Source organism: Deinococcus aquatilis DSM 23025, from assembly GCF_000378445.1.
GTDB classification, from domain to species: Bacteria; Deinococcota; Deinococci; order Deinococcales; family Deinococcaceae; genus Deinococcus; species Deinococcus aquatilis.
Map to the genome: position 1 here is coordinate 115,344 of NZ_KB899697.1, position 57,098 is coordinate 172,441.

The 57,098-nt window shown below is 63.1% G+C and carries 53 protein-coding genes (1 of these 53 only partly in view); 17 read left to right on the plus strand and 36 right to left on the minus strand.

What is annotated here, in order from left to right:
- Positions 1-748: the 5' portion of a low temperature requirement protein A gene (locus tag F561_RS0102850; RefSeq protein WP_040379660.1), read on the minus strand. It extends 455 nt beyond the left edge of the window; 748 of the gene's 1,203 nt are visible here — the first part of the coding sequence; its start codon is at positions 746-748; the stop codon falls past the left edge of the window.
- 178 nt (positions 749-926) lie between these two features.
- Between F561_RS0102850 and F561_RS0102855 the strand changes: the two genes are divergently transcribed.
- On the plus strand, positions 927-1,256 hold the full coding sequence (locus F561_RS0102855) for a hypothetical protein (protein ID WP_157451502.1): 330 nt from the start codon (positions 927-929) through the stop codon (positions 1,254-1,256).
- Positions 1,257-1,456: 200 nt separating this feature from the next.
- On the opposite strand, the gene F561_RS0102860 is transcribed toward F561_RS0102855, so the two are convergent.
- The 4 genes from F561_RS0102860 to F561_RS0102875 all read right to left on the minus strand — a co-directional run bounded on the left by F561_RS0102860 (position 1,457) and on the right by F561_RS0102875 (position 6,472).
- Entirely contained in the window at positions 1,457-2,344 is an 888-nt protein-coding gene (locus F561_RS0102860) for an N-acetylglucosamine kinase (RefSeq protein WP_019008432.1), read from the minus strand.
- A 63-nt stretch (positions 2,345-2,407) separates the two neighbouring features.
- Positions 2,408-3,508, minus strand: coding sequence for an ABC transporter permease (locus F561_RS0102865; protein WP_019008433.1), 1,101 nt, complete (start codon positions 3,506-3,508; stop codon positions 2,408-2,410).
- A gap of 91 nt (positions 3,509-3,599) precedes the next feature.
- Positions 3,600-4,571, minus strand: coding sequence for an ABC transporter permease (locus F561_RS0102870; RefSeq protein WP_019008434.1), 972 nt, complete (start codon positions 4,569-4,571; stop codon positions 3,600-3,602).
- 158 nt (positions 4,572-4,729) lie between these two features.
- A complete protein-coding gene (locus F561_RS0102875; protein ID WP_019008435.1) occupies positions 4,730-6,472 on the minus strand; it encodes an ABC transporter substrate-binding protein in 1,743 nt (580 codons plus the stop codon).
- A 185-nt stretch (positions 6,473-6,657) separates the two neighbouring features.
- Here F561_RS0102875 and F561_RS0102880 point away from each other — a divergent pair, with 185 nt between their 5' ends.
- From F561_RS0102880 to F561_RS0102890, 3 genes are read left to right on the plus strand one after another with little or no spacing between them, the layout of a single operon-like run.
- Positions 6,658-7,554: a GntR family transcriptional regulator gene (locus tag F561_RS0102880; protein WP_245556413.1), complete on the plus strand. Its 897-nt coding sequence runs from the start codon at positions 6,658-6,660 to the stop codon at positions 7,552-7,554.
- 11 nt (positions 7,555-7,565) lie between these two features.
- Positions 7,566-8,519 carry an N-acetylmuramic acid 6-phosphate etherase gene (gene murQ, locus F561_RS0102885; protein ID WP_040379667.1) on the plus strand — a complete coding sequence of 318 codons (954 nt, stop codon included), beginning with the start codon at positions 7,566-7,568 and terminating at the stop codon, positions 8,517-8,519.
- Positions 8,509-9,507 carry a serine hydrolase domain-containing protein gene (locus F561_RS0102890; RefSeq protein WP_019008438.1) on the plus strand — a complete coding sequence of 333 codons (999 nt, stop codon included), beginning with the start codon at positions 8,509-8,511 and terminating at the stop codon, positions 9,505-9,507. Before murQ ends, F561_RS0102890 begins: the two co-directional genes overlap by 11 nt.
- A gap of 99 nt (positions 9,508-9,606) precedes the next feature.
- Here the strand turns inward: F561_RS0102890 and F561_RS0102895 are convergent, their stop codons facing one another.
- Positions 9,607-10,002 carry an HU family DNA-binding protein gene (locus tag F561_RS0102895; RefSeq protein WP_019008439.1) on the minus strand — a complete coding sequence of 132 codons (396 nt, stop codon included), beginning with the start codon at positions 10,000-10,002 and terminating at the stop codon, positions 9,607-9,609.
- A 290-nt stretch (positions 10,003-10,292) separates the two neighbouring features.
- Between F561_RS0102895 and F561_RS0102900 the strand changes: the two genes are divergently transcribed.
- Positions 10,293-12,542 carry an APC family permease gene (locus F561_RS0102900; RefSeq protein WP_019008440.1) on the plus strand — a complete coding sequence of 750 codons (2,250 nt, stop codon included), beginning with the start codon at positions 10,293-10,295 and terminating at the stop codon, positions 12,540-12,542.
- 108 nt (positions 12,543-12,650) lie between these two features.
- On the plus strand, positions 12,651-13,265 hold the full coding sequence (locus tag F561_RS0102905; protein ID WP_019008441.1) for a hypothetical protein: 615 nt from the start codon (positions 12,651-12,653) through the stop codon (positions 13,263-13,265).
- 29 nt (positions 13,266-13,294) lie between these two features.
- On the opposite strand, the gene F561_RS0102910 is transcribed toward F561_RS0102905, so the two are convergent.
- From F561_RS0102910 to F561_RS0102970, 13 genes are all read right to left on the minus strand, one after another.
- Entirely contained in the window at positions 13,295-14,110 is an 816-nt protein-coding gene (locus F561_RS0102910) for an ABC transporter ATP-binding protein (RefSeq protein WP_019008442.1), read from the minus strand.
- A gap of 20 nt (positions 14,111-14,130) precedes the next feature.
- Positions 14,131-15,162 (minus strand): FecCD family ABC transporter permease, encoded by a 1,032-nt coding sequence (locus F561_RS0102915; RefSeq protein WP_019008443.1) that lies wholly within the window; start codon positions 15,160-15,162, stop codon positions 14,131-14,133.
- The gene (locus F561_RS0102920; protein WP_019008444.1) at positions 15,159-16,106 is read right to left on the minus strand and encodes an ABC transporter substrate-binding protein; all 948 of its coding nucleotides are present in this window, start codon (positions 16,104-16,106) and stop codon (positions 15,159-15,161) included. The genes F561_RS0102915 and F561_RS0102920 overlap by 4 nt, the downstream gene beginning before the upstream one ends.
- Before the next feature lie 61 nt (positions 16,107-16,167).
- The gene (locus F561_RS0102925; RefSeq protein WP_019008445.1) at positions 16,168-17,178 is read right to left on the minus strand and encodes a FecCD family ABC transporter permease; all 1,011 of its coding nucleotides are present in this window, start codon (positions 17,176-17,178) and stop codon (positions 16,168-16,170) included.
- Complete coding sequence (locus tag F561_RS24635; protein WP_019008446.1) at positions 17,175-18,152, minus strand: sucrase ferredoxin; 978 nt, start codon at positions 18,150-18,152, stop codon at positions 17,175-17,177. The genes F561_RS0102925 and F561_RS24635 overlap by 4 nt, the downstream gene beginning before the upstream one ends.
- A gap of 245 nt (positions 18,153-18,397) precedes the next feature.
- A complete protein-coding gene (locus F561_RS0102935) occupies positions 18,398-19,645 on the minus strand; it encodes a cytochrome P450 family protein (RefSeq protein ID WP_019008447.1) in 1,248 nt (415 codons plus the stop codon).
- Positions 19,642-20,268: a TetR/AcrR family transcriptional regulator gene (locus F561_RS27015; RefSeq protein ID WP_019008448.1), complete on the minus strand. Its 627-nt coding sequence runs from the start codon at positions 20,266-20,268 to the stop codon at positions 19,642-19,644. The genes F561_RS0102935 and F561_RS27015 overlap by 4 nt, the downstream gene beginning before the upstream one ends.
- A gap of 171 nt (positions 20,269-20,439) precedes the next feature.
- Positions 20,440-21,720 carry an AMP-binding protein gene (locus F561_RS0102945; protein ID WP_019008449.1) on the minus strand — a complete coding sequence of 427 codons (1,281 nt, stop codon included), beginning with the start codon at positions 21,718-21,720 and terminating at the stop codon, positions 20,440-20,442.
- Between the two features lie 51 nt (positions 21,721-21,771).
- Positions 21,772-23,154 (minus strand): FAD-binding oxidoreductase, encoded by a 1,383-nt coding sequence (locus F561_RS0102950; RefSeq protein ID WP_019008450.1) that lies wholly within the window; start codon positions 23,152-23,154, stop codon positions 21,772-21,774.
- Positions 23,155-23,192: 38 nt separating this feature from the next.
- Positions 23,193-23,927 carry an ABC transporter ATP-binding protein gene (locus F561_RS0102955; protein ID WP_019008451.1) on the minus strand — a complete coding sequence of 245 codons (735 nt, stop codon included), beginning with the start codon at positions 23,925-23,927 and terminating at the stop codon, positions 23,193-23,195.
- Positions 23,924-25,699: a branched-chain amino acid ABC transporter ATP-binding protein/permease gene (locus F561_RS0102960; protein ID WP_019008452.1), complete on the minus strand. Its 1,776-nt coding sequence runs from the start codon at positions 25,697-25,699 to the stop codon at positions 23,924-23,926. Before F561_RS0102960 ends, F561_RS0102955 begins: the two co-directional genes overlap by 4 nt.
- Positions 25,700-25,778: 79 nt before the next feature.
- Positions 25,779-26,828: a branched-chain amino acid ABC transporter permease gene (locus tag F561_RS0102965; RefSeq protein ID WP_019008453.1), complete on the minus strand. Its 1,050-nt coding sequence runs from the start codon at positions 26,826-26,828 to the stop codon at positions 25,779-25,781.
- Positions 26,829-26,925: 97 nt separating this feature from the next.
- Positions 26,926-28,077, minus strand: coding sequence for an ABC transporter substrate-binding protein (locus tag F561_RS0102970; protein WP_019008454.1), 1,152 nt, complete (start codon positions 28,075-28,077; stop codon positions 26,926-26,928).
- 215 nt (positions 28,078-28,292) lie between these two features.
- Here F561_RS0102970 and F561_RS0102975 point away from each other — a divergent pair, with 215 nt between their 5' ends.
- The gene (locus F561_RS0102975) at positions 28,293-29,249 is read left to right on the plus strand and encodes a hypothetical protein (RefSeq protein ID WP_019008455.1); all 957 of its coding nucleotides are present in this window, start codon (positions 28,293-28,295) and stop codon (positions 29,247-29,249) included.
- Positions 29,250-29,294: 45 nt separating this feature from the next.
- Here F561_RS0102975 and F561_RS0102980 read toward each other — a convergent pair whose 3' ends face one another.
- Positions 29,295-30,524, minus strand: a complete 1,230-nt coding sequence (locus F561_RS0102980; RefSeq protein WP_019008456.1) for a PucR family transcriptional regulator — start codon at positions 30,522-30,524, stop codon at positions 29,295-29,297.
- Between the two features lie 134 nt (positions 30,525-30,658).
- On the opposite strand from F561_RS0102980, the gene F561_RS0102985 reads away from it, so the two are divergent.
- The 8 genes from F561_RS0102985 to F561_RS0103020 all read left to right on the plus strand — a co-directional run bounded on the left by F561_RS0102985 (position 30,659) and on the right by F561_RS0103020 (position 38,959).
- Positions 30,659-31,459: a fumarylacetoacetate hydrolase family protein gene (locus F561_RS0102985; RefSeq protein ID WP_019008457.1), complete on the plus strand. Its 801-nt coding sequence runs from the start codon at positions 30,659-30,661 to the stop codon at positions 31,457-31,459.
- A gap of 62 nt (positions 31,460-31,521) precedes the next feature.
- Positions 31,522-32,307, plus strand: coding sequence for a hypothetical protein (locus F561_RS0102990; RefSeq protein WP_019008458.1), 786 nt, complete (start codon positions 31,522-31,524; stop codon positions 32,305-32,307).
- A 17-nt stretch (positions 32,308-32,324) separates the two neighbouring features.
- Entirely contained in the window at positions 32,325-33,902 is a 1,578-nt protein-coding gene (gene hpaE, locus F561_RS0102995; protein ID WP_019008459.1) for a 5-carboxymethyl-2-hydroxymuconate semialdehyde dehydrogenase, read from the plus strand.
- A gap of 140 nt (positions 33,903-34,042) precedes the next feature.
- Positions 34,043-35,530: a 4-hydroxyphenylacetate 3-monooxygenase, oxygenase component gene (gene hpaB / locus F561_RS0103000; RefSeq protein WP_019008460.1), complete on the plus strand. Its 1,488-nt coding sequence runs from the start codon at positions 34,043-34,045 to the stop codon at positions 35,528-35,530.
- 31 nt (positions 35,531-35,561) lie between these two features.
- Entirely contained in the window at positions 35,562-36,524 is a 963-nt protein-coding gene (gene hpaD / locus F561_RS0103005) for a 3,4-dihydroxyphenylacetate 2,3-dioxygenase (protein ID WP_019008461.1), read from the plus strand.
- Between the two features lie 33 nt (positions 36,525-36,557).
- On the plus strand, positions 36,558-37,397 hold the full coding sequence (gene hpaH, locus F561_RS0103010) for a 2-oxo-hept-4-ene-1,7-dioate hydratase (protein ID WP_019008462.1): 840 nt from the start codon (positions 36,558-36,560) through the stop codon (positions 37,395-37,397).
- Positions 37,387-38,166: a 4-hydroxy-2-oxoheptanedioate aldolase gene (hpaI, locus tag F561_RS0103015; RefSeq protein ID WP_019008463.1), complete on the plus strand. Its 780-nt coding sequence runs from the start codon at positions 37,387-37,389 to the stop codon at positions 38,164-38,166. The genes hpaH and hpaI overlap by 11 nt, the downstream gene beginning before the upstream one ends.
- A gap of 58 nt (positions 38,167-38,224) precedes the next feature.
- Positions 38,225-38,959: an HAD family hydrolase gene (locus F561_RS0103020; protein WP_019008464.1), complete on the plus strand. Its 735-nt coding sequence runs from the start codon at positions 38,225-38,227 to the stop codon at positions 38,957-38,959.
- Between the two features lie 62 nt (positions 38,960-39,021).
- Here F561_RS0103020 and F561_RS30275 read toward each other — a convergent pair whose 3' ends face one another.
- From F561_RS30275 to F561_RS0103040, 4 genes are all read right to left on the minus strand, one after another.
- On the minus strand, positions 39,022-39,909 hold the full coding sequence (locus tag F561_RS30275) for a ParB/RepB/Spo0J family partition protein (RefSeq protein WP_019008465.1): 888 nt from the start codon (positions 39,907-39,909) through the stop codon (positions 39,022-39,024).
- A complete protein-coding gene (locus F561_RS0103030) occupies positions 39,906-40,697 on the minus strand; it encodes a ParA family protein (protein ID WP_026298563.1) in 792 nt (263 codons plus the stop codon). The genes F561_RS30275 and F561_RS0103030 overlap by 4 nt, the downstream gene beginning before the upstream one ends.
- 131 nt (positions 40,698-40,828) lie before the next feature.
- Positions 40,829-41,983 carry a UDP-galactopyranose mutase gene (gene glf, locus F561_RS0103035; RefSeq protein WP_019008467.1) on the minus strand — a complete coding sequence of 385 codons (1,155 nt, stop codon included), beginning with the start codon at positions 41,981-41,983 and terminating at the stop codon, positions 40,829-40,831.
- The gene (locus tag F561_RS0103040) at positions 41,976-43,049 is read right to left on the minus strand and encodes a glycosyltransferase (protein WP_019008468.1); all 1,074 of its coding nucleotides are present in this window, start codon (positions 43,047-43,049) and stop codon (positions 41,976-41,978) included. The genes glf and F561_RS0103040 overlap by 8 nt, the downstream gene beginning before the upstream one ends.
- 268 nt (positions 43,050-43,317) lie before the next feature.
- Here F561_RS0103040 and F561_RS0103045 point away from each other — a divergent pair, with 268 nt between their 5' ends.
- Positions 43,318-44,535, plus strand: a complete 1,218-nt coding sequence (locus F561_RS0103045) for a hypothetical protein (RefSeq protein WP_019008469.1) — start codon at positions 43,318-43,320, stop codon at positions 44,533-44,535.
- 128 nt (positions 44,536-44,663) lie between these two features.
- On the opposite strand, the gene F561_RS0103050 is transcribed toward F561_RS0103045, so the two are convergent.
- The 11 genes from F561_RS0103050 to F561_RS0103095 form a co-directional block, all read right to left on the minus strand.
- On the minus strand, positions 44,664-45,392 hold the full coding sequence (locus tag F561_RS0103050; protein WP_026298566.1) for a PucR family transcriptional regulator: 729 nt from the start codon (positions 45,390-45,392) through the stop codon (positions 44,664-44,666).
- 17 nt (positions 45,393-45,409) lie between these two features.
- A complete protein-coding gene (locus F561_RS28575) occupies positions 45,410-45,631 on the minus strand; it encodes a hypothetical protein (protein WP_157451503.1) in 222 nt (73 codons plus the stop codon).
- 100 nt (positions 45,632-45,731) lie between these two features.
- Positions 45,732-46,976 (minus strand): Zn-dependent hydrolase, encoded by a 1,245-nt coding sequence (locus F561_RS0103055; RefSeq protein ID WP_019008470.1) that lies wholly within the window; start codon positions 46,974-46,976, stop codon positions 45,732-45,734.
- Between the two features lie 78 nt (positions 46,977-47,054).
- Positions 47,055-47,414 (minus strand): DUF3060 domain-containing protein, encoded by a 360-nt coding sequence (locus tag F561_RS27020; RefSeq protein ID WP_019008471.1) that lies wholly within the window; start codon positions 47,412-47,414, stop codon positions 47,055-47,057.
- 112 nt (positions 47,415-47,526) lie between these two features.
- Positions 47,527-48,603: an ABC transporter substrate-binding protein gene (locus tag F561_RS0103065; RefSeq protein ID WP_019008472.1), complete on the minus strand. Its 1,077-nt coding sequence runs from the start codon at positions 48,601-48,603 to the stop codon at positions 47,527-47,529.
- Positions 48,604-48,684: 81 nt separating this feature from the next.
- Positions 48,685-49,656, minus strand: coding sequence for an ABC transporter permease (locus tag F561_RS0103070; RefSeq protein WP_019008473.1), 972 nt, complete (start codon positions 49,654-49,656; stop codon positions 48,685-48,687).
- Positions 49,638-50,531, minus strand: a complete 894-nt coding sequence (locus F561_RS0103075; protein WP_019008474.1) for an ABC transporter permease — start codon at positions 50,529-50,531, stop codon at positions 49,638-49,640. The genes F561_RS0103070 and F561_RS0103075 overlap by 19 nt, the downstream gene beginning before the upstream one ends.
- Positions 50,532-50,643: 112 nt before the next feature.
- Positions 50,644-51,438 carry an ABC transporter ATP-binding protein gene (locus F561_RS0103080; RefSeq protein WP_026298567.1) on the minus strand — a complete coding sequence of 265 codons (795 nt, stop codon included), beginning with the start codon at positions 51,436-51,438 and terminating at the stop codon, positions 50,644-50,646.
- Positions 51,439-51,538: 100 nt separating this feature from the next.
- The gene (hydA, locus tag F561_RS0103085; protein ID WP_040379609.1) at positions 51,539-52,915 is read right to left on the minus strand and encodes a dihydropyrimidinase; all 1,377 of its coding nucleotides are present in this window, start codon (positions 52,913-52,915) and stop codon (positions 51,539-51,541) included.
- A gap of 95 nt (positions 52,916-53,010) precedes the next feature.
- A complete protein-coding gene (gene preA, locus F561_RS0103090) occupies positions 53,011-54,390 on the minus strand; it encodes an NAD-dependent dihydropyrimidine dehydrogenase subunit PreA (RefSeq protein WP_019008477.1) in 1,380 nt (459 codons plus the stop codon).
- Complete coding sequence (locus F561_RS0103095) at positions 54,383-55,756, minus strand: NAD(P)-dependent oxidoreductase (RefSeq protein ID WP_019008478.1); 1,374 nt, start codon at positions 55,754-55,756, stop codon at positions 54,383-54,385. Before F561_RS0103095 ends, preA begins: the two co-directional genes overlap by 8 nt.
- 432 nt (positions 55,757-56,188) lie before the next feature.
- Between F561_RS0103095 and F561_RS0103100 the strand changes: the two genes are divergently transcribed.
- The gene (locus F561_RS0103100; RefSeq protein ID WP_019008479.1) at positions 56,189-56,791 is read left to right on the plus strand and encodes a TetR/AcrR family transcriptional regulator; all 603 of its coding nucleotides are present in this window, start codon (positions 56,189-56,191) and stop codon (positions 56,789-56,791) included.
- 87 nt (positions 56,792-56,878) lie between these two features.
- Here F561_RS0103100 and F561_RS0103105 read toward each other — a convergent pair whose 3' ends face one another.
- Positions 56,879-57,079, minus strand: a complete 201-nt coding sequence (locus tag F561_RS0103105; protein WP_019008480.1) for a type II toxin-antitoxin system antitoxin — start codon at positions 57,077-57,079, stop codon at positions 56,879-56,881.
- Positions 57,080-57,098: the final 19 nt, after the last annotated feature.

The following is a 57,098-nucleotide window of genomic DNA, read 5'->3' on the forward strand; positions in this document are numbered from 1 at the left end:
TACCGGCAAACGTGACCGCCAGAGCAGCAAAACTCAGGGGTGTCCAGTCCAGTTCGGCAAAGGTGGCTCCCGTGACCAGAATGCTTTCGCCCAGCGCGATGATGATGAACAGGCCAGCCCGTTCGGACATATGTTGGCCGCTGATACTCCAGTCGTGCGTGGTGCTGCGGCCCAGACCAAGAGTCCAGTAGCCCTGAGTCGGCCCGGCGTAATCGATGAACAGTGCCAGCGCCCACAACGCCAGCCGCGCCTCTCCGTGCGCCACACCGCCTGCCAGCCACAGCAGGCCGCCCAGAATCAGCCAACAGAGAATCCGCGAAAAATTCTGCCGCTGATGACTGTTCCACATGGCCCACAGCGCAAAGGCGGTTCGGCCCACCTGCATGGCGACGTAAGCGCCCGCAAAGGCCAGACCGCGTGAGCCGAATGCCTCGGGCACGGAGGCCGCCAGCACCACACCAAACAGCATCAGAACAATCAACATCAGGCGCACAGGCCGCGTATCCGGATTGAGCCAGTTGGTGGCCCAGGAGGTATAGACCCACACCCACCAGACCGCCATCACCAGCATTGCCGTCTGCAGGAGGCCAAGCACCGTGAAATGCTCCAACAGATAATGCGAAATCTGGGTGATCGCAAAAACAAACACCAGATCGAAGAAAAGTTCCAGGGTAGAAACTCGGCCATCCTCTTCTTTGTCGCGCCGCCGCATCAAAGGTGTCAGGATTTCTGTTACGGAAAGGCTCATCCGACCAGAATGAAACCCAGCGGTCAGAAAAGCAAGAATATCCATATGGCACGGCCCTGACAGGTCAGAATAGGGTCCTATACGTTTCAGCACCTTAAGGTTAGCTACGGCATCATGAATCCTGAATGTGAAGCGTTACCTACAATCCATGCTTCCTTCTTTCGGGCAAGCTGGACTGGTGCCTTCTCCCCTCCCAAGCCGGATTGATTCCGATGCGCCGCTGCTGCGGGCACTGGCTGGCTATGGTCTAAGCGGCACCGTACCGCACACCACACAGGACCTGGGTGAATGTGTTCGGCCCTTTCTGCCCCTTCTGTTTACACTGGCCGACCGAGCAGGGGTTGCAGACCGTGAAGCTGTGGTCGCAGCCATGCTGAAAGACGTGCAACAGTGGTGTCACTGCTGGGAATCGAGTGGACTTCCCGCCCGCGTCTGGGTGATCGGCGTCGCTCAGAGACATCTACAGCAGAGGCAGTTGAAACGGCCAGCCGAGATGCAGCAGCACTGACTCCATACGTGGGCAGACCCGTCCTGCTCGGCCAATCTGTACCTCTTCTCGCGTCGGAGGGGAACAGTTTTGAAGAGGGGGCGTCGTGCCAGCAGAGGTCATGGGCCTGAGCCACGATCTGTCCTTACCAGACCTGACAATCTTCCCTGACATCAGCGACGATGCATGACCAACAGAACGCTGCGGTCAGGGTGCCGCACTCAGAGGGCGACCAGCACGGCAGCCGACCGGGCCGCTGCCTCTGCATGATCGCGCTGCTGCACCACGCCGCCGGGCAAGGCTCTGGTCAGCAGCGCAGGAAACAGCGGACTGACGCGCAGTGCCCCGCCCGTGAGCGTGACGGGCAAAGGCCCCACCTGCGCCCGCACCCGCCGTGCCAGTTCCGCCAGAGCCGCTGCCGAGTCGTGCAGAATCGCCAGAGCTCCGGCATCTCCGGCATCGGCGGCGCGGCCCACGGCGGGAGCGAGGCGAGCAATGGCCGACGCGCCAGGAGTGCCGTAGGCAAAGGCCCGCAGGCTGTTCCAGTCCAGACCGCCCGTGATGGTCGCTACTTCTCGGGCCAGCACAGAATCAGGGGGGTGGCCCAGGTCCAGCGCGTCGGTCAGCAGGCGCAGGGCCGCCCGGCCAATGCTGAAGCCGCCGCCCTCGTCGCCCAGCAGGAAACCGCGCCCGCCTGCCCGCACCACGCTGCCACTGGCAGCCACGTAATAGGCGATGCTGCCCGTGCCCGCATACACCAGAATTCCGGCACCGGGTCGCAGGTGGGCGCGGTAGGCCAGATCGAGGTCGCCTTCCAGTCCGACCCGCTCGGGGGCCAGCTTCAGGGCGGCGGCCAACAACCCCTTGACTTCTGCGGCGCGGGCTGAACCTGCGCTCAGTCCAGGCATTCCGGCATGCAGGGCATCGGGGCGGCCCGGCAGGGCTGCGGCCAGGGCTGCCAGGTTCGCCGCTCCCACTGCCGAAGACAGCAGGGCAGACGTCAGCGGCGGCGTGATGCCCGAAGCCACCGTGACGCCGCCGCGCACCAATGCCCATTTTGTGCCGCTGCCACCAGCATCCAGGCCCAGCAACAGGGGCGAGCGCGTCAAGACGTCACCAGGGCAGTTGTGAGGAAGGACATTTGAGATGCAGTGTAAGCCAAGAAACGCCTGCTAGCGGCTCTGCGTGTCGGCAGCATCCCGCAGCGCGTCGCCAAAAAAGTTGAAGGCCAGCACCGACAGGAAAATCAGCAGGCCCGGAGCCAGCAGCCAGGGCCGCCCCGCCAGCGTCTCGAAGTTGTTGGCTTCCTTGAGCAGGAGTCCCCAACTGGTCATCGGTTCCTTGATGCCCACACCCAGAAAAGACAGTGTGCTTTCTCCGATGATGTATCCCGGCAGGGCCAGGGTGGCCGACACGATCAGGAAGGAGCTGAGGTTGGGAATGACGTGGCGCAGGATGACGCGCAGATCGCGTACGCCGAGCGCCTGAGCCGCCGCCACATATTCCAGTTGCCGCGCCGCCAGCACCTGCCCACGCACCACCCGCGCCACACTGGCCCAGCCGATCAGGGCCAAGACCGCCACGATGCCCGCATACACCCACGTAGACGGCCAGCGGGCCGGAACCAGCACACTGATGGCGAGCAGGATGGGCAGGCGCGGAAAGCTGAGCAGCACCTCAACGACCCGCTGAATCATGTTGTCGGTGCGGCCCCCGTAATACCCGCTGAGGCCGCCCATGATCACACCGATGCCGAAGGAGATCAGCACGCCCAGCACGCCCACCGTCAGGCTGACCTGTCCGCCCACCAGCATCCGCGACAGCAGATCGCGGCCCAGCAGATCGGTGCCGAGGGGAAAGAAATACTGACCTTCAGGCACGCCGAACAGGTGGACGCTGCCGGGAATGCCCAGCATCCGGTAGGACTCGCCGCGCACGAACAGGCCGATATATACGGGGTTTTCCCGGTCAACAACATTGGTTCGGGCAAAGGTCACGGGGTCGCGGCCCTGCTTGACGCCGTAGACGAAGGGCCGGGACAGCTTGCCTTTATGCACGATATGAACGGCCTGCGGGGCCTGATAACTGAAGGCTTCGTGCTGTGTCGTGACCGAGTACGGCGCGAGAAACGGTGAAAACAGCGTCACGAGGTACAGAATCAGCAGCATCCAGCCGCCCAGAACCCCGAGTTTGGATTTGCGGTAGCGCCGCCAGGCCAACGCCAGGGGCGAAGGCACCCGCGCCACTTCAGGAGGAGCAACAACCGCCGTCATGGCCGCCCCTTCCACATTCCACGGTCCACGTTCAACTCAGGTCTGTTCCGGTCCCTTCCCGCATCACACATCACACACCCCACAACAGACATCACGAGTACCTCACCCGTGGATCAGACCACGCCAGCAGCAGATCGGACAGCAGATTGCCCAGCAGCAGCAGCACGGCGCTCATCATCAGCAGGGTCAGGGCCATGTATTGATCCTTGTTCAGCAGGCTGGTATACAGCATCGGGCCGATGGTGGGGAGGTTCAGCACGATGCTGGCAACGATGGTGCCGCTGATCAGGGCAGGCAAACTCAGACCCGCGAGGCTGATCATGGGGTTGATGGCGTTGCGAACCGCGTGCCGCCAGATGACCTTTTGCTGCGGCAAGCCTTTGGCTTTGGCGGTACGCACGTAATCCTGCGTCAGCACGTCCAGCATGGAGGCCCGCATCTGACGCATCAGGCCCGCCACGCCCTCCAGCCCGATGGCAATGACCGGAATCCACAGGTGATTCAGCAGATCCAGAATTTTGGGCCAGGACCAGGGCGCATCTATGTACTGCGAACTCAGGATGCCGCCCACGTTGGTGCCGCCCAGACTGAGCACCAGCGCCACCAGCAACAGCGAGGCCAGAAAGTCGGGAATCGCCAGTCCGACGTAGCCCAGGAAGTTGGCAATCTGTGCGCCGAGGCCGTTGCGATTAAAGGCCGTATAGATGCCCAGCGGCACGGCCACCAGCCAGCTGACCAGCAAGGTCAGGCCCGAAATCAGCACTGTCCAGCCCAGCAGTTCTCCGATCACACTGGTCACGGGGCGGTTCTGAAAGAAGGAGTAGCCGAAGTCGAAGCGCGAAACCACGCCCCACAGCCAGCGCCCATACTGCACGATGGCGGGCTGATCGAGGCCGAGTTGCCGCCGGATCGCGTCTGCCGTTTCGCGGGTAAAACGCGGGTCTTCAAGGTACTGGTCGGTAAAGTTGCCGGGTTGCAGCTTGATCACGGCAAAGCACACCACGCTGATGATCAGGATGGTGGGGATCATGCCGAGCAGGCGGCGAAGCGTGTAGGTCAGCATATCGGCAGGTGGAACATGGGATGTGAGCTGTAGAAGGGAATGTCAAAAGGCATGGAGCGGGCCTCCTCGTGAAGGTGGGTCAGCAGTTGGGGCGCGTAGGCTGGTTGGGCGTTGTTCTGCCCATCCATACGCCACGCGCCCCAAATCGACTGCCGGGGTTACTTCTGGTAGATCAGCGGGACGGGGTTATAGCCGGGGATCACGCCGAGGTTGTAGATGTAGTTGCCGAATTTATTGCTGACTGCGCCGATGTTCTCGGGCTTGGCAATGGGCGTGACTGGCAGATTCTGGGCAAAGATCAGCTGCCAGCGGGTGTAGAGCGCCTTGCGGGTAGAGCGGCTGGTGGTGGTGGCCGCGTCGTTGAAGATGCCGTAGATTTCTTTTTCCCACGGGAACATCTTGGCAAGGTTGGGAGTTCCGCCGTCTACAGCGGGTTGCAGCGTGCGGTGCCAGTAATACAGCGCTCCGCCGGGTTGCCAGATGGGTTTACGCAGCTCGGGGTCGGGCTGGTCGCCAAAGGCGTGCAGGATCATTTCCCAGTCGCCGCTCTGACCCGTAGACAGCAGCTTGCTGGACAGAATGCCCTTGAGGTTGACCTTCACGCCCGCCTTGGCGAAGTCGCTCTGGATGATGGCGGCCAACGCAGGGTACACGCTGGAATCGGTGCCGTAGGTCAGGTCGAATTCCAGATTCTTGCCGCCGGGCAGGTTGCGAACGCCGTCGCCGTTGGTGTCCTTGATGCCCAGGGCGTTCAGGGCCGTGCCCACCGCAGCAATATCGAACTTGCCCAATTGAGGCTTGGTGTTGGCGTACCAGTCTTTGTTGACCGGGGCCACACCGTGACCGGGCAGACTGGCAAGGCCGTTGTACACGGTATCGATAATGCGGTCACGGTTGAGGGCACCCTGCATGGCGCGGCGGAAGCGCACGTCGCTGAACAGCTTGGCGAGCGCGGCATCTTTGGCATCGAAGTTGTAGGCCACGAAAGGCGGGCTGCCGAACAGGGCGGTCGAGCGGAAGACCTTGAAGGCCGCGCCCGAGACTTCGCGCTGCTTGAGGTCGGGGAACTGCGCCCCCGTGACGTTGAGTTGATCCACGTTGCCCGCCAGAAACTGGGCCACCTGCGCCTGCGGATCGCGGATGACCAGGAATTCCACGGCATTCAGGTAGGGCAGCTTGGTGCCGTCGGCATCCACTTTCCAGTAGTTGGCGTTTTTGGTGAGAGCAACTTTCTGGCCCGCCGTGTAGCTAGTCAGCTTGAATGGCCCGGTGCCCACGATGTCGGCGGGGGCGGTGTTGCTGGGCCACACGTTGTTCACGGCTGCGCCCTTGACATTGCCGAATTTATGCTGCGGCATGATGAAATACCGCTGCTGAAGCAGGAAAGCGGGCGCAGGCCGGGGCAATACGAACTGCACCGTGTAGGCGTCCACCTTCTTCATCTCCACCGGCTTGCCGTCCAGCTTGAAGTTGCCTGGATCGCCTGCCCGCGCCTCAGGGTTCATGATCAGGTTCTGGTAGGTGTAGATCACGTCGTCGGCGTTGAAGGCCTGGCCGTCACTCCACTTCACGTCACGCCGCAGCTTGAAGGTGTAGGTTTTACCGTCGCTGCTGACCGCTACGCTTTCGGCCAGTGCGGGTTCGAGCTTGTAGGTCGAGAGGTTGAATTCCATCAGGCCGTCGAAGAGCTGCTGGGCCACCAGACCGAGGTTGTTGTCGATCACGCCGTAATAATTCAGGCTCTGGGGGCTGTCACCGAGGGCCAGGGTGTAGGTGCCGCCTGCCTTGCCGTTGACGATTCCCAGGGAGCCGTAACCGGTCACTTTCTTGGGCGCGGCGAGGGCAGACCCGGCAAGGGCGAGCGTAATCAGAGCCAGCGCGGTAAAGGAACGTTTCAACATAAACAGCCTCCAGAACAGGGATTGACCAAAACACGCGGTCGGGCAGAAGAGTTAGACAGGGCGAAGTACAGGGATTGTGGAATTAAGCCCCTACAGAGTAATACCACTTGCTATCCACTTGCAAGCCCCTGACAGAATTGGGGCGAGTGGTTGCATGGAAGTGTGAAAGTGGTATGGTCTGCATTATGACCGATGCACTGCCCTGGGTGATTCCGCTGGATGCGGAAAGTGCCACGCCTGTGTATGTGCAGGTGGCGCAGGGGCTGGAGCAGGGAATCGGTGCCGGAGCCATCAGTCGGGGCAGCGCCCTCCCTGCCGAGCGCGAATTGGCGCACAAACTCGGTGTTTCACGGGTGACGGTGCGGCAGGCGTTGGCCCTCCTGGCCGAGCGGGGTCTGTTGGTACGGCGGCACGGCAGCGGCACGTTTGTCAGTGCCGCAGAGCAGCAGGTCGGCCCGTCAGAACAGCCAGACAGGAGAGAAATCGGCGCAGAATTGGCGGCTGAACGCGACCAATTGGCCTCCCGACCACTGGGACTGCTGACAGGTTTCAGTGACGATATCCGCTCCAGAGGGCTGATTCCGGGGGCACAGGTGCTGCGTTTCGAGCGCGGGTATCCCACACCGCAGGAAGCCATGACGTTGGCCCTCTCGCCCACCGAGGGCGTGATCCGCCTGCGCCGCCTCAGAACGGCCAGCGGCGAACCTCTGGCGATAGAAGACAGCACGCTCCCCGCTGCCCTGGCCGGAGACCTGACCTTGGACGCGGTGACGGACGCGAGTCTGTACGCCCTGCTCGCGGCGCGTGGGCTGCGTCCCCACCGGGCCATCCGGCATTTGCGGGCCATCAACGCCGATGCAGAGCTGGCCGCGCTGCTGGACATCAAAGTGGGCGCGGCGCTGATCGCTACCGAGCGCGTGTCCTGGACATCGGAAGGACGCCCCATCGAACATGCCCGCGCCCACTACCGGGGTGACCGATATGACTTTGTCATGGAGTTACAGGGCGGCCAGGAGGAGGCAGGACGTGAACGGAAGAACCCGGGAAGGAAAGCGCAAGACGTGGAGGAACCGAGACAATGATGCTTGAGCCGATGGATTCTGTTCTGCCGACCGCCCCCGACCAGGACCCGCGCCGCACCGAGCGGGTGCATCCCGACCATGCCGACCTTGATCTGCTGGACGCTGCTGCATTGGTGCAGGTGCTGGTGCTGGATCAGCAGGACGCGCTGAATGCAGTACAGGCCGCTGCCCCAGCGCTGGCACGGGCTGTAGAAGCTGCGCTGGGACGCTTGCAGGCAGGCGGGAGATTGGTGTATGCAGGCGCGGGCACCAGCGGACGCCTGGGTGTGCTGGACGCCACCGAGCTGACCCCGACCTTCTCCTGGCCGCCAGAGCGGGCCGTACCCCTGATCGCGGGCGGCGAGCGGGCCATTCGGCAGGCAGTAGAGGGCGCGGAAGACGATGAGGCAGCCGGGGCACTGGACGCGCAGGCCGTGAAGATCGGCCCGCTGGACGTGCTGATCGCGGTGGCTGCCAGTGGAACCACGCCGTATGCCCTGGGCGCAGTCCGGGCGGCGCGGCAGGCGGGAGCGCTGGCTATCGCGTTGGCGAACAACCCTGGCACGCCGCTGCTGCACGCCGCCGACTGCCCCATTCTGCTGGACACCGGCCCCGAGGTGATCAGTGGCAGCACGCGCCTGAAGGCCGGAACTGCCCAGAAAATCGCGCTGAATACGCTTTCGAGCGCCCTGATGGTGCGGCTGGGCAAGGTGTACGGCAACCTGATGGTCGATGTGAAATCCACGAATGCCAAGCTGGAAGACCGCGCCGTGCGTCTGGTGCGCCACGCCACAGGCGCAGACGAGGCCACTGCCAAAACTGTGCTGAACAGCGCGGGTGGCAGTGTCAAAACGGCCCTGGTGATGCTGCGCCTGGGGGTCACGGCAGCGGAGGCCGAAGCCCGGTTGACAGCGGCAGGAGGCCACCCACGGGCCGCGCTGGGGGAAGGAGCGACGGGTGAAACAGGAGGAAAGCTTGATTCCTGAGGCGACCCGCGCCCTGTTGGAGCGGGCGGTCGGCAGCGGCGGCATTCCCGGAGCCGCGCTGGGCATCGTCTGGGCCACCGGACAGCGCGACACGCTGATGCTGGGGCACGCACAACTTCAGCCCGAAGCTGTACCCCTGCAACCCAGTTTCTGGTGGGATCTGGCAAGCCTGATCAAGCCCCTCTTTACGGCGCAGGCGGTGTTGCGGGCCACCGAAGCGGGCCGCCTCGATCTGGATGACCCCCTGTCGGCCCACCTGCCTGACCTTGCCTGGATGCAGACCACCACGCTGAAGGAGCGCACGCTCAGGCAACTGCTGACCCACACGGCAGGCCTGCCCGCATGGTCGCCGCTGTACACCTGGGGCACCGCCGCCACCATCCGCGCCCGCGTCTTGCAGGAACCCTGGTCGATGGCCGAACCGGGATCAGTGGTGTATTCCGACCTGGGGTATATCCTGCTGGGGCGCGTGCTGGAGCGGGTGTACGGGCAACTCCTTGCCGATTTTGTACTGGATGACGGCCTGACCTTTGGCCCCGACCCGGCCCACAGCGTCGCCACCGAACATTGCCTGTGGCGAGAACGGCTGCTGCGCGGCGAGACACACGACGAGAATGCTGCCGCACTGGGCGGAGTTTCGGGCCACGCGGGGCTGTTCGGCACACTGGAAGGTGTGCTGGCGCAGGCCGAAGCCCTGTTGCGTGGTGGCTGGCTCTCCCCTGCCGCGCAGGCCCTGGCCGCACAACCCCACGCGGAGGGCCGCACGCTGGCCTTTGTGCAGGCCCAACCCGGCTGGAGCGGCGGCAGCCTGTGCAGCCCGCAGGCGTTCGGGCACACCGGATTTACTGGCACGGGATTTTGGGTAGACCCGGTGCAAGGCGTGGCATGGGTGCTCCTAACCAACCGTGTTCACCCCACCCGGCACTCCGGTTTCGATATTCAGGGTTTGCGGCGGGCAGTGGGGAATACGGTGCTGGCCGCGCTTTAGAGACAAAAACTCTGAGATTGGCAGTTTATTTCACCCTCACCACAACAAAAAACCGGGCCACCCCACTTGGGAGCGGCCCGGTTCTAATCTCTAAGAGTCTTAGAGGTTGCCCTTCAGGGTGCTGGCGACCTTGAAGGCCACTTTCTTGCCTGCGGGGATCTGGATTTTCTCGCTGGTGCCGGGGCGCACGCCGGTACGGGCGGCGGTGGCCTTGACGCTCAGCGTGCCCAGACCGGGCAGGCCGACGCTCTTGCCGCTCTTGACGGCGGTCACGATAACGTCGAGCATGGCGCTGACGGCTTCTTCGCTCTGCTTCTTGGTCAGGCCGGTCTTGTCAGCGATCTGCTCGACAAGCTGGGTCTTGGCGACCTTGTTGCTTTCAGCGGGGGCAGCCACAGCAGCAGCCTTGGCGGGGGCCTTCGCAGCTTTGGGGGCGGCGGCAGCGGGTTTCTTGGCGGGGGCCTTCGTCGACTTTTTCGTCATGGTGAGCAGCATGACATATGAATTGTGCGCTGTGAAGGGGGGGGCAGACCATAGACGCCCTCTGACACGTCCTTAGAAAAAACCAAAAAATAAAAAATGCGTCTGGGACGCCATTTTCGGCAATCAGGCGTCTTTTCTTGAGCGAGGCTAAAGAATGCCGTTCTGGTGGGCTTTCCCACTGTTTTGCCCAAGTGTTAAGGCCGGAGGACGGACAGCGGCGTTCTTGCCCCGACTTTGCACCGTATGTTCGGCAGGCAAAGTGATGGAACCAAAACGATACAGATGGTTTAGCCACTTGACCAATGCAACCTGGCCGGTTGACCCCTAAGCTGATGGGCGTGCCGGATTCTGCCCCGCCCCCCCCACTCCGTAATGCCCCGCCATCCGCAAGCCCGTTTCGGCGCTGGTTTCTGGATACTGGACAACCTGAAAAAGAAGGCTTCTACGAGGAAGAAGGTGCGGCCAAGGCCCAGGAACACACCCACCCCTGGTGGAAAGTCATGTGCTTGACCGGTGTGGACTACTTTTCCACACTGGGCTACCAACCGGGAATCGCGGCGCTGGCGGCGGGCGCACTCAGCCCCATTGCCACGCTGGTGCTGGTGCTGGTCACGCTGTTTGGTGCGCTGCCCATGTACCGCCGGGTGGCCGCCGAAAGTCCGCACGGTGACGGCAGCATTTCGATGCTGGAGCGCCTGCTGGCCTACTGGCCCAGCAAACTCCTGGTCCTGGCGCTGATCGGTTTCGTGGCGACCGGATTTGTCATCACCATTACGCTGTCGGCGGCAGACGGCGCGGCCCACCTGATCGAGAACCCATTCTTGAAAACGGCGCTGGAGGGCACGCAAGTTCCGGTGACTCTCACCCTGATCGCCCTGCTGGGCGCAGTTTTTCTGAAGGGATTCAAGGAAGCCATCGGCATCGCGGTGGGCATCGTGATCCTGTATATCGGCCTCAGTGCAGTGGTGATCGGACGCGGCCTGCTGGACGTGGTGGCCGCGCCGCAGGTGATCGGAGACTGGTGGAAGGCACTGACCACGACCTACCTGTCGCCACTGGCACTGATCGGCGCGGCCCTACTGGTCTTTCCTCGCCTGGCCCTTGGACTCAGCGGTTTTGAAACGGGCGTGGTCGTGATGCCCCTGATTCGGGGTGGCGCGGGCGATACCGAAGCCAAGCCCACGGGCCGCATTCGCAACGCCCAAACCCTGCTGACCACCGCCGCCCTGATCATGAGCGTCATGCTGATCGGCTCGGCCCTGGTGACAACTTTCCTGATTCCGCGTGCCCAGTTCTGGCCCGCCATCACAGTCACGCGCAACGTGAACGCCGCCGACCTGAACGCAGGCCGCGCCGTCTTCAACATGCCGCTGGACGACAGCGCCGATCCCAATGAGGTGGCCTCCCTGTCTCTGGTGGCCGGAAAGACCGGAACCTACCGAATTGATGCACGGACCGTGGGCGGTGTGGTGCCTCTGACCATCACTGTGAAACCCACCGCCGCCCCCGGCAGCGAGCAGGTCACGGTGGTCAAGGCTGCCGGGGAAGCCAACGGACGGGCACTGGCGTATCTGGCCCACAAGCGCCTGGGCGAGGGCTTCGGCACGCTATACGACATTTCCACCATATTGATCCTGTGGTTCGCGGGGGCAAGCGCGATGGCAGGTCTGCTGAACATCGTGCCCCGCTACCTGCCCCGCTACGGCATGGCCCCCGACTGGGCACGTGCCACACGTCCTTTGGCAGTCTTGTTTACCCTGATCAGCGCCCTGGTCACCATTCTGTTCAAGGCCAACGTAGACGCGCAGGCGGGCGCTTACGCCACTGGCGTACTGGCCCTGATGACCTCGGCGGCCATCGCAGTGTTCCTGACCGAACTGCGCCGGGGTCACCGCTTGCCTGCCCTGGCCTTTGCGCTCGTCAGCGTGCTGTTCGTCTATACCAGCGCCGTGACCGTGATCAGCCGCCCGGAAGGTTTGTATATCGCGCTGATGTTCATCGGGGCCATTCTGGTGTTCAGCATTGCCAGCCGGGTCAGCCGCAGCACCGAACTCCGGGCCAAGTCCATTACTCTGGACGAGTCTGCACGCCTGATCATGTGCAGCACCAAGGGTCGGCCCCTGCGCCTGATCGCCAACGCGCTGGACGCCGGAGACACGGACGAATACCGTGAAAAAGAACTGGAGGTTCGCGCCGATACGCACCTGCCGGGGCGCGATACGGCCACCTTTCTGGAAGTGCAGATTCGGGATGCCAGTTCCTTCAGCGACGATCTCCAGGTCACAGGACACCATGTCGGCCCCTACCAGATCCTGCGCCTCAAAGGAGCCAGCAGCGTGCCCAACGCCATCGCCGCCTTCTTGCTGTATGTGCGAGACGAAACGGGCGTGCCGCCCCATGTGTACTTTGAGTGGGACGAGGACAGTCCGGTACGCAACGCCCTGCGCTTCCTGATTGCTGGAGAAGGCGACATTCCGCCCCTGACCCACGAGATTTTGCGGCAGGCCGAACCCGAGCGCAAACGCCGCCCGGTGGTCCACGCAGGAGGATAATCAGCGTCAGCACACGGGAATCAGCACAGTGAGGAGGAGGGGAAACCACAAGAAGGGTTTCCCCTCCTCCTCACTGTGCCACCCAGCCTTTTGAGGCAAACTGGCTCCATGAAGCTGCGAACCCTGATTCGTCTGACAGGGCTGGTCGAATCGGCCACCCGAACTCCTGAACACGCCACACCGGAAACGGGCGGCGTGCGTGGTGCGGCGCGGCGCGTGGCCGACGTGATGCGGCAAGATGGCCGGGTGCAGGGCGCGGCAGAAGGAGTGCTGGGGCGCGTGCGGGAAGCCCGAGCCTCGGTGAAGGAGCGGGCCGACTCGCGGCTGGAACAACTGATTTTCGAGCGCCGGGGCAACGTGGTGCCGGACGATGTGGCCGACCTGCTGGCCCGCCGCCGCCAGGAGCGCGAGGCCGAAGCCGCCCGCCTGCGTGCCCGCCAGGTGTTGCTGGATACGGCAGAAAACCCGGTGCAGCGCCAGATTCTGACGTTGGTAGCCCAGACCACAGCGTGGGCAGGCGGCAAAACGCCTGAGCCTCTGCGTTACACGCAACTCCTAGACCGCCTCGCGCCCAGTGGCAAGGCCGACGCCGAAATGCCCGTTCACCGCGCCCTGTGGACCTTGGCCGAACGCCGCGTGCTGGCCGTTTCGCCACACGGGGAAGTTACGGCTACTTTGCCCGAGATGGGAAGGCAACTGGCAAAAGCTTCGGCTCAGCACTAACCCTTCACAGTCTTTTACAGCACGCTCTTTTACAACCCGCTCCCCTCTTTTTTGCGTGCCAGTGCATAAGGAATGAGGTGGGGGCGGCCTGTATCCGGGTCAGGCAGGATGTGGGCCTTGAGGCCGAACACATCGCGCAGGAGGTCGGGGGTCATCAGGGTGGCGGGGTCGCCCTGTGCGTACACGCGCCCGCCCTCCACGGCAACAAGCTCGTCGCTGTAGCGCACCGCCTGATTGAGATCGTGCAGCACCATCACGATGGTCTTGCCCTGTTCGCGGTTGAGGCGCTGAACGATGTGCAGCACCTCCAACTGATGGCTGAGGTCAAGGTAGGTGGTGGGTTCGTCCAGTAACAGCACGGGCGTGTCCTGAGCGAGGCTCATGGCGATCCAGGCCCTCTGCCGCTGCCCACCGCTGAGGGCGTCGAGCGGGCGGGAGGCGAAGGCCGTCATGCCCGTCTGAGCCAGTGCCCAGCCCACCCGTTCGCGGTCATGGTCGGTGCGTGCGCCCAGCAGACCCTGATGGGGATGGCGGCCAAACCACGCCAGTTGCTCCACGGTCAGGCCCTCGGGGGCCACCGGGCCTTGCGGCAAGATCGACAGTTTGCGGGCCACCTCGCGGGCGGGAAGGCGGTGCAGGTCGCCGCCGTCCAGCAGCACCTGGCCGCCCTGCGGAGACAGCAGGCGCGAGAGGGCACGCAGCAGGGTGCTTTTGCCGCAGCCGTTGGCCCCGATCAGAGAGGTGATGCGCCCGCCCGCCACGCTGAGATTCAGGTCGTCGATGACGGTGCGTGTGCCGTATTGCAGGGTCAGGCCTTGGGTGGACAGGGACGGAGTTGGGGTCATGGGGTTCTTCTCATCGTGGGTCATCCGGTGCGGGCGGCGCGGCGCAGCAAGTACAGGAAGTAGGGTGCGCCCAGCAGGGTGGTGATCACTCCGGCGGGCAGTTCGAGGGGCGGCAGGGCGGCGCGGCCCAGAGTATCGGCCAGCAGCACCAGCAGCGCTCCGATGAGGGCACTGACGGGCAGTAGGCGCAGATGCAACCCACCCGCCAGCATCCGGGCCAGATGCGGGGCCAGCAACCCCACAAAGCCCAGAATGCCGCACGCGCTGACCGCCGCCGCCGCCAAGCCCACCGCCAACGCCAGGGTGCCGTAACGGGCCAGTGGAACCCGTGTGCCCAGCGCCGCAGCCGTCTCTTCTCCGAGCGACAGGACATCCAGCCGCCGCGCCGTCAGCAGAGTGACCGGAAGCAGGGCCAGCGCCCAGGGCCACAGCCGCGCCAGCCGCGACCAATCCGCACCGTACACCGTGCCCGTCAGGAACGAGAGGGCCGCGCCGATGCCGTCCGGGGCACGCACCAGCAGGAGTTGCTGAAAAGCTCCCAGCGAGGCCGCCACCGCCACGCCCAGCAGGGCCAGCCGCACCGGGGGCAGGCGCGAACCATCGCGGGCCAGTGCCAGCACCAGCAAAAAGGCCGCCCACGCGCCAGCAAAAGCTCCCCAGGGGATGCTCCACCCGGGGGCGTTGGGCACGGCCAACAACAGCGCCGTGACCGCCACACCCGCGCCCGCACCCACACCCAGCAGGTCAGGACTTGCCAGCGGATTGCGGACCACAGCCTGCATGATGCTGCCGCTGACCGCGAACATGGCCCCGCCCAGAAGGGCTACCAGCACGCGGGGAAGGCGCAATTCCAGCACCAGTTGGCGGGTCAGGTCGGTGTCGGGGCCAGTGCCGCCCGTGAGGGCCGACCAGAGTTGCGCGGGCGGTGTGGCCACCGCGCCCAGCCCTAGAGCCAGAAATGCGAGGCCCAGCAGCAGCGCCAGCAGACCCAGCGGCAAGGCCCACACACGCACGCCCGAACGGCCAGAGCGGGGCCACACGCCTGCACTCATTGCCGGGGCAAGAAGGCTTTGGGCGGAGCCTTGTCTGCCAGCAGGCCGCTGGAAATCATCTGGGCAAAGATGCTCTTGAGGGCAATCGGCCCCCGCGAACGCGTCCACAGGTCGCGGTCAAATTCGTAGACCCGGCCCCGCTGCACCGCGCTCAGCTTTTGCCACAGCGGGTTTTTGGCCCACTGGATGCTCAGCGGCGTTTCGTCGGCCCCGGTAAACAGCACCAGCGTGCCGGGATTCAGAGCCACTAGACCTTCCAGACTCAGCTCGTATTGCGTGGTCGTGCCCTTGGGGGCCACCAGATTTTTGCGCCCCAATTTGCTGATCAGACTGCCGATAAAAGAATCGGTGCTGTGCACGGTGAATGCGCCGGGAGTGACCACGGCGGCCACCAGACCGGGCGCGTTCTTTTTGGTAAACGCCTGAGCTTTGGACACCAGACTGGCCTGATCGGCCAGCAGTTGGCGGGCACGCGCCTCACGCCCCGTCAGTTGCCCGATGGCGAGGATCTGGCGCAGCACATCGTCGTAACTGCCGCGCCGATTTTCAAAGCCTGCGGTGGGCGCGATCCGGGCCAGATTGGGCAGCAGGGCTTTATGAACAAAGGTATCGGCCAGAATCAGGTCGGGCTTCAGGCCCAGCATGACTTCCAGATTGGGCTGAGCGCGGGAGCCGACCTCGCGCACATCGCGCACACGGGGCTTCAGGTAATCGGGTGCGCCCCGGTCTCCGCCCTGCGTGCCGATGGCCGCGCCGACGGCCTTGATTCCCAAGGCTTCCAGCGTATCCAGATACGAATATTCCAGCGCCACCACGCGGCGGGCGGGTTGCGGCAGGGTCAGCGGGCCGTTGTCGGTCTGGATGCTGACGGGGGCGGCGTGGGCGGGGGCCAGCACGGAGAGGGCGAGGGCGAGCAGGGCGGTTTTTTTGGGGAGGTTGGTCATGGGATTCCTTATCAGAGGTGGAAGTTGGTGCGGGAGCAGGTACGGTGTTACGCCTTCTGTGTTACGCCTTCTGCCGCCGCGCCAGCCAGATGAAAAACGGTGTGCCCAGCGCGGCGATCAGGAGGCCCACGGGCGTTTCGGCAGGTTTGTCGATCAGGCGGGCGGCAATGTCGGCCAGCACCACCAGCGACGCCCCCAACAGGGCGGTGAGGGGCAGGGTGAGGCGGTGATCGGTGCCCAGCAGCGTGCGGGTCAGGTGCGGCACGATCAGGCCCACATACCCGATGGGGCCGACGAGCGACACAGCGCTGGCGGCCAGCAACACGCCCAACACGCTGACCAGCAGCAGATCGCGGCGGGTATTGACGCCGAGGCCCCGCGCCACGTCCTCGCCCAGCGCCAGCACATTGACGCGGCGGGCACTGAGCAGGGCCAGCAGCAGCGCGGCCACCACCCAGGGTGCCGCCTGCGCGACCTGTGCCCAGGTGCGGCCTGCCACGCTGCCCGACAGAGCAAATAGTGCGCCCTGTGCGCGTTCTTCAAACAGCAACTGAATGGCGCGGGTGAGGGCTGCACACAGGGCCGCCACCGCCACGCCCGACAGCGCCAGCCGCACCGGAGTCAGGCCCACGCGGGAAGCGAAGGCCAGGGTCATTCCAGCCGCTGCCAGCCCGCCTGCAAAAGCCAGAGGCACGCCCCATACGCCTAGATTGGGCAGAAATACAATACCGATCAGCATGGCGAGGGCCGCGCCCGCCTCGACCCCCAGAATGCCGGGGTCGGCCAGCGGATTGCGGGTCACGCCTTGCAGCAGCGCTCCACTGACCGCCAGGCCCGCGCCTGCCAACATCGCGGCCACCGTGCGCGGAAACCGCAGGCTCCAGACGACCAGACTGTCGGTGGAATCGTCGGGACGCAGCAGCAGGACCAGCGCCTTGCCAGGATTCAGATTCAGTGCCCCGTAAGCCAGCGAAGCCGTGACCGCACCCGCCAGCAGAACCACGGCCAGCACGTACCACACAAACAGGGGCAGCACTCGGGCAGGGTGAGACACACGGGGCAGGGCGGTCAAACCGGAGCCTCTTCAAAGGTCACGGCGTATTGCGGCGCGGGATTGGTGGCAGGTTTATGGCTGCTGCCCCGCACCTCCAGCGTGTGTGTGACCTGAATGTGTGCGGTCAGTCGCGCAGGAAACCCGTCTGGTTGAATAAATTCCAGCCGGACGGTGGCATGGTCTGCCTCTGCCTGCCCCTCTACCTGCACCGTGGTCAGGGTTTTGGGAGCGTCCAACCACCACCAGCCCAGGCGGGCAAAAGCGTGGGCCTCCGCGACCTGCGCCCAGCGGTCAAAGGCCGAGCTGCCGCGCAACCGGGCAGACAGGGCCAGATGGTCGCCTGTGCGGGCCATCAACTGAGTGGTCAGCTCGGGGGTCATGTGCGCCCAGGTGCGGCCTGCGGGCAATTCTTGCAGGGTGGGGGCAAAGCGGTGGCCGCCAAAGTGAGACGTGCGCCAGACCCGCTCGGTGTTGTCAGCCTGCTCCGCCAGCGCCGCCTGAAGCGGAATGCCGAACTTGCCGCACGCCGCGTCTACCCGGCCATGCGTGCAGACGTGCCAGTCTCGGCCCAAAGGCGTGGGGATCTGTCCATCTTCCAGGGCAGAATCATCCGTTCCTAGCAGTGCCGCCTCCATCAGACGCCACAATCCAGTATCGTTCAGATGGTAATCACGGCGGTCATATTCCGAAAAAGCGCCTGCTGGACGGGTATACAGCCGCACGCGGAACAGATCGTCAGGCAGAGGCTCTTCCTGTGGTGCAAACATCAGCAGGCCGTAGCCCAGCCCCGTCGCCTGAACCTGCTCGCCCAACCTGCCAAATACTTCGCGCCGTTGCTGGCTCCAGGTGGAGGGATCGCGCATGGCTTCCCAGCGGCGCGGCGTGACTTCCAGAGAAAAACAGGTATCCCAACGGTGCGCTGTGCCGTGAGGCGTGCCGCCCGATTCACCCTTGCCATCAGAGCAGAGGACGAGGGCTGAAGCAGCAGTCATAGAGCGCCTGCCAGACAGACAGGTACGGAAAGCAAGAGCGTGGGCCGGGGCAGCCAAGCGGTCAGGTCAGATGAATCAGGGGGTGAGACGAAGCGGCGCATAATGACCTCTGGCTTAAGTAGAGTATTCCGACTGAAAGAGTCGGGATTATTCACTCAAGGTAAGGGCCGGGAGCGTGAGCTGTCAAGGACAGGCCGACCTGGGCAGCAAAGAATCCAGAGGTACAGCCGTGGTTTCCGGGTCACTCAGAAGGTGACCGGAAGCGCCTCCAGCCCACGCACGATGAAGCTCCTGCGCCACTGAACTTCAGTCGGCGGGGCAGCCAAACGCAGATTCGGCGCACGCCTCAGCAGCGTTCCTATGGCTATCTGGGCCTCCAGGCGGGCCAGGGGCGCACCCAGGCAATAATGCATCCCCTGACCGAACGACAGATGCCTGTTGGACTGGCGGGCCACATCCAGCCTGTCGGGATTCTCGAACACGGCAGAGTCCCGGTTGGCCGAGCCGATGACGGCCAGTATCAGTTCACCCCTGGGAATGCGCGTACCTGCGATAGTCATGTCCTGCACGGCGTATCGTTCGGTGGCTGTTTCGGCAGGCACCACGTAGCGGGCCAGCTCTTCTACCCCAGACTTGATCAGGCCGGGGTCCCCTCTCAGGCGGGCCTGTTGATCAGGATGGCGCAGCAATTCGAATACGCCGCTGCCGATCAGGTTCACGGTGGTTTCGTGTCCGGCACTCAACAGCAAGAACACCATTGCCAGAATCTCATCGTCGGTCAGGTGATCGTTGCTGTCTTGCGCCTGCACCAGCGCCGAAATCAGGTCGTCTTGGGGCAGCCCCCGGCGCTTTCTGATCAACCCGCGCAGATACCTCATCAGGGACAGCAGCGGCGGAATCAGGAACGGATTGGGGCTGCCACCAACTGCCACGAAGGCCTTCATTCCCCGGTTGAATCTGGAATTGTCCTGTTCGGGTACGCCCAGGATTCGGCCAATAATGGTCAGGGGGACAGGCAGGGCGAAATCAGCCACCAGATCCATGCGGCCCGTATGCTCTGCCTGATCCAACAGGGCGTCCGTCACGCTCTGGGTCATCCCGCGCATCTCCTCCACCCTGCGCGGCGTGAACGCCTGATGCACCAGCCTCTTCAGGCGGTCATGGTCGGCTCCGTCCAGACTGAGCAGATTGCGTTGCAGCGCCCCGAAGATCGGCGGCAGCCTGGGCGCACGCCTCAATTGTTCGGGCGACATGGCTTCATGTCTGTTCTTGACAAAATGCACATCGTCTTTCAGCACGGCCAGCACGTCTGCATGGCGTGTGACCAACCAGGCACGCTGCCGCCCGCGCAACTTCAGCGTGACCGGAAATACGGGCGCTTCTGCACGGAGGCGGCCATAGAAGGGAAACGGATCGGCCTTGAAGGCCGGGTCGGTGATATTCAGATCCGTCAGGGAAGCCAGTGGCGCGGTCAGAAGATCGGCGGAATTCATGCCTGCGGCCCAAACCCTTCCAGCAATCCGCCCAGCAGCAGATCGGCCAGCAGTTCTGGCAATTCGGCCCAGCTCGCCTCCAGCGTTTCGTCGCCCAGGACGCGCTGAAGGAGTAGCCCCAGAATCAGGCTGGACAGCAGGCGGACCCGCAGCTTCAGGCGCGACCCGGAGTCTCCATTCTGTGTCGCCCAGCGCCCAAAGGCCGCCTCGCCGCCTATCAGCATCGGCTCCAGCACCTGCGCCGAAAAGCGCCCGCGCAGCTCCGGATTGACCATCATTTCGGACACGATGACCCGGAACCACTCGAAGTTGTCGGCCCCGAAAGCTCGCAGCGGATGGGCAAGGTATGCGGCGATGAATTCGCGCTGGCTCAGGCCCGCAAGGCTGGCCGGGTCGATGTTCTGCCGTGCCCGCGTACTCATGAGTTCAAAGAGGCCCAGCAGCAGCGCAGGCTTGTTTTCAAAATAGTTGTAGATGGTGCCGTCGGCCACACCCGCCGCCCGCGCCACATCCCGAATTGTGGCCGGATGAAACCCCTTTTCGGCGAAGACGGTAGCAGCAGCCTCCAGAATCTGCGTGCGTCTTGCGGCAGCCAACTGCTCCTGCACAGCATCCTTGACCATATTAGACCTCCTTGAATCATCATTCAGTTGAATGAATGCTCATTCAGATTTTGAGCCAACATGCCAAGGGAAGTCAAGAGGGCAGGTGGGAGAATGGCCCCGGACTCGCTCCTTACACCGAAGACAGGAGACGGTGCTTTGGATCAGGTTGCCATTCTTTCCTCAGACCTTTTACCGCTCGTCGCGCAGATCGGTCACGCGCCGGAGCTTGCCACCCTCGCTGCGGGGCAGGGTTCCGGGTGGGCACAGCACGCATTCCACGGTCACGCCCACCTGCGCTTTGATCAGGCGGGCCACTTCATCCCGCAGGGCCGCGCCCTGATCGCTGGTTTCCAGTTGCAGGCGCAGATCGTCGCGGGTGCCCGTGCGTGTCAGGGTGATGTGGTAATGGGGGCTGACCTGTCCCATTCCCACCAGCACAGCTTCCAGTTGGGTGGGGTACACGTTCACACCGCGCAGGATAATCAGATCGTCGCTGCGGCCCCGAATGAGGTCCATACGGCGCATCGTGCGGCCCGTGGCGTTGGTGGCAGGCAAGAGCCGCGTAATATCGCCTGTCCAGTATCGCAGGATGGGCAGGGCAGTACGCGAGATACTGCTCAGCACCAGCACGCCGTATTCACCGTCTGGCAGCACTTCGCCCGTTTCGGGATTCACGATTTCGGGATAGAAGTGATCTTCCCAGAGGTAGCTGCCGCTCTGCTCGGTCACGTCCTCGTTGCTGACGCCGGGGCCGATGATTTCCGACAGACCATAGATGTTGGTGGCCTGCACGCCCAGCCGCGCCTGCACTTCTGCGCGTGTTTTTTCGGCCCAGGGTTCCGCGCCCAGCACGGCGTATTGCAGGGAAATATCCTGCGGCCTTACGCCCCGGCGGGCAAATTCATCGGCCAGCACGAGGGCGTAACTGGGCGTACAGGCGATCACTTCCGGCTCCAGATCCAGAATCAGTTGCACCTGCCGCTCGGTGCCGCCGCCCGAAACCGGCACGGTACACAGCCCCAGCCGCTCGGCCCCCGCGTGCGTGCCCAGACCGCCCGTAAACAGGCCGTAACCGTAGGCATTGTGAAAAGTCATGCCGGGGCGAGCGCCGCCCGCGTACAGACTGCGGGCCACCACCTCGGCAAAGACGCTGAGGTCGTTGTCGTCGTAAGCCACGATGGTGGCTCGCCCGGTGGTGCCGCTGCTGGCGTGAATGCGGCGCAGGCCGGAACGCGGCACGGCCACTAGGCCCAGCGGGTAATTGTCGCGCAGGTCGGTCTTGTAGGTGAAGGGAAAGCGGGCCAGATCATCCAGCGTGTTCAGGTCGTCTGGGCGCAGGCCCACCGCCTCGAACTTGCTGCGGTAGGCGGGCACATGCTCCCACTGACGCGCCACCATACTTTGCAGGCGCGACAGTTGCAGGGCGCGGAGTTCGGGGAGGGGCAGGGATTCTAGGTGCGGTTGAAACATGAAAAACCTCGGTGGGCCAGCAGAGAAAAGTGAGACGAACAGGAGACCAGATCAATCTAACTCCCCCACCACCTTCCCCGGATTCAGCAGATTCTGTGGGTCGAACAGGGTTTTGATGTCACGCATCAGGTCAAGGGCCTCGCCGTGTTCTTCGCGCATATATACGCGCTTGCGGAGGCCGACGCCGTGTTCACCCGTGCAGGTGCCGCCCACCGACAGGGCGTAGAGGGCAATATCGTGCAGCGCGTGGTCTATGCGTGCCCAGGCCCCGGCATCTTCGGGCGGCGCGTGCATCAGCAGATGCAGGTTGCCGTCTCCGATATGGCCCACCAACGGGGCGGTCAGGGAGTGCTGGGCCAGCGTGCGGGTCATGAAGGCCACCGTCTCCGCGAGGGCAGACAGGGGCACGCAGATGTCACCGATGCGGGTGGCATGCCCCGGCCAGGCGGCGCGGAGTGCGTCATAGACGCCGTGTCTCGCTGCCCAGAGGTTGCCCTGAGCTTCGGGCGTGCGGGCCTCGCCCACCACCTGCCCGCCCGTATCGGTGGCCACCTCGCGCAGCAGGCTCAGGCCCGCTTCGGCATCGGCGGTGTCGCGGCCCGCGAGTTCGACCCACAGGGTGGGCAATTCCGGGTCGTGGCGGGCGCGGTGGCGGTTCACGGCGGCCACCGTATCGGCGTCTACGAATTCCAGCCGTTCGGGGGTCAGGCCCAGACCGCGCAGGGCGACACTGGCCGACACAGCAGCAGCCAGATCAGGAAAGGCGAGCTGGGCGCTGACGGTGGCGGGTGGAAGCGGATGCAGGCGCAAGGTCAGCGACGTGATCACCCCCAGGGTGCCCTCAGAGCCGATCAGAAGCTGCTTGAGCGCATAGCCGCTGCTGCTTTTGCGGGCGAGGCTGCCCAGATCCAGCACGCGGCCATCCATCAGGGCCACGCGCAGGGTCATCACGTTTTCGCGCATACCGCCGTATCGCACGGTGGTCGTGCCGCTGGCATTCGTGGCCGCCATTCCGCCCAAAGTGGCGTCTGCACCGGGATCAACAGGGAAAAACAGACCGTGTGGACGAAGACGGCGGTTGAGCGCCACCCGCCGCACCCCCGGCCCCACGCGCACCGTGAATCCCACCGGATCGAGGTCGGAAATGCTGTCCAGTGCGCCCAGATCGAGGCTGATGCCGCCGGGAGCAGGCAGGACCGCGCCTTCCAGACTCGTACCCGCCCCCCAGGGCGTGACTGGAATGCCGAACTCACGGGCCACGGCCAACGTCGCCACTATATCGGCCTCGGACTGGGCGAAGACCACCGCACCGGGGGTTGAGGTGAAGGGCACGCCCTCATCGTGGGCATGGCCCGCCAGATCGCCGGAAGCGAGGCTGACCCGCTGCCCCAGTCCGTCTTTCAGGGCTTCTTGCAGGGCCGCTGTCCAGCTCATTTGGCGACCCTCATTTGGAAGCACTCATTTGACAGTCCTCATTTAGCGGCCCCCAGATAGCTGGCGACCACTGCCGGATCGTGGGCAAGGTCAGCGGCAGGGCCACTGAGGCGCACCTGCCCGCCTTCCAGCACATAGCCAAAATCGCTGATGGCCAGGGCGGCGCGGGCGTTCTGTTCGACCAGCAGGACCGTGACCCCGGTATCCCGCAACTCGGCCACGATCCGCAAAATTTCGCGCACGATCAGGGGTGCGAGGCCGAGGCTGGGTTCGTCCAGCAGCAGCAATTTGGGGCGGGCCATCAGAGCGCGGCCAATGGCGAGCATCTGCTGTTCGCCGCCCGACAGCGTTCCGGCCAACTGCTTGCGGCGTTCTTCCAGTCGCGGAAAACGGGTGAAGACGCCGCCCAGATCGCCCGCGCCTTCGCGTCTGCGGGTATACGCTCCCAGCCGCAGATTGTCCTCGACGGTCATGGAGGAAAACAGTTCGCGGCGCTCGGGCACCAGCGTCATGCCTGCGGCCACCCGCGATTCCAGCGGCGTGTGGGCCAGCGGGCGGCCCGCATATTCCACCCGGCCCCGCGAAGGCAGCGCCCCTATAATTGCGCCCATCAGGGTGCTTTTGCCCGCGCCGTTGGCCCCGATCACGCTGACGATCTGGCCCGCGCCCACGCTCAGGCTCACGCCCTGTACCGCCTCCACGCGCCCATAACTGACGTGCAGATCATCCACCTTCAGCAAAGGTGCGGGAAGCAAAGGAGAGGTGGAGGTCATGCGGCTCCTTCTTCGATGTCTACGCCCAGATAGGCCTCGCGCACAGCGGGATTGTCGCGCACCTGCTGCGGGTTGCCCTGCGCCAATTCCTGCCCGCCGTTCATGACGACCAGACGGTCCACCAGATTCATCACCAGATCCATGTCATGCTCCACGATCAGCACTGTGACGCCCTCGTCTCGCAGGCGGCGCAGCAGGGCCGAGAGTTCTCCCTTTTCGCCGTAGCGCAGGCCCGCAGCGGGTTCGTCCAGCAGCAGGAAGGCGGGGTCGGCGGTGAGGGCGCGGGCGATTTCGAGGAGGCGTTGCTGACCCAGCGCCAGATTTCCGGCCTGATCGAAGGCCCGGTCACGCAGGCCCACACGCTCCAGTTGGGCCAACGCCGCGCCCTGCAAGGCCGCCTCCTCGCGCCGCTCCAGATGCAGCAGACTGGCAATCATGCCCGCTTTGCCGCGTGCGTAGCCGCCCATCATGGTGTTTTCCAGCAGGCTGAGTTCTGGAAACAGGCGCACATGCTGGAACGTTCGCGCCACGCCGAGGCGGTGAATGGTGCGGGCGGGCAGGCGAGTGGCGTCGCGGCCAAGCAGGGTCACGCTGCCGCGAGTGGCCGGATTCACGCCCGTGATCAGGTTGAACATGGTGCTTTTGCCCGCTCCGTTGGGGCCGATCAGGCCCACGATCTCGCCCGCCTTGACATCAAAACTCACTTCTGAGACGGCTCTCAGGCCGCCGAACTGCTTGACGGCGTTCTGGACGTTCAGAATAAAGCTACCGGGTACGGGGTCGGGTCGGTGCGGGAAGGTGATGGCCCGCGCCAGCAAACGCGGTGTGCCCGCCGGAACCCAGCGTTCGGCCAGCGGCCACAGCCCCCGCCGCGCAAACTGCAACACCAGAATGATGATGATGCCCAGCACGATCACCTCGTAATTGCCGCCTGTGCCCAGCAGGGTGGGCAACACGTTTTGCAGCACTTCCCGGAGCGCCGTGATCAGGATGGCCCCTGCCACACCGCCCCACACGTACCCCGCGCCGCCCAGCACGGCCATGAACAGGTATTCGATGCCCACATTCAGCCCAAAGGGAGTGGGGTTGACGAACCGCTGCTGATGCGCGTACAGCCAGCCAGCCGCCGAAGCGAAGACCGCGCTGAGCACGAACACCTGCACCCGCAGCGAAAAGGTATTGGCCCCGAACGCCTCCGCGACCACCGTGCCGGAACGCAAGGCACGCATGGCCCGCCCGACGCGGCTGGACAGCAAAAATTGTGCGGCCATGATGCCCAGCGCCAGAAAGACGAGGGCAAGGTAAGCGAAGCGCCGGGGGTCGGTCAGGTCAAGGCCGAAGATGCTGACGGGCGGAATGCCACGCAACCCGGTAAAGCCGCCCAGCGCGGGCGAATTGCCGAACACGTAATACAGGCTGATGCCCCAGGCAATCGTTGCCAGCGGCAGATAATGCCCCTGCATCCGCAGGGTTGCCAGCCCCAGCAGCGCCGCCACACCCGCCGTCACGATCATCCCGGCGGGCAGGGTCAGCCACGGATTCCAGCCGTAAGCCGTGGTGAGCAGGGCCGTGGTGTACGCGCCCACGCCCATGAACGCGGCCTGGCCGAAACTGGTGAGGCCCGCCACACCCGTCAGCAGCACGAGGCCCACCACAGTCAGAGCAGCAATGGCGACGTTGGTCAGCAGCGTGACCTGAAACACGGGCAGCACGGCGGGCAACACAAGGGCGATCAGGGCGGCCACGAGGGCGAGGATCAGGCGGGGAGTCATCGGGAAGCTCCTGTGGCCGATGCTTCTGGCTGGATTCCCCACGCACTCTGCACAGTTCTCAACCTCAATAAAAACGGGATCATTCGTCTTCCTCGTCGTGGTGCTTGCTGCTCAGGCTGCGCCACAACAGCACGGGCAGAATCAGGGTAAACACAATCACTTCCTTCCACTGGCTGAGGCTGAAACTGGCGTAACTTTCGATCAATCCGACCAGGAGTGCGCCGAGGGCTGCCACCGGGTAGGACACGAGGCCGCCGATAATGGCTCCCACGAACCCCTTGAGGCCGATGAGGAAGCCCGTGTCGTAGCTGACAGCGATGCTGGGGCCGATCAGGAGGCCGCTGAGGGCGCCGATCAGGGCCGCCACCGTGAAGGCCAGCGAACCCGCCGCCGTGGGCCGGATGCCCACCAGTCTCGCGCCCATGCGGTTGACGGCGGTGGCCCGCAGCGCCTTGCCCGTCAGCGTGCGGTCAAAAAAGTAGTACAGCCCCACCATCAGCAGTGCCGACACCATGATGACCAACAGGCTCTGGTTGCTGAGAGTCACGCCGCCCAGCACGGTATTCCCTTCGGCAAAGGCGGGAGTGCGGCTGCCTTCTGGCCCGAAAAACACCAGCCCGAGGCCCACCAGCACCAGATGCAGCGCCACCGAAGCGATCAACAGCACCAGCACCGAGGCATTGCGGAGCGGCTGGAACACTACGCGGTACAGCAGCGGCCCCAGCGGAACCACCAGCAGCAGCGTCAGAAGCACCTGCACCAGCAGCGGCGCTTTGGCGGCGGCCAGCGTGGTGGTCAGTGCCCACAGGCCCGCGCCCAACGCCACGCCGGAAACGCCGGAAATGCCAGCGGATCGTCCGTCGCCGCGCCGCAGAGCCTCCACGACGTTCAGCACCGTGGAGATGGCGAGCAGCACCAGCAGCAGCGTCAGCGTACCGGGCACCCGGCCCAGTTGCAGGCTGGCGAGCGTCAGCGTGCCGAACATCACAAATTCGCCTTGCGGCACAAAAATCACGCGGGTCACGGCAAAGACCAGAACCAGCGCCAGCGAGAGCAGCGCGTACACTGCGCCGTTGGTCAGGCCGTCGGCAGTCAGAATCGGAAAAATGGCAGGATCGAAGATATTCAAAGCGGGGCCTTTTGGTGGGATGAGAAGGCGCAAATAGGGGAAGGGCTACGGGCGAGAGCGTTCATAGCTCAAGGCCCATAGCCCATAGCCCACAACGTTACTTGATCAGTTTCCAGGTGTTGCCCACGACCTGCACCATCACGCGGCTGCGAGCATCGAGGCCGAGGTGGTCGGTGGCACTGAGATTAAAGATGCCGTGTGCGCCGATGATGTTGCGCGTGCCTTGCAGGGCGTCGCGCAGGGCTTCACGGAATTCGGCAGTGCCGGGCTTGGCTTTTTTGAGGGCCACCGGAATGGCTTTTTGCATCAGCAGGCCCGCGTCCCACATGTGCGCTCCGAAGGTACTCACGCTGTCTTTGCCGTATTTGCCTTCATACAGGTTGACGTAGGCCAGCCCAACCTTCTTCATGGGGTTGGAATCAGGCAACTGGTCGGCCACCAGTACGGGGCCAGCGGGCAGGATCGCGCCTTCCACGTCTTTGCCGCCCACACGCAGGAAATCTGCATTGGCGACGCCGTGCGTCTGGTAAATCTTGCCGCCGTATCCACGGTCATTCAGGGTTTTCTGCGGCAATACGGCAGGCACGCCCGAAGCGCCGATCAGCACGGCGTCGGGCTTGGCGGCCAGCACTTTCAGCACCTGCCCGGTCACGCTGGTATCGGTGCGGGCGTAGCGTTCGGTGGCGACCACGCGGATGCCGCGTGCGGCGGCGTTCTTCTGGAGTTCAGCCAGCCAGCCCTCGCCGTAGGCATCGTTGAAGCCGATGTAGCCCACGGTTTTGACCTTATTTTGCTGCATGTGCTGCACGATCGCCGCTGCCATCAGCGCGTCGGTCTGGGGTGTCTTGAAGACCCATGAGCGGCGGGCGTCTACTGGCTTGATGATGCCCTCGGAGGCAGCCAGCGAGATCATGGGGGTCTTGCTTTCGGCGGCCACATCGATCATGGCGAGGCTGGCGGGCGTGGTCGTGGTGCCGATAATCAGATCGACCTTGTTTTCCTGAATCAGCTTGCGGGCGTTGGTCACAGCGGTGGTGGTATCGCTGGCATCGTCCAGAATGGTGTAGATGACCTTCTGTCCACCAATTGTTTGTGGCAACAGAGCCACCGTGTTCCGTTCGGGAATGCCGAGGCTGGCGGCGGGGCCAGTGGACGAGACGATCACGCCCACGCGCACATCGGCCAGGGCCAACGAGGACACGGCAAGCAGGGCGGTCAGGGTCAGACGGAAATGATTGGAACGCTTCATGGGTGAACCTCCGTACACCGCCGAGCGTCAAACTGGGCGGAGATCATAGCAACTTGGGTTAAGCGATGGTAGCAGAAAAAGCGGTCAGGCTAACAAGCGTTAGCCAACTTTGTGACCTGTCCCCTTTCCGGGGGCACTCTCTACAGACGCACGCGCTGAGAGCAACCGTTACCCCGCTGACGTTCAGCGGTGTGACAGGCTCTACAGTAAAGGCGATGCCCTGGCCTCCGCTCCGCTTTCGCCCCATCCTCTCTGCTGCACTGCTGACCTGTACCGCTCTGCTGTCTGCCTGTGCGCCGCTGAGCTGGCGGCCCGGCAAATCGCCCGCGCTTGACCTGAACGCCGCCCCGCCCGACGTGGTGCTGCTGAGCGTCTCGGGACGCTGCGGCCCCCCCTGCGCCGCCCCGCGTGACGACTGGGATTCGCTGACCCCACGGGGCACTGTAGACGCGGTGGCCGACGCTCTGGCCGCCACGGGCCTCAGCGTGCAGGTCGGCGGGTACGCCAGCAACGCCAACGAAACCTTCTTTTCCAAACAGGTGTTGGCTTTTCAACCCGGTTTTGGGGCGTTGGTGCGCGACCTGGACCGCATGAAATCCACCTGGCTGGCGGGGCCGAATCCGCCGCGCCTGGTGCTGCTGGGCCATTCTCAGGGCGTGATCTGGACCCATTACCTGACGCGCATCTACCCCGACGTGCCGTTTTCTCTGCTGATCGATCTGGACGGCAGTTGCACGTTCTGGGGAGCTGACCGCGCCACCGACCGTCCGCTGATCCCCCTGAACTATCCGGCCCCCGGCCAACCCAAACCCGCCCAGGCCTGCGACAATCTGAGCACCCCAGCAGGCACCTTGCGCGGCAAGGATGTCGTGTGGCCCAACGTGGAGCGCAATCTGGAAGTGCAGAGCAAGCGCCTGCCTGCCCGCACCAGTCCAGCGGGTGGCCTGCCCGTCAACTACCTGTTCGACCTGACCCGCAACGCCCGCCCAGACGGAAGCCGCACGGGAATAGAGACATTCATATCGGTGCGCGAAGATCACAGCGCGGTGTCTCATCCAAACAGCGATGCCCTGCGCTGGGTGTCGGAACATGCGGCGCAACTGGCCCTGAGCTGGAAACTTCAGCGCTCAGACGAAGTGCAGACGGGAAATGCACCCACGGGCACGCCTTGACCTAAACGGCAGGACCGAGTGACTGGACCGAGTGACTGGGCTGGATCAGCCTTCTTCTGCACCGAACGCCAGATACAGCCGCGCCAGCAATTGAGGGTCGCTCAAGCTGCCTCCCAGTACCTCTTCGGCACGGCGCAGGCGGTAGCGCAGCGTATTGACGTGAAGATTCTGCCGCGCCGCCAGGAGCGATAGAGAACCGGTATGCATCAGGTAGGCCCGCAGGGTGGCCTCTATTCGCCCGTCATCGTCCAGCACAGCGAGGCGGGCCTGAATCTGGGCCTTCAGCGTGCCCAGTGCGCCGCCCGACAGGAGGGCATACAGCGCGTCCATTCCGTGAAAGAGTGTGAGGCCGCGTGGCTCACGGGTGGCGACAAGTGCCTGACGTGCCTGCTGCAACGCAGTGCGGGCTGCACCCGCGCCCACATGCCGCCCGCTGATGCCGAGACGCACATCCTGCGCGGTAGAGGCGGTCAGGGCCGCGTGCAGACCACCCGCTTCCCGCTCCAGGTCGTGGGTGGGCCACAGCCATACGGCGCGGTTGTCCTGAACAGTGCAGTAGACCAGTCCGGCCCGCTCGGACACCGACTCCGGCCCCTGCGTGCGCTCAAAAAAGTAACCCTCACCCACTGCCGCCAGAACATCCAGCGCGGCGGCGCGGGCGGTGCGTGCCCTCAGGCCGGGTGCAGACTCATTTGGGAAGGCCGCCACAGCCACTGCATACGCCTCGCCGTCCAGCACGGCATTCTCGGAACCAGCGCCCGCTAACAAGGCATTCAGCGTGTGTTCTCCGACTCGGCGCCGTGCCGCTCCTGCCGCCGCCGATTGCAACCGTGCCAACAGCGCATATTCGGCAGCGACGGGCAGCAATGGTCGCCACTGTGCGGCCACGTCCAACAGCAGCGCACCCACATGCCGCCCACCATGCGTCAGGCGAACCGACAGAGGCTGACCTGTAGGCGTGCCAGCAGACGCCACCACATCGCCCCAACTGGCCCGAATTTCGGCGCGTCCTCCGGTCAGGCGGGCCAACACTGCCGTGAGTTCCTGCTCTGGGCGGACGTGCAACGTGGCCCCACGCAGGGCAGAAAGGAGGGCAGGCAGGCCCGGTGAGGCCAGTGCTTCCTGGGCCAGAAGGCTCAGCGCCGCGCCGCGCACATGTTCCAGAGGATGCTGGGGCAACAGCTCCGCAGCCTCTTCGGGCGTGCTGAACGTCTTTTTCGCCTGCTTCCCTTCAGGCAGATTCAGGGTAGTTCGCAACTCGGCAAGGGTCGGCATCTGTCGGATTCTACAAACTATGCGCGTGCAATCCACATTCTGTCCAAAAACTGGCAGGGTATTGGGCTTATGCTGAGCAGATCGACAACCCCAGTTTCAAGCATTCGAGTTCCCCTTCATCCGAGGAGTAGAGAGTGAAATACACCAGATTTACTGCGGGAGGCCGCCAGCTCAGGGGCCACCTGCACGACGGAAAACTGATTGACGCTGCCGGAGTGGCACACGACCCCGCCGCCGTACAATTTCGGCTGCCCGTGGAACCGCCCAAAGTGATCGCGCTGGCACTGAATTACAACGATCACGCGGGCGAATTGGGCCTGACGCAACCCAGCGAACCCGCCCTGTTCTGGAAACCCAACACCACTTTGCTGCCCCACGGCGGAACCGTGATCTATCCGCGTGGCGCAGAGTTTATGCACTACGAGGTCGAACTGGGCGTGATCATCGGGCGCGACGCCCGCCGTGTGAAGGCCAAAGACGCGATGGATTACGTGGGCGGCTACACCATCGGAAACGACCTGGTAGTGCGCGATTACGTGACCAACACCTTCCGCCCTCCCATGCGCGGCAAAGGCTGGGATACTTTCGGCCCACTGGGGCCGTATTACGTGACCGCCGATGAGGTGGCCGACCCGCACGACCTGACCCTGACGGCGCACGTGAACGGCGAATTGCGGCAACGGGGCAGCACCCGCGACATGATCTTTTCTATTCCCGAACTGATCGAACACATTTCGCGCTTTATGACGCTGCAAGAAAACGACGTGATCCTGACCGGCACACCCAAAGGCATTTCTCACGTGCGCCCCGGCGACGTGATGACGCTGGAAGTTGAGGGGCTGGGCATCCTGCAAAACGATATTCAGGAGGAGGATGACGGCGCAGAACCGATCAAGGGCAAGGAAAGCAAAGAGGGCGAGTGGGACGGGCGCTAAAGCCTGAGAAGGCGTCAGGAAACTGGGGGCAACAGCTCATCCGGCAGGCGCACGCTACGGCTATGACGCTTAACCCCCTGGCCCTGACTCTGCTGTTTTCCGCCTCTGCTCTGTCTGGTGTGGCCGCCGCGCAGCCCGCCTACCGCATGGATTCTTACCTGCTGCTGAACGGCAAAACGCAGCCCGCCTTCGCATGGTGCGACGCGCCTGACCGTGTGCTGGCGCTGACCAACCCGGCTACCCAGCCCGCCACGCCGCAGCCGGTAACGCTGGCCCGCTGGCTCAAACGTGCGCCCAATAAGGTGCAAACCGGAGCCTACCGCTTGGGGCCGGGAGAGGGAGCGGCGGGAACTATTTTCGTGGGCCTGAATCCAGCCAGTCGGCCTGACAGCAGCGCAAACGAGAACGGTGGAAATGTACGCCTCAGCAACGTGCAGAACGTGAACGACCCCGCCTACCGCATGAGCGCCGTGGGGGGCTTCAAAACGCCTTACGAGGATGTGCGCTGCCGCTACATACCAGACGCCGCTTTTGTTGGCGCAACCGCCAAACGCACGGTGATCATCTGGGCAAACGGCGGCAAAGTCACTTACGCCACCCGCAACTTCGACGGCACGCCGGGGGTAACGATCAGCGGGGGAACACCGATTAATTTTGGCTCCGAATCCGGCTGGGGCTATGAATTCCAGACGCCCGACGGCTTTGGGTACAGCGTGGCTCGGGGTGATTTCTCGGCAAACCCACAGATGACCCTGAACGTCATCAAAGGCGGAAAAGTCATCCAGACCGAACCCTTTCTGGCCTATTCCATCAGTACACCCCTCTCCAATTCGGCACAGCCCAAGTAAGCCTGTCAGGAGCAACCATGACCACCACCACGCTTCCCCAGACCACACACCCCAACCTAGAAAAAGCGGCGCAACTTGCAGCAGGGCTGCGGCCCCTGCGTCATCTGATCGGCGGGCAGTGGGCCGAGTCGGACGGCGGCGAACGCTTCGACTCGGTGAATCCGCACGATGGCAGCGTACTGACCAGCGCCCCCAGCGGCACAGCGGGCGATATTGACCGGGCTGCCCGTGCCGCTCACGACGCCTTCCAGATCTGGCGTAATGTCAGCGGGGCCGAACGCCGCCGCCTGCTGCACCGCATTGCCGATGCCATCGAAGCCCGCGCCGACGAAATCGCGCTGCTGGAGAGTCTGGACACCGGGCAGGCCATCCGCTTCATGAAGTCGGCGGCCACACGCGGGGCCGAAAACTTCCGCTTTTTTGCAGACCGCGCCCCCAGCGCCAGCGACGGCCAGAGCCTGCCCGCACCCGGTTTCATCAATTACACCCTGCGCCAGCCGATTGGCCCGGTGGGCGTGATTACGCCGTGGAATACGCCCTTTATGCTGAGCACCTGGAAGATTGCCCCAGCACTGGCGGCAGGCTGCACGGTGGTTCACAAGCCTGCCGAATGGAGTCCAGTCACGGCGACCCTGCTGGCCGAAATCATGCAGGGCGTGTTCGAGGAGGCGGGCCTGCCGGGGGGCATCGTGAATCTGGTGCACGGCTACGGCGAAAGCGCGGGCAAGGCGCTGACCGAGCACCCGCTGATTCAGGCGGTGGCCTTCGTGGGCGAAACCACCACCGGCAGTCACATCATGCGGCAGGGAGCCGACACCCTCAAGCGCGTTCACTTCGAGCTGGGCGGCAAAAATCCGGTGGTGGTCTTCGATGACGCCGATCTGGACAAATCCCTGGACGCCGTGGTGTTCATGATCTATAGCCTGAACGGGGAACGCTGCACCAGCTCCAGCCGGGTGCTGATCCAGAGCGGCATCTACGACGAATTCACGGCCCGGATTGCCGAGCGTGCCCGAAATCTGCGCGTGGGCCACCCACTGGACCCCACCACCGAGGTCGGCCCGCTCGTTCATCCCCGGCACACGGGCAAAGTCACCTCCTACTTTGATCTGGCACGGGAAGAAGGCGCGACCATCGCAGCGGGCGGCGAGGCACGGGGCGGAAATTACGTGTCCCCAACGCTCTTTACCGGAGCAGGGGCCAATATGCGGATTGCTCAGGAAGAAATCTTTGGCCCCGTGTTGACGGCAATTCCCTTTGAGGACGAGGCCGAAGCCCTGAGCATTGCCAACGGTGTGCGCTACGGCCTCGCCGCCTACCTCTGGACCAACGACATCACCCGCGCCCACCGCTTTGCCCAGAACGTGGAAGCGGGTATGGTCTGGGTCAACTCCGAAAATGTGCGCCACCTGCCCACGCCCTTTGGCGGCGTGAAAAACAGCGGCATCGGGCGCGATGGCGGCGACCATTCCTTCGAGTTCTATATGGAAACCAAAAACATCGCCATCTCGCTGGGCACGCACAAAACGGCGCGGCTGGGGGTAGGGGAAGCGCAGCCGACGCGGGACGGGGTGGATAAAAAATTGGCGGAATAGCCCCCCACCGCTTCGCAATGCCCCTTAAGTGGAGGAATCAAGAACTCTCGTCCTCTCCACTGAACGGAAATGGCCCACAACAACACACTCGCAGAACTACAGAGGCCGGGAGGGGGATTGCCCTTCCACAAGGAGCATGTATGGCTATTCTCACCGGACAACAGTTTTTAGACCGCCTTCAGCAGCAGCCGCCCACGCTGTACATCGACGGCGAGCGTGTGACCGACCCCACCACGCACCCGGCCACACGCAACATGGCCCACAGTCTGGCCGGGTTGTACGACCTTCAGCATCAGCCTGACCTGCGCGACACGCTGAGTTTTGAAGAGGACGGCGAGCGCTATGCCATGAGCTTTTTCGTGCCGCACAGCAAGGATGATCTGGCCCAGATCGGCAGGGCGCACCACCTCCGCGCCAACTATTCGCTGGGTTTCCTGGGCCGTGCGCCCGATTATATGAATGCCAATGTGATGGCCGCAGGCTTGGGGGCCGCCTACTTTTCCGAGTGCGAGGCCAGTGGCGAGGGCAAACGCGACTTTGCGGCCAACATGCGGAATTACTACGATTTCGTGCGCCGCAATGACCTGTGCCTCACGCACGCGCTGACCAATCCGCAGGTTAACCGGGCCAAGCAGGCTTCCGAAATGCCCGACCCCTACATTGCGCTGGGCGTGGTGGAAGAACGGGAAGAGGGCGTGGTGGTGCGCGGCGCACGCATGATGGCAACCCTGCCGATTGCCGATGAAATCCTCGTGTTTCCGTCCACGGTACTGAAGGAAAACGCCGACAAATCGCGCTACGCGATGGGCTTCGCGCTGCCCACCAATGCCCCCGGCCTCAGCTTTCAGTGCCGCGAGCCGTTTGATATTGGCCGCGACCCCGAAGACCACCCGTTGGGCAGCCGGTTCGACGAGCAGGACGCCTTCGTTATTTTTGACGACGTGCTGGTGCCGTGGGAGCGGGTCTTCCTGCTTTACGATACCGAACTGGCGAACAAGGCCTATGCGGGCACCGACGCCGTGCTGCACATGGCCTATCAGGTCGTCAACCTCAAGATTGCCAAGACCGAAGCGCTGCTGGGCGTGGCGCAGGGCATCGTGAACGCCATCGGCAGCGGACAATTTCAGCATGTGCAGGAAAAGGTCAGCGAATTTATCCTGACGCTGGAAATCATGAAGGCGCTGGAGGTGGCGGCCCGTGACGGCGCGGCTCCCAACAAATACGGTGTGATGACCCCGGCACGCGGCCCACTGGACGCCGCCCGCAACTATTACCCCGCCGTGTATGCCCGCCTGACCGAGCTGATTCAGCTTCTGGGCGCGTCGGGAATCATCATGATGCCCAGCAAGGCAGACCGGGAAGGCCCGCTGGGGCCGATGATCGCCAAATATTTGCAGGCCGGAAACGCCAGCGCCGAAGAACGCCTGAAACTGTTCCGGCTGGCCTGGGACATGACCATGAGCAGCTTTGGCGGGCGGCAGAACCTGTACGAGAAGTTCTTTTTTGGCGACCCCGTGCGGATGCGTTCGGCCCTGTACGACGTGTACGACAAAGCGCCGTATGTGGAGCGCATTCACAGCTTCCTGAAGCGCACCGAAACGCCGCAGGTGGTGGCCGCCGATGACTGACCTCTCTAATCTCTCTGCCCTCTCTGCCGGAATGCCCGACATCATCCGCATTGCCCACACCATTTTTACGGTCACGGATCTGGCCGCCAGCCGCGCCTTTTATGTGGATCTGCTGGGCCTGAACGTGCTGCACGAGGAACCGGGCGCACTGTACCTGCGCGGCGTGGAAGACCGCGAATGGACGCTGAAGCTGGAACTTGCCAAGCAGGCGGGAGTGCGCCACATCGCCTACCGGGTGCGGGCCGACGCCGATCTGGAACGTATGGCAGCGCTGGCCGAACGCGAGGGCCTCCCCTACCGTTGGGAATCCGAGCGTGACCGCCCGAGAATGCTGCGGATGCAGGACCCGTTTGGCGTGCCTGTGGCCTTCTTCCGCGAAAGCGTGACACATCCCTGGCTGTTGCAGGACTACCACTTGCACCGGGGGCCGGGGTTGCAGCGGGTAGACCATGTGAACGTGATGACCCCCGAAGTGGGCAACATGCGCGACTGGTACGCCAGAGAACTGGGCTTCCGAACCTCCGAATACACCGAGGACGACGAGGGCCGCATCTGGGCAGCTTGGGTGCAGCGGCGCGGCGGCGTGCACGACCTCGCCATGACCAACGGCACCGGCCCCCGCCTGCACCACTGGGCATACTGGATGCCCGACGCCATGAGCATCATCCGCACCTGCGACATTCTGGCCGGGGCGCGGCAGCCCGAACGCATCGAGCGCGGCCCCGGCAGACACGGCATTTCCAATGCCTTTTTTCTGTACGTGCGCGACCCGGACGGCCACCGCATCGAGCTGTATACCAGCGACTACATCACGGTTGACCCGGATTTCGAGCCGATCCGCTGGCACCTCAACGACCCCCGGCGGCAGACCCTCTGGGGAGCCAAAACGCCGCGCAGTTGGTTCGAGGAAGGCTCCAGCTTTGAGGCATTTGATGGCGGCTGGGTGGAGGCACGGGAAGGCGAACTGAAGGGAATGCCCATTCATGTCATCTAGGGTGTGGGCTGTGGGCCGTAGGTTGTGGAAAGAATGACCGAGCTTGAACGAGTTATTCCAGACGATCAACTGGCCGCCCTCGCCAGCGAACTGGAGGGAGCCGAGGCCACAGGCGTCATGCTCTCCCCTTTTTCCGAACGGTTTGCGGGCATGACCATAGCCGACGCCTACGCGGTGCAGCGGGCGTGGGTGGCGCAGAAGGTGGGCAGCGGGCGGCGCATCCTCGGGCACAAAATCGGCCTGACCTCGCGGGCCATGCAGATGGCCTCCCAGATCACCGAGCCGGATTACGGGGCGCTGCTGGACGATATGTTTTTTGAGCCGAATGGAGACATTCCCCTGTCGCGGTTTGTGGCTCCCAAGGTGGAAGTCGAACTGGCTTTTCTTCTCAAGGCCGACCTGCACGGCCCCGGCGTGACTCTGCTGGACGTGCTGCGGGCCACCGAATACGTGACCCCCGCCGCCGAAATTATCGACGCCCGAATAGAGCGGATCAGCCGTGCCACGGGCAAGCCGCGCCGCGTGCTGGACACCATCAGCGACAACGCCGCCAATGCCGGAATCATTCTGGGTGGGCGAGCCGTGCGCCCCGACGACATCGACCTGCGCTGGGCGGCGGCGCTGTGCATCAGGAATGGCGTGGTGGAAGAAACGGGTGTGGCGGCGGGCGTGCTGGGTCATCCGGCGGCGGGCATCGCATGGCTGGCAAATCGGCTGGCCCCACACGGTGAGGGTCTGAAGGCCGGAGAAGTGGTGCTGGCCGGATCGTTCACGCGCCCAGTGGACATCGGCTCTGGCGACGTATTTACCTTCGATTACGGCCCACTGGGAACTTTTTCTTGCCGATTCGCGGGGGCAGCGCGTGGACAGTAATGACAGCTTGAAGAACACCTTTAAAACCCGGTTGATTGCCGGAGAGCAACTCTTTGGATTCTGGCTGGCGCTGGCCGACTCCTACAGCGCCGAAATCTGCGCGGGCGCGGGCTTCGACTGGCTCCTGATCGACGGCGAACACGCCCCCAACGATCTGCGCTCCACGCTGGCACAGCTTCAGGCTGTTGCGCCCTATCCTTCGGCGGCGCTGGTGCGGCCCCCGGTGGGTGACTCGGTGCTGATCAAGCAACTGCTGGACATCGGCGCACGCAACCTGCTGATTCCGATGGTGGAGACGGCGGAGCAGGCCCGCGCCTTGGTGGCCGCCACGCGCTACCCGCCGCGAGGCATTCGGGGTGTGGGCAGCGCTCTGGCCCGTGCCAGCGCCTTTTCCCGCAATTCGGAGTATCTGAAACAGGCCGACGATGGTCTCTGCCTGATCGTGCAGGTGGAATCGGCGTCAGCACTGGCCGACCTGGACGAGATCGCCAACGTGGAGGGTGTTGACGGCGTATTCATCGGCCCCGCCGACCTCGCCGCCAGCATGGGGCTTCTGGGCAACCCCAACCATGCCGACGTGCAGCAGGCCATTCAGACTGCCGCCGCCCGCCTCCGCACGCTGGGCAAGCCCGCAGGCATCCTCGCCACCGATGAAACAGTGGCCCGCACCTATCTCAGTTGGGGCTACTCTTTTGTGGCCGTGGGGGTGGACGTGACGCTGTTGGCCCGCTCCAGCACGCAACTGGCAGCCAAATTCAGGGCAGGTTAAGAGTTGCTCGTCACGTGACGAGCAGATTCATGCGGCGTGCTTGCCCTAGCATGGCCGCATGATTTTTGCCTTTCTGAACCCGCTGGATACCCTGACTGCCGCACCCACGTCCGACGGGTTTCCTGCCGATGCTCTTGTCACAGACGAATTTGACCGCCGCAGGTCGGGGCTTTCGGGGCTGCTGCACGGGGCCACCCTGATTCCGGTCACGGGCATGGACGAGGAAGAGTTGTTGAACGTACCCGCTGCCTTTTTTTCCTGGCAGGTGCTGCTGCACGGCGCAGTCGTGGTGAACCCGGACGGAGAGGAAGACCCGGCATGGCGGCGGCTGACCGCAGAAACGCTGACGCAGCGGGCCGACGCGCTGACCCTGGCGTTTCAGGCGGCGCAGCACATCGGGCAACTGGGGCAACTGGGCACCGAGGCGGAACTGATCGAGCGTGGAGGCCGCCCCCTGCTGGTGCGCGTCAGTCACCCGCACGATCTGGACTACGCGCTGGACGCTGCCGCCCTCACCTGGGCAACCTGGCTGGAAGACGGCCCATTTCGGGGCGACCTGCGCCTGATGCGCGAAGGCGACCTCCTGACCATGCTGCCGCGTGAAATCAACCCTGAAAGCGCCGTGAACTACGTCCTGTCGGAGTTGGAAGAGGAGGTGGAATTGACCGTCGGTGTGAGTGCCAGCCAGAACGACGCCGCCTTCCTGTCCCTGTGCGACTTCGCCATGATTCCGGGCGGCGGGCCACTGCTGAGGCTCTCAGCAGAATCTGGGCCAGAGCTTGATTCCGATTGATTTCTCTGTTCCAAGTCTCCAAAAAAGTGCTCGTCACGTGACGAGCAACTTGGAAGATGGAATTATTCGCCGTCTAGCAGGGCCTGTACCTGCCCCAGCAGCCGCTCTACTTTTTTGCGGCGGGCCGGATCGAGGTTGTCCAAGGCCCGTTTGTGGCTGAGGCGGCGGGCCACCGCTTGCCAGCCCTCGGCGGGGGCAGAGGCGGGCGCAAGCTGGGCGCGGAGATCATGCACCGTGGCCCCGGCCAGAGCTGCCGTCAGCAATTCGGCGCGGGCGGCAGCATCGGGCACGCGGCCCACGATCAGGGCTTTGCGGTAATCCAGACCCGTACGCACGGCGGCCTGCACGTCTTCGGGCAGATTCAGGACAGCGGCGCGGTTGCGGATGAATGAACGCCACGACTCGCGGCCCAGTGCGCCAAAGGTGGTATCCAGTCGGGCCACCGCTTCCGGGTCAGCTTCCGGCGCACGGTCAAGGGCAAACATCCGGGCCACCGCCTCTGCCTCCGGCACGTTCAGGGCGGCGGCGGCCACCTGCAAACGCGCCCGCACCTCCTCGATCACATTCAGATTCTCACGCTGCAAGTTCTCTACGGCGGCGGCCAGGCGGGCCTGCGAATCATCCAGATCACGGATCAGAACCGGAACTTCTGAGAGTCCTGCCTGACCTGCTGCACGCCAGCGCCGTTCGCCTGCCACGATTTCGTAGCGGCCCCCGGTCAGCGGGCGCACCAGCAGCGGCTGTAATACTCCCTGCTCACGGATGCTGCGGGCCAGATCCTCCAGGGCTTCGGGCGCAAAATGCACGCGGGGCTGAAAGGTTCCGGCTTGCAGGGCCGAGACAGGCAGTGTGGTCGAGGCAGGCTGAGACAGGGTTTCTACGCCCGACACCAACCCACTGAGCCGCGAGCCGACCACAGGCCGGACAGCAGGGCGACTCTTGGCGCTCATCGCTGGACTCCGGCAGGGTCGGTTTCGGGCAGTTGAAATGGTAGCCCGATCACCTCGGCAATTTCGGCGGTCACGCGCAAAACATCGGCGTGAACGGGCGAACCCGGCGCATACACGCCCACAGGCTGACCCGCGCTGGCGCTGTCGTTCCACACGGCTCCCCGGTCTGGAATAGGGCTAGCCAGCGGTTTGAGGATGCCTTGCAACGCTGCATAGGCCTCACGGTCATGAGAACGGCGGGCGTCATAGAGGGTGGGCACGTACAGGCCGACGGTCAGGTCAGGGCGCAGTTTGCGGTACGTTGCCATCGCCTCACTCAGTCCGGCCAGCGCATTCATTCCCTTCTGGCGCGTGGGCACCGGCACGATCAGATGATCGGCGGCCAGAGCAGCCAGAATAGAAAGCTGCCCGAGGCTGGGCGGAGAGTCGATCAGGACGACATCGTACTGGTCAGCGACCTGCGCGAGTGCTCCCCGTAGGTGCAGGTGTGCGCCCACGACCCCCATCATCTGTCCCTCGGCCAGAGCCAGAGACACGTCGCTGGGAATCAGGTGAAGGCCGTGCACAGGCACAGGCGGGGGCAGGAGGTCGCCCCGCGTCGCCATATCGTAGGCGGTCTGTTCGCGGCGCACTCCCTCGACACCCAGCCAGTCGGTCAGGTTGGCCTGAGGATCAAGGTCGATGAGCAACACCCGCAGACCCGAGTGTGCGAGCGTGTAGCCCACATCCCGCGTCAGACTGGTTTTCATCACCCCACCGGCATGATTAAAGAGCGTTAGCGTTTGCATCTGTGCCTAGAGTAGCGCGAGTCTGGCGGCAGGCAGCTCAAAGCGCACGCAAGCGCGGCCCCTACACAAGCGGGCCGCCTCTCAACTGCTCTCTAGATTGGAAGATATAGCTCTAAATTTAGAGCCTTGAATTAGACCTGAACTTCCGCCTCGGTTCTGACGCCCGCCAACTCAGGTTCCAGTTGCTTGAAGGTCATGAGCGCCTGAGCCACGACCTGATCCATGTTGTAGTACTTGTAGGTGGCGAGGCGGCCCACGAAGGTCACGCCCTGTAACGCGTCGGCATCGGCAGCATATTTGCGGTACAGCTCGGCGTTCTCGGGGCGGGGTACAGGGTAATAGGGGTCGCCCTCGGCGGTTGGATATTCGTACACGAGGCTGGTCTGGGCGTGCGTCTGCCCCGTGATGTGCTTGAATTCCGACACGCGGGTAAAGGTGGAATCGTTGGGATGGTTGACCGTGCCCACCGGCTGAAACTGCTCCTGGGGCAGCGTGACGTGTTCAAAATTCAGGCTGCGGTAAGGCAGGCGGCCATAGCGGAAATTAAAGAAGGTATCGATGGGACCGGTATAGATCAGGTGATCGTGGGGCAACATCTCGATCACGTCGCGGTAATCGGTGTTCAGCATCACGCTGATATTGGGGTGCGCCAACATCGCCTCAAACATGCGGGTATAGCCATGGCGCGGCATGGCCTGATAGGTGTCGGTAAAGTACCGATCATCGCGGCTGGTGCGGGTGGGCACGCGGGCCGTGACCGAGGAATCGAGTTCGGAGGGATCGAGGCCCCACTGCTTACGCGTATAGCCCCGAAAGAACTTGTTGTACAGGTCGCGGCCCACCCGGTTCACGATCACGTCTTCACTGGTCCTGACCTGCTCGACAGGCTCAGCAACACTGGCAAAATAGTCTTCCAGTTGCGCCGCCGTAAGACTCAGGCCGTACAAGCGGTTGACGGTATCGAGATTGATGGGAATGGGTAATTTCTGACCGTCGACATTGGCCAGCACGCGGTGTTCATAGGGCCGCCAGGACGTGAATTGCGACAGGTAATCAAACACCTGCCGCGAGTTGGTATGGAAGATATGCGGGCCATAAGGATGAATCAGAATGCCTGCTTCATCGTGGCGGTCATAGGCATTGCCGCCAATATGCGGGCGGCGCTCCACGATCAGAACGCGTTTTCCCACGCTGGCGAGGCGCTCGGCCAGCACCGACCCGGCAAAGCCCGCACCCACAATCAGATAATCGAATCCCTGTTTTTTCCGGCTTGAAGAATCAGTCATCGGCGGCCTCCACCACGAGGGTCGTGCGCTCGGCGGCAGCTTCGGCCATCCGGTTTTCCATATCTTGCCATGTCCTGTCCCAGGACAGTTGACTCAGGTGAGCATCTGCCCGGCCCTGAAGCTCGGCTGCCTGCGGCGTTCCGCGTGCGTCCAGCAACTTCTGAATGGCCTGTTCGAAACCCTGTGCATCGTGGGCGATTTCCAGCAGCTTCGCCTCGCCGTAAGGCCGCACCACATCATGAATGGCGGTGGACACGACAGGAACGCCTGCTGCCAGATACTCAGGGGTTTTGGTGGGTGAGATGAACTCCGTGGCGTCGTTGCGGGCAAAGGGCAACAGGGCCACGTCCCAACCGCTCAGGTAGCCGGGCAGGTCGGCATAGCATTTTTGGCCCAGGTAATGCACGTTGCTGGCCTGCGGAAGCTCTTCTCGCGACACCTTGACCACTGGACCCAGCAATACAAAGGTCCAGTCGGGACGGCGCTCGGCCAGTTCAGACATCAGCGGCGCATCGAACCGTTCGTCCAGCACACCATAAAAACCGAGGCGTGGGCCGGGCAGTCCCGCCTGATCTTCGGGTTCGGCCTTCACGGTACGCGCCCGCGCAAAGTGCGGCACATCCACACTTGACGGAAATGGGAAGACGCGCGGGTGTTTGTGTCGCTTGGCTTCCCAGAGTCGGTAGCCCCCGGTAAAGACCAGATCGGCGCGGCGAAACAGCTCGGCTTCACGGGTCAGCAGTTCAGGCGGAGCGAACCGGAAGTTGGCAAGTTCGTCCATGCAGTCGTAGATGGTCAGTGAGGGAGTGAGGCCCGCTGTGATCGGAAGTTCCATGGGGGTGTAGACCCAGAGCACATACTCGGTCAATCCCTCATTCCTGACGAGTTCCTGAAGCAATTTGGCGGTGCGGGCCTGAGATTCGTCGGCACTCAGCCCGTGCAGGATATGCGGCGTGCATACCAGTACACCACTGGGGTCACGGCGTACGGCCATCCGGTCATCCGTCTCCCCAAACATAGGTTCTTCTATGTAATACACGCTGCGCGTCTGTGCTGCCCGCGTCATGAGGTGCTGAGGGCGCTGAAAGACAAAATCCCAACGCAGATGGGCTATACAGAGGAGGGGGGGCAGGGTGGAGGATTGTGAGGCGTATTCAGAATGTGTCATAGTGCACTTCCTTGAAAGCGTGAGAATGGAATGGGGCGCAGGCACATTAGAGGAATTTAGCGCCCCAGCGGTTTTCGCCCGTGCCGATCCAGCGAAGACCGATTCATAAACTTTGCCCGTGGGCTGAGAAATAGGTGAGCATCAATTCATCAGTTCTCATCTGGAAATGAATGCAGAGCTGGGCGAAATGGTGGATATGGCTGTCTCCTATCCTTCCCACGTCGCCGCTCAGCCGATGGTTTCGGAACTGTTCAGGAGCTTTTTCCAGGGCGGATTCGAATGCTCCACCCAACGTCTGCGGGCAGGACGGCGTCTGGACGTGATAGACGCCACGGCGCATGACCGTTTTGCACTGCAGGATTACACCCGGCTCAGAGAGATTGGGATGCAGACTGCCCGCGATGGTTTTCGCTGGCACCTGATCGAACATACGCCCGGTGAATACGACTTTCGCAGTGTCCTGCCCATGCTGCGGGCAGCCCGTCAGACTGGTATGCAGATCATCTGGGATCTGTGTCACTACGGCTGGCCCGACTTCGTGGACGTGTTCTCACCCGAATTTCCTGACCAATTTGGCCGCTACGCTGCTGCCTGCGCTGCCGTGCTGGCACAGGAAAACCCAGACGCCACACCGTTTGTCTGTCCGATCAACGAGATCTCGTTTCTGACCTGGGCAGGGGGTGACGTGGGGTACCTCAATCCATTCGCACACGGGCGTGGGCTGGAACTGAAGATGCAACTGGTGCAGGCAGCCCTCAAAGCCACCGACTCTCTGCGCCGGGTCTTGCCCAATGTCAGGATCGTATACGCCGAACCGCTGCTGTCCAGTCGCTGGCATCCAGACCGTCCACACGAAGAAGAACTGGCGCGGGCCGAACATCTGGGGCAATATCAGACGCTGGACATGCTGAGTGGACGACTCCACCCCGAACTGGGCGGTTTTCCTGACGCACTCGATATCGTGGGCCTGAACTATTACCCCTACAACCAGTGGTTTTTTCACCCGCACGCCCACGAGCGCGAACATCTGCCGACTGAACATGCTTTCCACCGCCCACTTGACGACCTTCTGAACGAGGTGTACGCCCGCTATGGCCGCCCACTGTTCCTGTCGGAAACAGGCACGGAGGGGGAAGCCCGCTCCGTATGGTTCCGGGGCGTGATGGACGGAATCCGGCGGGCGCGGGCGCAGGGCACCCCGGTAGAAGGCGTGTGCCTGTACCCGATCCTCAATCATGCGGGCTGGGACGATGACCGCCACTGTCCCAACGGGTTATGGGATGGCTGCGGCCCAGGTGGGGAGCGTCACATCTACGCGCCGCTGCTGCAAGAACTCCGGGCGCAGGGGTTGGCCGGAGCCGAACAGGGCCACCAAGTGGGATGAGACGGAATTGCACTGGCCTGCAGCCGGGCGTGAGCGAAACGAACGGCGAAAAGTACAGAGGCGCGGGAACCGGAACAGGGCCGTAGGAAACCAATTCTTTAGGAGACCAGGACTTTTGAAACGCTGGTCTAGGGTTCCCGCCCTGCCGAGGCTTCCCCACGCGCGATTTCGAGGGCCAGTTGTAGTCCCAGTTGCCGCCGGGGATCGTCTAGGTCGCCCAGCATGGCCCGCAACTGCTCCAGTCGGTAATAGATGGTCTGGCGACGCACACCCAGCCGCCGCGCCGACTCTGCCACATTGAAATTGTGATCCAGTAGCGCTCCCAGCGTGCTGAGCAAGGTGGCGCGGGGGCGCGGCGGCAGGGCCAACAATGCGCCCAGATGCGCCTGCATGAAGCCCAGGCTGCGGCCCGTTTCGTTCAGGGCATCCAGCAATGGGGCCAGAGAGGGTTCAGAGGCATCGGCGGGGGGCCTGAGAATACGGGCGTGAGCGGCACGGGTCAGGGCCGCAAAGCTGACCTCCTGACGGAACACGATCAGCGGAAAATCGTACAGGCGGGCCGCGCCGACCAGAACTGCGGGTGGGTCATGCAGATCGCGCACCAGTTCCAGGATCAGCCCATGTGCCCCGCCTTCCGCCAGCGAGCGTAGATAGGCTTCAGCCTCCGCATCGCTCAAGGAAATCAGGGGCGAACCTGTGCTGAGCAGGACCTCTCCCCCACTCAGAAACCGGGCGGCGTCGGCAATTTCCGAGACATGTACCCACGTCACAGGTTGCCCCAGCCGCGCCTGACCGCTCAAAACCTCCGCGCCCGCGAAGGCCGGAAGCGTGAGTAGATCAGCAAGGGTAGGGAGCATAGGGAAAGTCCTTGAGCTTAAGAATTCGACTGCGTACTCAAGAGAAGAGTTTCCATGGCAAAACAAGAATCACATTGAATCCATTTTTCTATATGGTCTTCACCCACAACATCGGCAAGAATAAAGAGCGTTCCCGCATGGCACTTCGGGCAACGCACTTCTGCCACTGGGTCCTGGGCGATAGCCAGATAAGCCGCCATCCTCTTCTCTCGCCTAGATTTCTCCCGTTTGGTTTCCATCTTTCTTTTCCTCTATAGACTGTTGAGAACTGCTCGGCAGAGCAAACTTTTCGGGGATAACCGCTTCCCCGAGTGCTTTTGCGCCAGTACTGAGATTTTTTCAGTCACGGTTGCCAATCCACTCCATCGTCTTCTCCGCCAGCTTATCCAGCGCCACCACGCACAGCTCTATGTGTTCTTCCAGTGTGTCTTCGATCTTGTTATGACTGATGCCGCGCAAACTCTGCACGAACAGCATCTCTGTCGGAACCCCGGCGCGGGCCACCTCTGCGGCGTCGTGCAGCGGGCCGCTGGGCAGGCGGTGAGCGGTGGGCGTGACTTCCAGAATGGCGGCCTCGCAGGCGTCGATCAGCTCTGGATGGAAAGGAATCGGCTCGATGTTCCACAGGTAGCCAAACGAGACGGTGCAGCCGCCTTCCTCGGCCAAACGGGTGGCGGCATCCTGCGCGTCCTGCCACATGGCGGCCAGTTTTTCGGCGTTCAGGTGGCGCTGATCGAGCGTGATCTCGCAGGTTTCGACGACGCTGGTGACGATGCCAGGAAGAGTTTTGACGCTGCCGATGGTGCAGACGCCGCCGTGACGCTCGGCAATGGTGTAGATTTCCTGCCCGAATCGGCCCGCCGCCAAAAAGGCATCCCGGCGAACGTTCATAGGTGTGCTGCCTGAATGCGCCGCCTGCCCGTGAAAGGTGAGGGTATGCCGCTCCACGCCCACCGTACCCAGCACTGCGCCCAGCGGCAGCCTCATTCCTTCCAGCACCGGCCCCTGCTCAATATGCAGTTCCAGGTAAGCGGCAGCGTTCTTCAGCTCGGCCTGAGCCTGCGGCGCATCTTCAAGCGTTACACCCACCTGTTTCAGCGCGTCGGCCAGAGAAACGCCGTCTCTGTCATGCAGTTTTGCCATCTGTGCTACATCGAAATGCCCGCTGGCCGCACTTGATCCGTACAGGCTGCGGCCAAAGCGTGCGCCTTCCTCGTCGGCCCAATCCACCAGCCGTACCGTGACGGGCGGTTTGCCGCTGTACTGCTCGTTCAGGCGGCGCAGCACTTCCAGACCCGCCAGCACGTTCAGGCAGCCGTCCAGCCAGCCACCGTTGGGCACACTGTCGAGGTGGCCACCGATCAGCAATTCTCGCTCGGATTCGCCTTTCAGGGTGGCCCACAGGTTGCCCGCCGGGTCGGTATGAACCTCTACAGGCAACTCGGCCAGCCGTTCTTTCAAAAAGTCGCGGGCCGCCACCCATTTCTCGGTAAAGGCGACCCGCTGAGCGCCCTGTTCGTCGCCTGTCAGCGCACGCAGGGCTTTAAGTTCATCTATGGTTCGGCGTGGATCGAGAGTGGTCATAGGCTCCTTTGGGGGGATCAAAAGCCCGCCAACCCTGAAAACTGTGGTCAGCGGGAGCTTCTGCACACGAACTACATACTATTTTTTAAGGATTTTGTTGCCTGTTCCCGTGACACGCGTCAGGGGTTTGGCCCCTTTCAGCGATTTGGTCCAGGTCACGGTGTTCTGCTTGCCGTTCAGCACGATCTGGCCGACATTCACTACCGTCACGACATTTTTATTGCCGTTCACGACCACCTGCGTGCAGTTGCCAGTCAGGGTGACTTTGTTGCTGTTGCCGCTGATGGTGAAAGCGTTGTTGCCACATTTCATGGCGCGGGCGGCGTGGTCGCCTGCCAACATCTGACCCATACCGGGAATGGTCATGGTGGCGCTCTGGGCAGCGGCGGAGCCAGCAACAGCGAGGCCCAGCAGGGTCAGTACGGCAGGAAAGTTCATAGGGCCGAGTGTACGCCCCACACCTGACAGATTACTTTTCGGATCAGATGTGGGGTATTCGGAGTCTGTATCCCGCAGATCAGGGTCGACAGACCTGTTCTTTCTTGCGCGGTTACTTCTTGCCCGTCGCGGCCTGCCACACCGTGTAATCCACCGCTCCGGCAGCGGGATCAGCCTTCAGAATGCCCAGACTCTTGAGCAGGGTCACGTTGGATTTGTACACCGCGGGGTCAAGGTATCCGGCGCGGCCCTGAAGGGTGGGGCCACTGTTGTAGAGCTTGGCGATTTCGGCCATCTGCCACGTCTGGTGGCCCTTGGCATCGGCGCGGGTGCCCGAGCCTTTGCAGGTGTTTCCGCACAGAGGAAGCACGATGTTCACGGCCTCGGCCTGATTTTTCACGGCGTAGTTCCAGCCCTTGATGCTGGCCCGCACCAACCGGGCGGCCACCTCACGCCCGCTGAGGCCGCTATTTTTGAAGTTCTTGTCATCCAGCACCTTCTGAGACGTGAACATCAGGTCTTCGAGCAGGTTGATGCCGTAGTCGGACGCCTTGAAAATGCGGAGTTTGTCCATGCTGTAGCCGAGGCCCACGATCTGATCGACCTCGTTGTAGGTCATGGCCGACACCAGATCGACTTTATCGGGGAAAACGATACTGGGGTCAAAGGGATAGGTCACGGCCTGCACACTGGGATTGGACACCGTGGAATCGAGGCTGGTGGTCAGGCCGTATTTCTTCATCAGAGCGATGGCCGGATATTCGTTGCCGCTGGGCCACACCCCCACGCGCTTGCCCTTAAAGTCGGCGGGTTTGGTCATCTTGCTGGATTTTAGGGACACCAGCGTAAAACCGGACTTCTGGAACAACTGGGCAATGTGAACCACAGGCAGGCCCTGCTGACGGGCGGTGAGCAGGTCGGTAATCCAGGTGGTGCCGAAATCTGCCGCGCCCGTAGACACCGTCTGAATGGGCGACTGATCCCCGATGGGCAAAAGCTGCACATCCAGTCCTTCGGCCTTGAAATAGCCCTTGGCCTGCGCCACAAAGAATCCGGCGAACTGGGCCTGCGGGAACCACTTCAGTTGGAGCCGCACCTGCACGGGCTTGGCGGGCGTACCGGACTGAGCAGAAGCACTGGGAAGAATGGCGAGGCCGAGCAGAGCGGACAGGAGCGCGAATTTCTTCATGTTGAAACCTCCGGGAGAGGGGAAGTGCTGTGCAGGGCAGGGATTCTTTGGGCAGGTGCGGCAAAAATCAGTTGCGGCAGCTCAGTTGCGGCGCAGAACAAAGCGTTCCAGCGCCGAGATGAACAGGTAAAAGGAAATACCGATCACGGAGGCCACCACGATGGCGGCCCACACAATGTCCAGCCCAAAACGGCCCACCTCGATCTGAATGCGGAAGCCCAGCCCGTGCCCTTCTGTACCAAAAAATTCGGCGACGATGGCATTGATCAGGGCAAGGGTGGAACTGACGCGCAGAGCGGTAAAAATGAAGGGGAGGGCCGAGGGCCAGCGTACCTCACGGAAGATCTGAGCGGGCGAGGCAGCATAGGAGTGCATCAGATCGAGGTGCATGGGCTGGGCGCTTTGCAGGCCGCGCACCGCGTTGATGACGACAGGAAACAGCACCGTGATGGCGACGATGATGGTTTTGGACGGCCAGCCCAGCCCCGCCGCCTTGATGACCACCGGAGCCAACGCCACGATGGGCACGCTGGACAGCAGCGCCGCGTAGGGCAAAACGCCACGCTCCAGAATGCGGAAGCGCACGGCCAGCAGCGCCAAACCCAGCCCCGCCAGCGTGCCCACCACGAAGCCCAGCAGCGCCTCCAGCACAAAGGTGTAGTAGGCGTCTTGCAGCAACACGGTACGGGCGGCCCAGAGCGACTGTGCCACTTTGCTGGGTGCGGGAATCAGGCCAGTGGGAACGGCGTAGGCCCGCAATATAGCTTCGGCGGCCAGAACAGCCAGAATCAGGGTGGCCGCAGCGGGCAAAATGCGGGCGGTGCGGCTTTCGCCCTGTGCGCTCTGGCGGATGCCCACCGCGCCCACCAGCAGCAGCGCCACTACTCCCAAGAGCCACGGCCAGGCCAGCGCCGGAGCCGCCTGGCCCGCCAGCAACACGCTGAGGCCCAGCAGACCTGCTGCCGACAACAACAGCAGCGGCAGGCCAAAGCCGGAGCGCACAGGCAGGGCCGCTATCTGCATACTGCCCTGCGTCATGCTGGGGGTCGCCATCTTGTCACCAGCCTTTCCAGCCCGCCGATCAGGGCCACCAGCACGATGCCCAGCGCCGCGCCGTAGATCATGATGACCCACAGCGCCACGGTATCGGACGCCCGCGAATTCTCGGCCAGCATCTTGCCCAGACCGCTGAAGGAAATGGTGCTGATCTCGGCCACGATGCTGCCCACCAGAGCCGCCGTCGCCGCCACTTTCAGCGAGGTGAACAGGTAGGGCAGGCTGGCCGGAACCTGAAGCAGCCCGAAGACCTGCGCGGGCGAGGCGCGGTAGGTTCGCATCAGATCGAGTTGCAGGGGGTCAGGGCTGCGGAGTCCCTGCGCCATACCGATGGCAATGGGAAAAAAGGCGATGTAAGCGGCGATGATGGCTTTGGGAAGGAATCCCTGTACGCCGTATTGCCCGAGTAGCACCGCCAGCATGGGCGCGAGGGCCACGATAGGCACGGTTTGAGAGGCCACCAACCACGGCAGGGTGGCCCGCTCGAAACTGCGACTACGGACAAGTAAGGTGGCGAGAACAAGGCCCAGAACGGACGCCAGCGCCAGCCCCAGCAGGGTTTCTCCGCCAGTGACGAGAGCGTTGTAGGGCGCACTGGTGGGCGCAAGCGGCGGCACGCTGAGGCTGGTAAATCCTGTCGCAAACTGCCCCGGCGCGGGAATGACTGGATTGCGGAGCTGTGTAGCGCAGGCCAGAGCTGTGGTGCACCCCAGATCTGCGCCGCTGGCAAGTGAACGGGCCGCCTGCCCCGAATTGGCCCACAGCATCAGCGGCCAGTACAGCAGCAGGGCGGCGAGGGCGACGCCGAGCATGGGAAGGAGGTTGGAAGGGCGGCGGGCGGGGCGCGGCAGGTTGGCGGGAGCAGCGGTCATGGAGAGCCACCAGATAGAGCTTGTAGATCGGTGGCAACAGCATGTGACAGATCAGGCCTTCTGACCGTGGTTTTCCCACTCACCACTTCCCACTCACCACTTCCCGTCTTTCTCACGAATGCCCCTTCTTCAGCAGTTCCCGAATCTGGGTCGCATATTCAAAAAAACGTGGGTCTTCGCGGCTGTCATCGCTGCGGGGGTGCGGCAGGCCAATGTCCACGATGCCCTCGATCTTGCCGGGGCGGGCCGTCATGACCACCACGCGGGTGCTGAGAAACACCGCCTCACTGATGGAGTGGGTCACGAAGACCACCGTTTTGCCTGTTTCACGCCACAGCCGCAGCAGCTCCAGATTCAGATTCTCGCGGGTGATTTCATCGAGTGCCCCGAACGGCTCATCCATAAACAGCAGCGGCGGATCGAAGGCAAGCGCCCGCGCAATGCTGACGCGCTGCTGCATTCCGCCCGACAGTTGCCACGGGTAAGACCGCTCGAATTTTTCCAGCCCTACCAGCTTCAGCATCTCGCGGGCGCGGCTGTCACGCTCGGCTTTGGGCGTATTCATCACGTCCAGCGGTAATTTGACGTTGTTCAGCACATTGCGCCATTCCATCAGCGCCGGGGCCTGAAACACGTAACCGTAGGCGCGGTTTTCGCGGGCCTTGCGGGGCGTGCCGCCGTTGACCAGCAACTCGCCGCCTGTGGGCTGGATCAGGTCGGCCATCAGTCTCAGCAACGTGGTTTTGCCGCAGCCCGATGGCCCGATCAGGCTGATAAATTCTCCCGGCATGATCTGCAAATTGGCATCCTGAAGCGCCACCGTCTGCCCGCCGGGAGTGGGAAAGATCATCTGGAGGTCGCGCACAGAAACGATGGGAGCGTCAGAAGTTGGGCGGGATGCGGTCACGGATTACCTCAGATAGAAGTGGCAAATGGTGCTTGAGCTGGAAGGCGAACCCCCGGTTGCTCTGCAACGGCCCCCCTTAGAGAGGGGCAAAAGGCGAGTGCTAGCGCCGGAGCAATTGTCCGCGACCCACCGTGCCCACGAATTCGCCGTGTTCCACCGCCACTTCCCCGCGAACGGTCACGAGTTCCGGGCGGCCATCGAGTTCAAAGCCTTCAAAGCCGCTGTAATCGTTGTTCATGTGCGATGTGGCGGCGCTGATGGTGCCCCGGTAGTGCGGATCGTACACCACGATATCGGCGTCACTGCCCACCGAGAGCGTGCCCTTGCGCGGATACAGGCCGAACAACTGCGCGGCGCGGGTGCTGGCCGCGTCCACAAAGCGTTCCAGCCGCAGATTTCCCCGGCTGACACCGTAGGTATACAGCAGATTCACACGGTCTTCGATGGCCGGAATGCCGTTGGGAATCAGGGTGAAATTGCCGTCGCCCATGCGTTTCTGGGCCACGTCAAAGGGGCAATGGTCGGTTGCCACGGTGTCGATCTGGCCTAGTTCCAGCGCCTGCCACAGCGCGGGCTGATTACTCTTGTCTCGCAGGGGCGGCGACATCACGTACTTTGCGCCCTCCACGCCGGGGCGTTCGGCATAGGTCTTGTCGAGTAGAAGGTGCGGAATCACCACTTCCACATCGATATCCACGCCACGTTCCTTGGCCGCAAGCGCGGCTTCCAGTGCGCGGGCATTGGAAAGGTGCACCACATAGCCTTTTGCGCCCGTCATTTCCAGAAAGGCGGCAAAGTGTGCGGTGCCTTCCGCTTCCACGCCTTCAGGGCGGCTGGGTTCGTGCCATTCGGGGCCAGTTTTGCCTTCAGCCAGCAGCTTTTGCTGAAGCTGAGAAACCAGATCGGCGTTTTCGCAGTGGGCCGTGACCACCACACCCAGTTCGGCAGCAAGCTTGCACACCTGATAAAGCGCGGCGTCATCTATGCCGAATGCGCCCTTATAAGCCAGAAACACCTTGAAAGACTTCATGCCCTGTGCCACCAGTTCGCGCAGGGTGGCTTCGGTTTCGTCGTCCCAGCGCGTCACGCCGATATGAAAGCTGTAGTCGGAGGCGCTGTGGCCCTGCGCCATCTCCGTCCAGGTCTTCCAGCCGTCTTTCAGCGCCTCGCTGCCTGCTGGGGCGAGCATTTCGATAAAGGTGGTGGTGCCGCCCATCAGGGCCGCGATAGACCCGGTGGTATGGGTGTCTTTGGCGTGCGTTCCCATGAAGGGCAGGTGGATATGCACATGCGGATCGATGAAGCCGGGAAAGATGTATTTGCCGCTGGCATCAATGACCCGTGCGCCTTCGGGGGCCGTCAGGTTCTCGCCAATCTGGGCTATGGTTTCGCCTTCAATCAGAAGATCAGCTTTGTAGCGCCGTCCATCTGATACAAGTTCACCGTTTTGGATCAAGAGACTGTTAGGCAATGTCATTCAGTACATCTCCCCCTCTAGCAAAGTAGACACGGCTGTGAGCTATAAGCCATGGATACCCCATTATTGCCGCCAATTGCTCCAGCTCTTTTTACTCAGTGAATCTCGATCCCAGCTTCTTCCCGGTACGCTTCCATAGCTGCCCAGCTCTGCGTGACGGCGGGCCGAGCGGCGGTGAGCTGATCCCACGTCACGCTTTCGCGGCCACTGGGCACGCTGACCATCTCGATGCAGTTGTCTACCGGACACACGTTGGCACAGAGCGCACAGCCCACGCAGTCGGGTTCGCGCACGACAGGCGTGGGGCGGCTGTCGGCCACCTGCCGCCCGTTCATGCGCGGGTCGAAGCCGGGGTCTACCCGGATGCCGTCTGGGGAATACAGATCGATGCACTGGTGCGCGGTGTCGTTGCAGGCCACATAACACAGGTTGCACTGAATGCACTTGTCAGGGTTGATGCGGGCCACCGCCTGATAACTCAGGTCGAGTTGCCCGAAGGTGCTGACCTGCGGCAGCGATTTTCCGGCGAAATCATAGATGGTGGCAAAGCCCTTGTCGTCCATCCAGTTGCTCAGGCCGTCGATCATATCTTCTACGATGCGGTAGCCATAGTGCATGGCGGCGGTGCAGACCTGCACGGCGGTTGCGCCCAGCAGCATGAATTCGGCGGCGTCTCGCCACGTCACGATGCCGCCCATACCGCAGATAGGCACGCCCGAGCGCAGTACGCCGGGGTCGGTCATCAGCTCGGTCAGCATGTTCAGGGCTATGGGCTTGACCGCTGGCCCCGCGTAGCCACCGTGTGTGCCGCGCCCGCCGATGTTGGGCGTGATCTGGAAGCTGTCCAGATCGACTTTCATGATGGAATTGATGGTGTTGATCAGTGAGAGGGCGTGTGCGCCGCCCGCAATGCCCGCGTGGGCCGGTTCGATGATGTGCGTGATGTTGGGCGTGAGCTTGACGATCACCGGCAGTTTGGTGACAGACGTGACCCAGTGCGTGTTCAGCTCGCACATTTCCGGCACCTGCCCCACCGCCGCACCCATGCCGCGCTCGCTCATGCCCTGCGGGCAGCCGTAATTCAGCTCGATACCGTCGGCCCCGGTGTCCTCAATCATCATCACGATGTCGCGCCACGCCTGCGGGTCGGCGTCCACCATCGCGCTCACGATCACGGCGCGGTCAGGCCACATCCGTTTCACCTCGGCAATTTCGCGCAGATTGACTTCCAGCGGGCGGTCTGAAATCAGCTCGACGTTGTTGATCGCCAGCAGCCGTTGACCGCCGATGCTCAGGCCGCCGTAGCGGTTGGAAATGTTGAGCACTGGTGCGCCGATGGTCTTCCAGACGGCTCCACCCCAGCCGTGCTCGAAGGCGCGGTTGATCTGAAGGCCGGAATTGGTGGGCGGCGCGGAGGCCAGCCAGAACGGATTGGGAGCGCGAATGCCCGCGAAGTTGATGGACAGGTCAGCCATGAGACACCTCTTTTTCCAGCGCCGCCCCGATACTCGCCGCTGCAATTTTGCCGTCCTGCACGGCCATCACCGTACTGGCACTGCCACGCACACGCACGCCGTCGCCGCCTGCCCACACACGGGGCAAGCTGGTTTGCAGGTCTTCGTTCACCTTGATATAACCGCCTTCCAGTTCCAGACCCAGAACCTGAGCCAGCGCGGGTTTTTCCTGCCCAATCGCCTTGATCACGGTGTCGCACTCGATCACGAATTCGCTGCCCTTCACGGGTTCAGGGCGGGCGCGGCCAGAAGCGTCGGGCGCACCGAGGGCCATATTCACGCATTTCACGCCTGTGACCTTGCCGCCCTTGCTCAGCACCTCTATCGGTTGGGTCAGGAAGGTGAAGTGAATACCCTCGTGCAGCGCGAATTCGTATTCATGGCGGTAGGCGGTCATTTCGCGCTCGGTGCGGCGGTAGACCATGTTCACATCGGCCCCGGCGCGGCGGGCCATCGTGGCGGCGTCGATGGCGGTATTGCCCGCACCGATCACCACCGCCTTCTGTCCAGGCTGAAGGCTGGCCGGGTTCAGTTTGGCCCGCTCGATGAATTCCAACCCGTCCAGCACGTGCTCCTCACCGGGAATGCCCATTGCGGGCACCGCTCCCAATCCCAGCGCCAGAAACACCGCGTCGTGTTCGTTCAGCAGGATGTCGAGTTCGGCGGCCCCGGTCAGTTCGTGGCCCGTCTGTACGTCCACGCCCAGCGCCTGCACTGCCTCCACTTCCCGCTGCGCCACCTCAATCGGCTCGCGCAGACTGATGATGCCGTAGGTACTGAGGCCGCCCGCCAGCTCGCGTTTTTCCAGCAAGGTTACGGCGTGGCCCTGCTTCGCCAGCTCGGCAGCGGCGCTGATTCCGGCGGGGCCACTGCCCACCACCGCCACCTTTTTCCCAGTGGGCATACCCGGCACGAACATCTGCAAACCGCGCTCCTGCACGTGGTCTACGGCGTAGCGTTGCAGCCTGCCGATCTGAATGGGTTTGTGGTCTGCGCCCAGCACACACGCGCCCTCGCAGAGTTCCTGCACCGGACAGACGCGGGCACAGGTGCCGCCCAGAAAATTGGCCTCCAGAATGGTGCGGGCGCTGCCGCGTAGATTTCCGGTGCCGATCTTGCGGATGAAGGTGGGAATATCGATATGCGTTGGGCAGGCGTGCAAACACGGCGCGTCGTAGCAGTACAGGCAGCGGTTGGCCTCCACGCTGGCCTCATGCGCGGTCATGGGCGGCAACAGTTCCTGCCACGCGCTGCCGCCCGGCGACAGTTCAGCGGGATTGAAGGCAGAATCGGACGAATTGGGCGAACCTGACGGAATGGATGTCATGACAGACCTCGGAGTGGAGGGACGCTGCGGGCACGTCCGGCTGCAGGAGGTCGGTTCGTGCCCTCACGGGAGCCGATTTAACCGATGTGCATAATATTAAGCCCCGCTCTATGAAGCGTCAAGAGATGACAAATTGCAATAGGGCAAGGATTGTGGCTTTGACAGCCGGAAAAATTCGCTGGTTCGACCAATTTCAGGTGACATAAGAATGCTTTCTTGAATAAATCCATGTATATCTATGCTATCTTTGAATAAAGAGAGCAGGGTTCCAGCACAAGATTTAGACGGACGGGGATAGACGATTTGAGTGGTGTAACGCTCCCAGCATACGCGCCAGCAGTGAGAAAAGTTCAAGCTGTGCGGTTGTGCCGTGAAAAAAGCAACCCAGACTGTTGCACCACTTTTCGCAATCAGGCTGCTAGCATCCTTGCGATGATTGATGCTGATCTGCCCGCCGCACCAACAGGGGGCCGCAAGGAGCAGATTTACCATGTTGCTGCCCGCCTTTTTTCGGAAGTAGGCTACCGCTCGACCTCTATGCGCGATATTGCGGCGGCCCTGAACATGAAGGCAGGAAGCCTCTATTCGCACATCAAGAGTAAAGAAGACCTGCTGTGGGGGATTGTGCAGAGCGTGGCCGACGAGTTCGATGAAGCGCTGCTGCCTGTCCAACGCGCCGACCTGTTGCCCGCCGACCGGTTCAGGCTGGCACTGGAAGCCTATACCGATGTGGTCACGCGCAATCTGGAATTTTCGGCGGTGCTGTTCAGCGAGTGGCGGCAACTTCCTCCAGAACGTCAGGAGGCCGTGACTGCGCGGCGCGACGCCGTGGAGCGGGTCTTCCGGGGCATTCTGCAAGACGGGGTGGATTCGGGAGATTTTGCGCCCGACACCAATGTGAAACTGACGGCAGTGCTGGCCCTGTCTGGGGCGAACTGGCTGCCCAACTGGTTCAGACCCGGGGGCCGCCTGAGTCAGACGGATGTGGCGGACAGTTTTGTCGGACTGCTGCTGCGCGGGATAGAGCGGGGATAGACCAGAAGCTGTCATCTGTAGCCAGAGCATCACAGACAGCAAAATTCCCCATCCAAGAAATTGGACAGGGAATGTGTTGGGGCCGAACTACTGTTCAGGATCTTCTGTAGCTCTTGGAGCCGGTAGCTCCTTGCTCAGCGTCTGCCCAGAGCGCCCGGCCCGCTTCACGCTCTGGGTCAGCAGAAACTCGATCTGGGCATTCACGCTGCGGAGGTCGTCGGCGGCCCAGCGCTCCAGGGCGGCATACAATTCCGGACTGATCCGCAGAGGGTAACTTTTGCGTGCCACACGCCTTCACCCGGCCTGT

What these genes read in the sequence shown, in the direction of transcription:
- F561_RS0102865 (WP_019008433.1), bottom strand. Translation starts at nt 3,508, where the DNA reads ATGACGGCGGTTGTTGCTCCTCCTGAAGTGGCGCGGGTGCCTTCGCCC.
- F561_RS0102870 (WP_019008434.1), bottom strand. Translation starts at nt 4,571, where the DNA reads ATGCTGACCTACACGCTTCGCCGCCTGCTCGGCATGATCCCCACCATC.
- F561_RS0102875 (WP_019008435.1), bottom strand. Translation starts at nt 6,472, where the DNA reads ATGTTGAAACGTTCCTTTACCGCGCTGGCTCTGATTACGCTCGCCCTT.
- F561_RS0102880 (WP_245556413.1), top strand. Translation starts at nt 6,658, where the DNA reads ATGACCGATGCACTGCCCTGGGTGATTCCGCTGGATGCGGAAAGTGCC.
- murQ (WP_040379667.1), top strand. Translation starts at nt 7,566, where the DNA reads ATGGATTCTGTTCTGCCGACCGCCCCCGACCAGGACCCGCGCCGCACC.
- F561_RS0102895 (WP_019008439.1), bottom strand. Translation starts at nt 10,002, where the DNA reads ATGCTGCTCACCATGACGAAAAAGTCGACGAAGGCCCCCGCCAAGAAA.
- F561_RS0102900 (WP_019008440.1), top strand. Translation starts at nt 10,293, where the DNA reads ATGCAACCTGGCCGGTTGACCCCTAAGCTGATGGGCGTGCCGGATTCT.
- F561_RS0102905 (WP_019008441.1), top strand. Translation starts at nt 12,651, where the DNA reads ATGAAGCTGCGAACCCTGATTCGTCTGACAGGGCTGGTCGAATCGGCC.
- F561_RS0102910 (WP_019008442.1), bottom strand. Translation starts at nt 14,110, where the DNA reads ATGACCCCAACTCCGTCCCTGTCCACCCAAGGCCTGACCCTGCAATAC.
- F561_RS0102915 (WP_019008443.1), bottom strand. Translation starts at nt 15,162, where the DNA reads ATGAGTGCAGGCGTGTGGCCCCGCTCTGGCCGTTCGGGCGTGCGTGTG.
- F561_RS0102920 (WP_019008444.1), bottom strand. Translation starts at nt 16,106, where the DNA reads ATGACCAACCTCCCCAAAAAAACCGCCCTGCTCGCCCTCGCCCTCTCC.
- F561_RS24635 (WP_019008446.1), bottom strand. Translation starts at nt 18,152, where the DNA reads ATGACTGCTGCTTCAGCCCTCGTCCTCTGCTCTGATGGCAAGGGTGAA.
- F561_RS0102935 (WP_019008447.1), bottom strand. Translation starts at nt 19,645, where the DNA reads ATGAATTCCGCCGATCTTCTGACCGCGCCACTGGCTTCCCTGACGGAT.
- F561_RS27015 (WP_019008448.1), bottom strand. Translation starts at nt 20,268, where the DNA reads ATGGTCAAGGATGCTGTGCAGGAGCAGTTGGCTGCCGCAAGACGCACG.
- F561_RS0102945 (WP_019008449.1), bottom strand. Translation starts at nt 21,720, where the DNA reads ATGTTTCAACCGCACCTAGAATCCCTGCCCCTCCCCGAACTCCGCGCC.
- F561_RS0102950 (WP_019008450.1), bottom strand. Translation starts at nt 23,154, where the DNA reads ATGAGCTGGACAGCGGCCCTGCAAGAAGCCCTGAAAGACGGACTGGGG.
- F561_RS0102955 (WP_019008451.1), bottom strand. Translation starts at nt 23,927, where the DNA reads ATGACCTCCACCTCTCCTTTGCTTCCCGCACCTTTGCTGAAGGTGGAT.
- F561_RS0102960 (WP_019008452.1), bottom strand. Translation starts at nt 25,699, where the DNA reads ATGACTCCCCGCCTGATCCTCGCCCTCGTGGCCGCCCTGATCGCCCTT.
- F561_RS0102970 (WP_019008454.1), bottom strand. Translation starts at nt 28,077, where the DNA reads ATGAAGCGTTCCAATCATTTCCGTCTGACCCTGACCGCCCTGCTTGCC.
- F561_RS0102975 (WP_019008455.1), top strand. Translation starts at nt 28,293, where the DNA reads ATGCCCTGGCCTCCGCTCCGCTTTCGCCCCATCCTCTCTGCTGCACTG.
- F561_RS0102980 (WP_019008456.1), bottom strand. Translation starts at nt 30,524, where the DNA reads ATGCCGACCCTTGCCGAGTTGCGAACTACCCTGAATCTGCCTGAAGGG.
- F561_RS0102990 (WP_019008458.1), top strand. Translation starts at nt 31,522, where the DNA reads ATGACGCTTAACCCCCTGGCCCTGACTCTGCTGTTTTCCGCCTCTGCT.
- hpaE (WP_019008459.1), top strand. Translation starts at nt 32,325, where the DNA reads ATGACCACCACCACGCTTCCCCAGACCACACACCCCAACCTAGAAAAA.
- hpaB (WP_019008460.1), top strand. Translation starts at nt 34,043, where the DNA reads ATGGCTATTCTCACCGGACAACAGTTTTTAGACCGCCTTCAGCAGCAG.
- hpaD (WP_019008461.1), top strand. Translation starts at nt 35,562, where the DNA reads ATGCCCGACATCATCCGCATTGCCCACACCATTTTTACGGTCACGGAT.
- hpaH (WP_019008462.1), top strand. Translation starts at nt 36,558, where the DNA reads ATGACCGAGCTTGAACGAGTTATTCCAGACGATCAACTGGCCGCCCTC.
- F561_RS0103020 (WP_019008464.1), top strand. Translation starts at nt 38,225, where the DNA reads ATGATTTTTGCCTTTCTGAACCCGCTGGATACCCTGACTGCCGCACCC.
- F561_RS30275 (WP_019008465.1), bottom strand. Translation starts at nt 39,909, where the DNA reads ATGAGCGCCAAGAGTCGCCCTGCTGTCCGGCCTGTGGTCGGCTCGCGG.
- F561_RS0103030 (WP_026298563.1), bottom strand. Translation starts at nt 40,697, where the DNA reads ATGCAAACGCTAACGCTCTTTAATCATGCCGGTGGGGTGATGAAAACC.
- glf (WP_019008467.1), bottom strand. Translation starts at nt 41,983, where the DNA reads ATGACTGATTCTTCAAGCCGGAAAAAACAGGGATTCGATTATCTGATT.
- F561_RS0103040 (WP_019008468.1), bottom strand. Translation starts at nt 43,049, where the DNA reads ATGACGCGGGCAGCACAGACGCGCAGCGTGTATTACATAGAAGAACCT.
- F561_RS0103045 (WP_019008469.1), top strand. Translation starts at nt 43,318, where the DNA reads ATGAATGCAGAGCTGGGCGAAATGGTGGATATGGCTGTCTCCTATCCT.
- F561_RS0103050 (WP_026298566.1), bottom strand. Translation starts at nt 45,392, where the DNA reads ATGCTCCCTACCCTTGCTGATCTACTCACGCTTCCGGCCTTCGCGGGC.
- F561_RS28575 (WP_157451503.1), bottom strand. Translation starts at nt 45,631, where the DNA reads ATGGAAACCAAACGGGAGAAATCTAGGCGAGAGAAGAGGATGGCGGCT.
- F561_RS0103055 (WP_019008470.1), bottom strand. Translation starts at nt 46,976, where the DNA reads ATGACCACTCTCGATCCACGCCGAACCATAGATGAACTTAAAGCCCTG.
- F561_RS27020 (WP_019008471.1), bottom strand. Translation starts at nt 47,414, where the DNA reads ATGAACTTTCCTGCCGTACTGACCCTGCTGGGCCTCGCTGTTGCTGGC.
- F561_RS0103065 (WP_019008472.1), bottom strand. Translation starts at nt 48,603, where the DNA reads ATGAAGAAATTCGCGCTCCTGTCCGCTCTGCTCGGCCTCGCCATTCTT.
- F561_RS0103070 (WP_019008473.1), bottom strand. Translation starts at nt 49,656, where the DNA reads ATGGCGACCCCCAGCATGACGCAGGGCAGTATGCAGATAGCGGCCCTG.
- F561_RS0103075 (WP_019008474.1), bottom strand. Translation starts at nt 50,531, where the DNA reads ATGACCGCTGCTCCCGCCAACCTGCCGCGCCCCGCCCGCCGCCCTTCC.
- hydA (WP_040379609.1), bottom strand. Translation starts at nt 52,915, where the DNA reads ATGACATTGCCTAACAGTCTCTTGATCCAAAACGGTGAACTTGTATCA.
- preA (WP_019008477.1), bottom strand. Translation starts at nt 54,390, where the DNA reads ATGGCTGACCTGTCCATCAACTTCGCGGGCATTCGCGCTCCCAATCCG.
- F561_RS0103095 (WP_019008478.1), bottom strand. Translation starts at nt 55,756, where the DNA reads ATGACATCCATTCCGTCAGGTTCGCCCAATTCGTCCGATTCTGCCTTC.
- F561_RS0103100 (WP_019008479.1), top strand. Translation starts at nt 56,189, where the DNA reads ATGATTGATGCTGATCTGCCCGCCGCACCAACAGGGGGCCGCAAGGAG.